Consider the following 57,671-nt stretch of genomic DNA (forward strand, 5'->3'; position numbering starts at 1 on the left):
ATCGATGCCCGGGTATAAGCCCCGGTTTTGACATCCAGAATGCCACAAACCGTAAACATGATGACCCCGACCGGTGGTGTTAAACCGCCAAAATTGATCAGGGTCACGATCAAAATCCCCATATGGACCGGGTCATATCCGGCATTGACCAGAACCGGCATGACAATCGGCGTGACAAGAAGGATGTTGGCCGCTCCTTCAAGGAACATGCCGCTGATCACAAGAACCGCGACAACAAGCGTCAGGATCAGAACCGGGTTTTCGGTAAGCGTTGTGACAAACTCGGTAATCTGCTGGGGTGCGCGCTCAATGGTCATGGCATAGCCCAGAACCGCCGCCATAATGATCAGCAACATCACCATGCCAAGATCGGAAACAGAGCCGGTCACCGCTTCGTAAAGCTTTTTGCGGTCCAGTTCCCGATAAACAAAAAATCCGACACAAAGCGCATAGAAAACAAGGAACGCGCCCGCCTCGGTCGCGGTAAACAGACCAAAGCGGAAGCCGACAATCAGAATGACCGGAAATGCCAACGCCCAGATGCTTTCCGAAAAGCTCGACCAAAGCTCTTTTCCACTCGGCACCTTTGGCAGGTCGGGTTTATAGCCGTTCTTATGCGCGACAAACCAGGATGTGATCATCAGGACAATCGTCAGGAAAATACCGGGCAGAACACCGGCCAAAAACAGGCGACCGATCGAAACTTCATTCACAAACCCAAACAGGATCAGTCCGATGCTTGGCGGAATGGTTGCGGTGATAACCGACCCGAAGGCCAGAACCGCAGCCGTTGATGCCTTGGAATAGCCCTGCTTGATCATGCTGGGCCCCAGAAGGCGCGCTTCCATCGAGGCATCAGCAACGGCCGACCCCGAAATCCCGCCCATCATGAAGCTTAGAACGATGGATACCTGTGCCAGCCCCCCGGCCATCCAGCCGGTCAGCAAACGGGCAAACTTGACCAGACGGAACGTAATCCCCGTCACATTCATCAGGTTTCCGGCAAGAATGAAGAACGGCACAGCCAAAAGCGGAAAGCTTTGTGTTGCCGTTACCATTTTCTGGATCACCACGGTTGGCGGCATGGCCCCGGTCAGAATGAAGACCGGCACCGAAGCAAGCGCCAGGGCAAAGGCGACAGGCATTCCAATGACCAGAAAAACCGTAAATAGTACCGCAATCAGTATGAGCATCAGAACTGCCCCCTGCTTCGAATTCGTTCGATAAGCTTAAACACCATGGTCCGCATCAAAAGGATCAGACCGACAACCATCGAAGCATGGATGTAAGAGGCATGGATTTGCGTTGCGCCGACAAGACGGGGATGCATCAAAATCATGTTGCCCCACGCGTAATACAGCAGAAACGCAAGGAACCCGATGATCACGACGATATTGAACAATTCGACGAGATCGCGTGCTTTGGGGGATATGTTGTCCTGCAGGATCTGAAGACCGAAATGCCGGTTTTCCTGCATGCCAATGTCAGCTGCCAGCATGCAAAGCCAGACGAAAATAAGCTGGGCCATTTCAATTGACCAGATAATCGGGGATCCCACCGCCCTGGCAATTGACGCAACGCCCACCAGAACGACAATTGCAACAAGCAGAATCCCGGCACAGGCAAACTCAATTTGCTTGAGCATGTATTCCATTCCATCTTGAAGATTGATGTGCGTTGCCCCGCATGCGGAACAACGCACATTCGCAAGGCACGTTTACCGTTACCGGAAAATCAGCGACCGAGAACTTTATTGACGATAGCGGCCTCGGCTTCGAGATCAAGCTGCTTGTAAACCGGCTTTACAGCTTCCTTGAATGGTGCAAGGTCAACTTCGCTGACCTCAACCCCGCTTGCGGCAACATCTTCAAGGGCCTTTTCGCCAAGCTCGATGGTTAGCTGCGACGCATAACGACCGTCCTCGACCGCAAGATCGCGTACAATCTTCTGATTTTCAGGAGAGATTTCATCCCATGCCTCGGCACCAACAACCAGCGCGGTCACGAGCTGGATATGGCCGGTTTTGGTCACATTCTTGATCACTTCGTAAAGTTTGGCATTCCAGATTGCGGTCGGCTGGGCTTCGGCACCGTCAATCGTGCCAAGCTGAAGGGCGGTGTATACTTCGCCCCATGCAATCGGGGTCGGTTCGGCACCCATTGCGCGGATGGTTTCAATCCACACAGGCGCACCGATTGTCCGCATGCGAACACCGGCAAGATCGGCCGGACTTTTCACCGGTTTCTGTGTCAGGGCGTGGCGCGCCCCCTGATACCAGTTCGATGCAATCATCACGAGACCGGATTTCTCGCGAAGTTCATCACCCCAGGCGATATATTCATCCGAAAGGGCAAATTTATCGGCCTGCTCATAGGTATCAAACAGGAATGGTGCCGACATGATCGCCAGCGACGGAACGAAACTTGAAAGACGGGCGACATCGGTAACCGTTCCAATCGCGGCACCCGCACGCGCCTGATCGATCATTTCGGTGGTGTCACCCAGCTGGGAATTGTGGAAAACCTCGATAATAACGTCGCCATTGGTGGCTTTTTCGACATCAAGCTTGAACTTCTCAAGCCCCAGCCCCATCGGGTCATTTGGCGCCAGAACCGTTCCGATACGAAGCGTCGTTGCAGCCGTCGCAGGCATGCCCACAGCAAGCGCCCCGGCAAGTACAGCACAGATTCCGAGTGTTTTCGCAGTAAATTTCATTATGGAAGTCCTCCCGTTGGATTGGCATTTTGCCATTAATTGATATTTTAGTTTGTTTGAAATTTTAGATACCTCTGATCAATCTTGTCAATCTATTTTTCAACTTGTAAAAATTATTAAAAATCAAAAGCTTAATTGAAAATTTTAATTCCAGACGCTGAAACTTGTAATCAACCGGGAAATGATCTTTGACCTATCGGGGACGCAAAATCAGAAATTGGCCGCCGTCGAATGTGCGTAAAATCCGATCATATTTGGCAGGCAGGTACGACCTCGACCGACATTCAGGCTTTTTTTGCCACACCCAAATCCCATATGCTTTAATGAAGGAAGCCATTATCTTACAAGATGATGAACCTTCGGGTGATCTGGAAAACCAAAAAGCGGAGACGATTTTGACCTTCTGCGAGAAGTGCGACCAAATACCGGAAATGGCCCCAAGCGAAGGCCGCCTTTATCTTTGGCCTCCTGTCGCACATACAACCGGGAAAATTCTTGCCAATATCAAGAAGTCCGGGCACTCCGCAGAAAAAAGCACATCCGTTGCAACGCTTTGTCTTGATTATGTACGTCCGGGTCTGCGCCCGATGATTGATGCGATTTCCGAAAATCTGCTGCCCGAAGAAATCGCCGATACCAAGGCGCTGGTCATGCCCGGCAATAGGGAACCCCAACTTGACGACATTGCGCGCGTCACGTCGCTTGGCGCCATACGCGCACAGATCGGCGCGGAATGGCTTGGCGATATGCTGCGGGAAAATCGCCTGAATTCCGTTTTCCAACCGATTTTTGCCGTTGGAAACATCACAAAACCCTATGCCCATGAATGCCTGATCCGCGGGACCGATAAAACCGGCAATGTCATCACACCAGATAAACTATTCGGCGCGGCCCAATCAGCCGATCTGCTGTTCCAGCTTGACCGGGCAGCCCGGGCTGCAAATGTCCGTAACGCGCACAAGGCGGGGATTTCGGGAAATCTGTTTATCAACTTCACGCCAAGTTCGATCTACGATCCGGATTCCTGCCTGCGCACAACGATTGATGTGGTGTCGGAATGCGGGTTGGATCGCAACAATGTTGTCTTTGAAGTTATCGAAACCGAAAAAGTCCGCAGTATTGAACATCTTGGCGCGATCCTGAAATCCTATCGCGATTCAGGTTTTCGGGTTGCACTGGACGATGTCGGATCGGGCTATTCTACCCTGAACATGTTGCCGCAACTGCAACCCGACATCATTAAAATCGACCGTGAACTGATCGACCATGTTGATCAGGATAAATACAAACAGGCCATCGTCAGCAAGCTGATCGATCTGGCCAAGCAACTCGACATTGACGTCGTCGCAGAAGGGATAGAACGCCAGGGCGAACTTGATTTCCTGACCAATCACGGCGTGGATTATGTGCAAGGATATCTGCTTGGCAGACCAAATGCCTTGCCCTTTGCCGGCAACGCATAAAGCCCAATCCCATTATTCCGCAGTTTCGCAACGCCATCGCTTGTCTGCGGGCAGAAGCACATCGCCGCCCCCGCCGCTACCGGGCGACGCTTCGGAACTTTGCCGGGGTCAACCCGGTAAAGCTGCTGAACCGCGTGGTCAGATGGGCCTGGCTTGAAAAACCGGTGGCGAGCGCGATATCAGCAACCGACAATGCCGGATCGCGCAGCATCCGTTTGGCGGCCTCGATCCGGCGGCGCAGAACATATTTATGCGGTGCCTCGCCCACCGATTGGCGGAACATGCGCGCAAAGTGATAGGGCGAAAGCCCTGCCTCGGCTGAAATCTGTTCGAGTGACAACGGCTGATCCAGATTGGCCTCGATAAAATCAAACACCCGGCGTCTGATTTGCGGAGACAGGCCGCCGCGCACCCGGAATTCCAGATCGCGTTTCGACGAATAGCTGCGCAGCATATGCCCCATCAGCATCTGCCCAGCACTCGACATTGCCATGCGGTCCGCCGGTGCACTCCAGTCCAGCGGCAACATCGCATGGCGGATTGTCTGCTCGATCAGGGGATCAAGGAAGAATGTCTTTTCAGGAACCTCAACGGCGTTGGGTTCAAAATCAAATGCCTCGACCACCGCGCGTTCCCACGCGGAATGCGGGATATAGAGGTGGAACAGCTCGACCTCGCCATTGACCACCCAGTCCGATGTCAGATGGGCCGGCATCAGGCAACAGCGCCCCGGCCCGCCGCCGGTCAATGGATCGGTCCCGATCTGGCGTTTAATCCCCGTACCACCATTGACATAGAGGCTGATGGTGTGATGGTCGGGATCGGTATAACGCGTCATGACATCGGCGTTACGCCGCCAGTGTGCCGCCGAAATGCTGTCGCCAAAATCGCCCGCATTCAGCAGTTCGGCATCACCGATCAGCTGATTGTAGACTTCAAAATTCTGGTATCGGCCATTGGGCACAAACATCGGCACGTCCTGTTTCCAAGGCACAATCATCGCATTGCAGCACCATATTGCAAAGCCCGGCGTGCGAAGGACTGCATTGATTTGCGCAAGATTGTGAAAAACACCGCAAGTTCGTGAAAGCCCGTCCCCCGCAAAACGGTCTATAAACTGGCTTCGGATATGCCCCACATATCATTCTCTCCCTCTCGCCACCGGAGTTTCCGCTTTATCATGACCGCATTGCTTTTTCTGATCGTTACGGCCTGCTGGGGATTTACCTGGTACGCGATCAAGCTTCAGATCGGGCCGATCCCGATTGAAATGTCGATCTTCTATCGCTTTTGGCTGGCCGCTGTCGTGCTGTGCGGTTTCCTGATCCTGTCGCGTAAATGGCGGCCGGTTCCGTGGCGCGCCCATCCGTGGATCGTGCTGCTGGGCTGCGGGTTATTTGGCATCAACTTTATCCTGATGTATTCCGCAACCGGCTATATCGCATCGGGGATTGTTGCGGTGATCTTTACCACCTCGACCATTTTCAATGCGCTTGGCAATTGGGCCTTTTATGGGCAACGGCCGGGTCTTCGCTTTGTTTTCGGGGCGGCGTTTGGCCTTGGCGGCATTGCGTGCCTGTTTGCCAATCAGATTTATGCCCTGTCGCATAATCCGCATGCCATCACCGGCCTTCTGTTTGCGCTTGGCGGGACGGCGGTGTTTAGCATGGGCAACATGGTTTCGGTCAAACTGAACGCGATGGGTATTCCCAACCGCGATGCGGTCGCGCGTGGCATGGCTTATGGTGCGGTCATGCTTCTGATCTTTGCCCTGCTGCGCGGTCAGACGCCGGTCCTGCCGACCGATCCGGTCTATATTGGCGGGCTTCTGTATCTGGCCATTCCGGGGTCGGTCGTTGCCTTCATTGCCTATCTGGCGCTGGTGCACCGGGTCGGTGCGGGGCGTGCGGCCTATGTCACCGTCCTGTTCCCGGTGGTGGCCCTTACGGTTTCAACCTTCCTTGAAGGCTATGTCTGGACGCCGATTGGGGCGACGGGGCTTGTGATGATCTTCCTTGGCAATATCACGATATTTGCCCGCCTGCCCGGAGCAAAGGCCAGAGCCGCCAAAGCCGCGGCCAAGGCATGAACAAAAAACGGTCGCCTGACGATATCGCGGGCGACCGTTTGCCAACCTATGCCGGTTTGGCTTTGCCTACCTGCCAGACCTCGGGGTTGATCATGTGGATCGGATCGCCGTTGGCATAGGCCACAACCTGATCGAAAATATCGCCAAACTGCATGTCCAGTTCATCCTCGGTAACAAAGCCGACATGCGGGGTCGCCAGCACGTTGGGATGGTTGGCAAACCGGTCATCGGCGTCGATCAGGGGTTCGGTATCAAGCACATCCACCGCCGCCTTCCCCGGACGTCCGGCATCAAGGGCCGCCAGAAGCGCGCCCGGTGCCACCAACCCGGCCCGCGATGTGTTGACAAACAGGCTGTCGGGCCGCATCCGGGCGAGATCATCGGCGGTAATCGTACCGCGCGTTTCCGACGTCAGACGCATATGCACCGTGACGATATCGGGCGTGGCAAAGAATGCCTCGCGCGATGCGGCGACATCAAGGCCGTCCTCAGTAGCAGCCTTGCGCGATGCCTCGGACGCCCAGACCAGCACATTCATCCCGAACGCCCTGGCATAGCCCGCCACCACGCGCGAAATCTTGCCATATCCAAGGATACCGAGGGTTCGCCCGCGCAATGTCTTGCCGATTCCCATCTGCCATTGGCCTGCTTTGAGCGATGCATTCTGTTCGACGATCTGGCGGGCCGATGCCATGATCAGCGCCCATGTCATTTCAGCCGCCGCATAGGATGGTGCCTTGCCTGCCCCCTGTTTTGAACAGAGCAACACGCCGCGTTTGGTGCAGGCATCGACATCGATATGCGGATAGGCACTGCGCTGACTGATCAGCTTTACCCCCGGCAAATGTGCCAGCAATTCATCGGTGATTTTGGTGCGTTCGCGAAACAGCACGACCGCCTCCGCATCGCCAATTGCGCCCGCCAGATCGGCCGGATCATCATATTTCTGCGTGAGGATGGTCACGTCATGCCCGGCCAGTTTTTCATAGCACGGCAGATGAAAAATGCTGTCGAGATAGTCGTCAAGAATTGCGATCTTCATTCCAAATCCCGCGTCGTTTGCGAATGCGTCCGTGATACTCGCATCACAGGAATACCGGCACAAGCCAGATCGGCGCAAATATCAGAAACCATTCTTGCCGTGACTGACGGTCGGCTGATCGCGCACCACACACGCCACGCACGCCAGCGAAAGCCCCGAACCTAATCCGCTTTCATCAGTTCCATTAACCGTGTGACCGCATATTCGTAATAATCCTTGTTAACGTGAATATTGGTCAGATTGTCACTCCCAGCGAAGTCGTTTTTGGTAAAGCCGGTTTCGTTACAAAGGTCCGGCCAGGGATGGAGAATGAATTTTGTCCTGCCCAGATTATGGGCGAGCATTTTAAATGCCTCTGTGTATGCCCGTTTGTGGACATTGTAATAACCACCATCGACAAAGTGATCCCCCAACCGAAAGCGTGCAGTTTGTTCGGGCATGTCAGGCGAAACGATCCAGAATATCCGTTTATAGGCGGTCAGCTTTTCAAGCTGCATGCCGAAGACAAGATTGGGCGTGATTTTCTGGACATACATCTTTACCAGCTCAGGCGTGACTGCATCCAGACACGGCAGGGACGGTGTAATATCGCTGCCGCCCGCGCCCTTGATTTCAGGTTTCATCTCCCCGTGTGCACGGATGATGTTATCGCCAAACAACCCCACCCCGACCAGAACCAGATCCTGCGGATTCTGGACAAAAAAATCTTTGAAGTTGAAATGTTCCTTTCGGAACACAAATGTCCTGAAACGATGGATATTTATTTCGCGATGAGGATTGTTGGCAAGAAGCCGGATCGGGGCAAAGGCAAATTTTCCCTGCCGATCATATTGATCGATCATCTGGCTGCATCCCGTCAAATGGCTGTCACCGAACGCGACAATAACGTCCTTGCCATCCCCCCCGTTTTCATATTGCCGGTTGGCAAACCCTTCGAGCATTTCTTCCTCGCAATCGGCATCCATTGATTTTGGAACCGTTGTTGAGGCGCGCTTGTTATTTGCGAGCGGCAATTCTTCTTTGGCGGCGGTGCTGTCCTGATTTCGCACGATGCCATCGGGAAAGTAGCATGTCATGAAATGGGTCATGACAGTTTCGACCGCATCGGATTTTACGGATCGGAGATTGTCTTCGAAAAAGCTGCTTCTGGCGGCCGGATTATTGATGATCTCGAACGACGGAAAATAATCGGCAAACCCGTTTTCCGATGCAAAATCCCCGGCAACAGCACGCAACACTGCCTTGGAATAGGTTGTGGATTGCAGGATGTGCCGTTCTTCATAAGTCGCGGTCAAAGGTACTGGCGACACCGTCAGGATCAGCTTGAAATCCCGCCCCCCGCGCATTTCCCGGATTGCCGTGCAAAACTGTTCAAGGTCGGCACGTATTTCAGGATAGGTGAAGTTTACAAAACTGTATTTGAGCGGATCAAAATCTCCGCCCGCAACGCCGGGCGCGACCGGAAGAACCGTGCCACAGGCATTCACCTGCCATGCCTCAGTCAGACCAAGGGTGAAAACGAGAATATCAAGATCGGTAAATGCCTTCTCGACCGCCTTGAGATGGGCTTTGCGCAATTCACCAATCGCATCACCGCTGGCCACCGGTGCCACAAACACATTGGGGCGCAGCGGATCGACAAAACCATCTTGCGCCTGCCAGGCCGTATCGGAGCAGCGCCGCAGCCCGGCGATTTCCGCAGTCAGTTGCAGGGCCTGCCTGACCGTATAGATATTGCCGTAATTGGCCGAGAAATTCCGCGATTTGATATTGTCATCGGTATCAAAGAACGGAACATTCAGATCACGTTCGCGCAGCCATGTTGCAATATGCTGGGCAAAGCAACTGCCCATCGTCACAACCGTATCGTCCGGCGCAATTCCCCATTTCGGCGCATGAATATTGGCAACATTGCGCGGGTCAGAAAGCGCAACCCCGTACCGCCAGAAACGTTCCTGTTTCAAATCTTTATAAGGGTTGATCAATGTCATTTCTCGCTGCAAAAGCCATGTAACACAATATTGGAAACAGTTTTTATCGGATGGTCGATAAAATCAAATCCTTTCCCCCAGATTCCCGTTTCCAGCCGCATATAAAATTTCATGAAAAAGTTCTTGATTTGTTCTTTTGTTTGTGGCATAAAATAAAAGTCAACGGGAGAAATGCACCCGGACCGAAACCCGCAAGGCCTTGTGCCTTGCGGGTTTTTGCGTTTGGGAGCGGATGAAAAAGGTGATCGGGATGCAGGGACAAATACACAGAGCGGGCGGCGGGGTGCCCCGCAGGATATTGATCGGGGGATGGCGGAGCCATTACGGCGGCGTTCTGCCCGAGGATTAAGGGGGCTAACCCGGTCATTTGTCATGACGGGAGAGGTGCGTCTTTTTGGCAAGGGAGCGTTAAATTCGCCGGGAGCGGCGGCAATGGCAGCAGGAGCGGCAGCGGGCGATCACCCGCCGACGATGGACAGGTGGGGGCCGTGCGCCCGAAATCCGTCTGCGGGGCAAACTGACGGACGCCCGAAATGTGTCCGGGCTTCACCGGTTGGCGGAAATGTCGCCAAGGCCGGAAGGATGGCAATGGCAGCAGCAGCAAGCCATGCCCCGTCGAAGATGGACAGGGCTGACAAGTGCGAGGACCGTGTGCCCGAAAACCGTTTGTTGGTGAGCTTGGCGCAAGCCCGAGCTTTGTCTGGAGGCCAGAGCGGCACGTTGCTGCCGTGGCCGGAAGGTGAGCGACGTGGGCCGGGAGCCCGATGGTGGTCGGGTGACGAGGTTGGCGAGGTTGGGGAAGGCCCGGAATTTGTCCGGGTTTTGGTGATCGTGGGGCTTCGGGGTTTGGGTCCGGTGTTGAGGGCCGGCGTTGCCCGCCCTTTCGAGGCAACATGCCGAAATGTTGATGGCGGCCCGGCCAGCGATTGTGCGCGTCAAAGTTGAAAAGGTGAGGCAGCGGCATCTTGCCCCGCCCGCCCGTTTTTAGCCAGAAAACCATAATGAACGTGACGACCATCACAGCCTTGCGAAGGGGGGCTGAGTAAATTTTTGGCGAGTAAGAGTACGAGGTTACTCTCGTAATTGTCCTAACGAGGGGGATTGGGATGAACGTAGGAACACGTTTCGCCAAACTTGCTGTCATTTTTCTGGCAGCCCTATCTTTTGCAGGTTGTGCACAGCAAAAACTGTCGCCGCTTGGCGGGGTTTCATCGGTGACAATGGTCAATATCGAAAACGACCATTACAAAAGTCTTTCAGAAAAATATAAGGGTGAGCAAACCATCGAGATTCGCACCTTCAACTCCGAAGGTGGCGACACATGGACAGCTGCCCCCGAAATTACCGGGGCGAATTGCGAACTCAAACACGAATATTTTACCGCATCGGTCGTCACACCACATGCGATCCGTGTCCCGCTTTATGGCAGTCAAACACGTCAGTTCAGCGTCACGTGCGCTAAAAACGGCTATCAACAAACCGTTCAGATCGTCAGCCCCTATAATGTCAGCCAAGCCAACCGCAGAAGTGCTGGTTCACAAGGCGGATTATTGGGGGTTCTTATTGCTGAAATGATCAATTCCGCATCCGACCCCGAAGACGACCAGTTTGAATATACCGGTGCGGCAGTTACACTTATCCCGGTGCTTAAACAGGAAGACCCGGTACCCGAAGAAAAGCAATTGGTCGCAGAAAGCGACGGCTCCTGATCCATCGGGCAAAAGCAAAAGGACCGAAATCTGTCGGTCCTTTTTTGTGCTTACGGCTCAAAATATCCGGCCGTTTTCATATCGGCGAGCAATCCGGTCTCTGTCGGGGACCACCCCAATTGCCGACGCGTGATGTCACTTGCCGCCGGGCAATCGAGTTTGGCGAAATGGGTGAACCAGCCGAAATGATCGGCGGCCTCATCGGGGGTTTTGGATACGGTAGGAATACCCAGCCGTTTGCCAATCACCCCGGCGATCTCGCGAAAGGCGATGCCGGTTTCGGCAACGGCGTGATAGACGCTTCCCGGCATCGCGACCTCTACCGCGCGGACATAGGCGCGTGCGGCGTCAAGGCGATGCACGGCGGGCCAGGCATTGTTGCCATCGCCGATATAGGCCGAAACGCCGGTCTGGCGTGCAATGCCAATCAGGATCGGCACAAAGCCATGATCGCCCCTTCCATGCACCGAGGGCGGCAGGCGCATGAGCGAAACATTAAGCCCCTGCCCGACAAGGCCGGCCACAGCGCGTTCGGTCGCGACGCGGGGCATGGCGTTTGGCCCGAAATCGGGCATGTCCTGCTCCGTCACCTGCATCCCGCCGGCCAGAAGCCCGAGGCCAGAGGTCACGACAAGCGGCTTTTGCGTGCCCGCAATCGCATCACCAAGGGCGGCGATCACCTCCGCATCCTCGGCACAGCTTTGGGCGTAGCGCGAAAAGTCGTGATTAAACGCGGTGTGAATGATCCCGTCGGCCACGAGCGCCCCGGCACGCAGGCTTTGGCGATCATCAAGATCACCGCGATGCACCAAAGCCCCGACCGCCAGAAGCGCACATGCCGACGCATCGGACCGTGCGAGCGCCAAAACCTCATGCCCGGCCGCGATCAGCTTTTCCACCACCGCCGATCCGACAAAGCCACTCGCCCCGGTTACAAAAATACGCAATTCCGTTCTCCACTTCACATTGCACATGATCAATGAGCAAACGATAGGCGATGGTGACTGGACGATCCATGCGCTATAATCCATATTACTTTCGCAATCGTCCAAAAGGAGACTCCCCATCCCATGGATCCGCTTTCCGATATCCTGTCGCTGCTTAAGCCGCGCAATTACATGTCGGCCGGGTTTGACGCCGCCGGTCCCTGGGCCATCCGTTTTGCCGATCAGGCCAATTCCATCAAATGCGGCACCATCGTTTCCGGGCAATGTTATGTCAGCGTCGAAGACCTTGCGGGTCCGATGCTGTTGACGGCGGGAAATTCCTTTGTCCTGCCGCGCGGGCGGACCTTCTTTCTGGCAAGCGATCCTGATTGCCCGCCCGTTGATGCGCCGCTGGTCTTTGCCAAGGCCCAAAGCGGTGGGATCGTTAAGCATAATGGCGGCGGCGAATGCTTTATCGTCAGCAGCCGCTTTGTCCTTTCAGGCCCGCATGCCGACATGCTGATGGCGGCCCTGCCGCCGATTGTGCGGATTGAAAATGATCAGGATGAAGCCAGCCTGCGCTGGTCGGTCGAACGGATCATGCAGGAATTGCGCAATCCGCAACCGGGCGGTTTTCTGGTGTTGCAACATCTGGCGCATACGGTGCTGGTGCAGGCCCTTCGGCTGCATCTGAGCAATGCGCAGCAAGCCAGCGGCCAAAGTGATAGGACCGGGCAAAACGCGCCCGACATCCCCGACTGGTTTGCAGCACTATCGGATAAACAGATCGCAACCGCGATTGCCTGCATTCATGGGGACCCCGCCCATCCCTGGACGCTTAAGGAACTGGCCCGCCATGCGGGCATGTCACGCTCGGCCTTTGCCGCCCGGTTCCGCGATGTTGTTAGCGTCCCGCCGATGGCCTATCTGACCCGCTGGCGGATGCTGCTTGCGGGGGATCGCCTGACCCATTCCGGGTTGCCGATTTCGGAAATTGCCCTGTCGGTGGGGTATGAGTCTGAAAGTGCGTTCAGTACGGCGTTCAAGCGGGTGATGGGGTGTGCGCCGAGGGGGTTTGGGAAGGAAACAAATCATCATCCGAAAAGATCGTCGATCTTTGGCTGCCCCGGAGTTGTCAGCCACCCTTTAAATCGCTGAATAGTTATCTTTTCTTGTTTTAGTGCAGCTAAAGCCCAAGCTAAATCTTCAGCGTTCACAACCGAAAGATCGTTACTCGTCTTCAAATGTCTCGATACATCTGTTGAAACATACGGCTGACAAACTGTTACCATCGGCATTCTATTCAAACCGTGCGTAACCGCTTTCCCCCCAACATCCGTAGCCTCCCCCAGAGCCACTTCTCCGCCGTTATCCTTTGATTTACATTCAAGTACAATACAATCTTGCTCACCACCGTCACCGAACGATAAAACGAAGTCAGGGAAACGAGGTACTCCGCCTTCCATATCTCGTTGCATCACTTTAATGCCAATGCACTCAAAGCAATCATTAAGATAGCTCTCATAGTCTTGCCCGCGACTACCAAACAGTTGGGATACAAGATTATCACATTGCGGTAACTGTGCCTGAATTCTATCAAGCAATGCCTTTGTACGGTCTCTACGTTGAGCTTCGGTCGCAGAACGAATTTGATCCCGCTGTACATCGCTTGCTCCGACGGCATTCATTGCTGAGTGGAATTTATTCTTCTTTCCCCCATCGAGTATATCTTCAAGAGTTATCAAACCATTATTGCGAAGTGATAGGACCATTGCTCGGCTCATCAAACGGCTACCATTTTCCTTTTTTAATTCCCTCATCCACATGACATCCTCGGGAACTCCATGAACTAATTGCATAATCTGAACACGAATATGCCGAACCACTCTTCTCAAAAGTATCCGATGTTCATCATTTACAATCAGCTCGGAAACATTCGGGTCATCTCGGGAAATTTGCCCCCCAGATAGCACATCGATAATGTCAGCCAGTCCTTTAAGATGAGCGACATGATCCCTCAGAAGACCATGAATCATTCCCGAAGTCAGACCTTCAAATCGACCTTCCAGCTCAGAAAGAGAAACCCCCTGCGAAAAATCCAAAGAGAGCTCGGTTGCATTGACAGCACCTAAATCTCTGTCCCAACGTTGAACAAGAATTTGGTCGATTGTATGAATATTTCCCGGCTCTCTTCTGGTACTGCTAAGCATAAATGGAATGAAGCGCTGCGCAGGGGTTGTAGTTTCACTGTACTCAGGAGATGAAAAAACAAGATGAGAGACTACAAAGCTTAATGCTCTTTCGGATTCCGACAATGTGGCTTCATCAATCTGTTCGTCAAAAATTTGAACCGCGTCGACAGCTCGAGGAAGTAGACTTAATAAATCATCTCTACGAGAGATTAGGAACTCGATGAAATACCTTGCAGTCTCCGGCAGCAACCCTGACCGCGCCACTACTCGACCAAGTTCAGTTACATTTAAGTTAACCGTCATTGGAGGAACCCCCAGTCCCGCAATCTGTCTAAAGTACTATCAAGCTTTCTAATCCACTCGTCCTCTACACCTTTGATATTATCCTTTGCGAGATATCCCGTTAGGCTCTCCGACAAGAAGGTAAACAAGTCGTTCCTGCAAGTGGCCAATCCTGCAGAAATCAGCTGCAGGGCGATAGCTTCAAAGTCAGAGACATCAATATATCCAACGTGTAATTGGGGAATTTCAGCTGTTAAATATCTCGATGCGGCCCTAGACTCTGCGGTATTTTGGGCAGAAAAAATTACACGCCCCCGATCCTGCAGTCCCATTCGTCCAGCTCGTCCAGCTATATTGTGAAAGTCACTATAAGAAATAGGCTCGTCTACTCTCCGCTCGAATATAAAGCGAGTCCACCGATCAAAAATGACAGTTTTGAAAGAGAAATTAAGACCTTGAGCGAGTGTTGTTGTTGCAAAAACAATAGGTAGCTGATCGTTCTCAAGCCGCCTCTCAACTATTTCTCGCTCAGTGTCGATCAAGTCCGCTGTATGTATCCCGAAACCTTTAGGTAGAGAACTTGCAAGTATTACTGATGACGAGGTTAACTCCTCAAATTCAAAATCCAACTTTGCATCTGATTCTGGACAGTTTCTTTCCCATGCTCTTATTAAATCGCTGATCCGGCGCTTGGTCATACAAAAAACAGCAACGGGAAAATGAGATTCAGCGTCAGATGCCAATTCATTGAGCACCTCAACAGTATCTGTTGAACGCGCTTCAAGTGAGAGGACTTCATCTCCGCCATCCGTGCTCCATTCGTGAGTATTTCCTTGAGTTCTTAATTCAAAAGTAAGGGGAATCTCTCGAAATTCTTCTACGACGAGCTGAACTCCCAGCCATGAGCTAATTGCTTCGCTGTCACGTTTACAAAGAACAGCTGATAAACCAACAAACTGTCCACATTGAGCACTTCGGATAATTGTAAGCAAAACCTCGACAGCGCGGCCACGATGAGTGTCTCCAAGGATTTGAATCTCATCCGCAACAATACAAATATTAGCCATATCACGGCGATGCCCTGACCCAGCCAATAGCGCAAGGTACTTCTCATAAGTAGCAATTATAAAACGACCAGAAAGAGGATCATTCACTGCTACACCACCGGCATCAACTACTTGATCACCCGTAGCTAGAACAAGCTCCTCCTTCTCAATATCAAATATTTCTAAATATTTAGGGCTTTTGAGCTCATTGAATTTTTGGCGCGCAAGTGCCCTGTGGGTCACCAAATAGACCACTTGTTGTGAGAGGCCATCTCCTCCCCTCAACCAAGTCGATGCAGCAACAAGCCCGACCATCGTTTTGCCACTAGAAGTCGGAGCAACAAGTAATAGGCTCCCACCTGATGCTATTCCGGCATTAATGCCTGATACCTGCGCTTGGGTTAACCCCACAACGCCATCGGCGCTGAGATGGAACAAAGGTTCTTTGATCAGTTCGTCAGGAATTCCATGTCCGTTAGGCAGCGGATGAAACACAATTTACCCCTAAATCCCAGATTCCTGTGAAAACCAAACATTAGATATACTTAATTTTTATAGCTTAAATTTAATTAGGTCAAAAATAAACCACTAAAGATACCAAAGAGAAGCATACCTATTTAAGGGAGACAACTCCCGCATGGACTTAATAGTGCTGTTAACTTTGAGGAAGACAGGTAGTGAATTTGCGAATTGTAAAAACCAGCCTTTGGGCTGCTTTTTATCCTTGGGCGAAGCCCTGCGGACCGTTGCGCGTCACATCTCTCGAAAGCTGCGTGCCTCGCTTTCTCGCGAACCCACGGGGGCAAGCCCGATCCAAGGAAACCAATTAAAAAAACCCGTCAGGCAAAAATTCGTCGATGAAATTGCCCGGATCATCGGCAAACGTCTTGAACAAAGAGGACCGGGCCGCCCGCGCAAGAATATCGTGGCGGGTTCAGATGGAAAATAAATCTGTCCCTTTTCTCCCCTGCTTTTCTCCCCTGGCACGTTTGCTCATAAGGCGTTCCTCAAGCGATCTTGATCAACGGAGAGGACTATAATCAGGCAATGGTTCATGATGCATTTGCCCGAAGGATGTGTTTATTTTTCCGGCAGTAGCGATTTAGAGAGTAATGAGCATGAATGAATATAAACCATGGGGAACATTTATTGCTCTCTACGCCTTTGCTGCCTGCTTGGGCGGGTTGATCGTATTTTTCTTTTTGGTGATTGTTGGAGCTGTCAATCGAATAGACCTGTCGCCAAACTCTATGAGTTTGGCTGATATTGCAGGGCCTTTGATTAGCGCAGTAGGTATCGTAGTTACCGCTCTGATCGCATATAGCGGATGGATGCGACAGCAGGACGAGTTGAAGGCTCAAAGAGAGGAGAAGCTTCAACAGCGTCGAAATATGGCCAAGGTCGACCGGATACCTTTGGCGCATATTTTGAACGAGATAATAGATGTCTGCCGCAGTAGAGATGACGCTCTCGTGTCGGTCAAAGACGCTATCTTGACAGAATGTCGGCGCGTAAATAGAGCCGAGCTCACCGAACTCGATTGGCCACTTGATTTGGTCGACAGAATTCAAAATGTGGCGAGATATCAGGAAGATCCCTTTTTGCAGTCTTTGCTCTCCTTGGTTCAAGACATGCAAGTAAAAAAGGCCAGAAGCCATTCTTATGATCGAAAAATTTGCATGGACTATGATGGAGATATTACGGCGATTGGCAGCTCTGGTGCGGATTATTACAAGGAGGTTTTTGAGCTGTACGTTGTGTGGGCAAGATGTTTGGCTTTGTTCGATGTTGCGCGCTCTAGAACTGACGACACAAAAGAGAATTCCTTTTCGCCGAGTGAAGAAAAATTCTGGGGTGTCGTAAATTTGACCAGCAGAGTAGTTGATCAAAGGTTCTGTCGCGAGGCGAGAATGCTTCTTCATTTCAATGGTGGCGTCTGCATCTGAAACTTGCTGTTTGAACATCACTTCCCCTCCCTGATGGGACAAAAAATGGGGACAGGTTTATTTAATTTTCAGAAACCAAAATCACCGCTCAGGTAAACAAACCGGAGGGAATTGTAAAAATCAGCCTTTGGGCTGCTTTTTATCCTTGGGCTTTGCCCGGCGGACCATCGCCCGGTGGGCGATGTCTCTCGAAAGCTGCGTGCCTCGCTTTCTCGCGAACCAGGGGGTTAAAGCCCTCTCCGAGGGTGCCAATTAAAAACCCCCTCAGGCGGAGCCATGAGGGGGTTTTTAATTGGTAGCCGAGGAGGGACTTGAACCCCCGACACGCGGATTATGATTCCGCTGCTCTAACCAGCTGAGCTACTCGGCCACAGAGTATATATAGCGTATGTATTCTGCGGGTTCCGTAAGCGCCGGAACGGGGCGGTTTTTACGTCAGGGAACCGCCCCCGTCAAGCGCCTTTTTGGTGTTTTGCGGAAAAAAGATATCCGCAAAACCGGCAGGTGAGCAAATGCCCCGCCTGCCCGCCTTATTGATGATCGAGCCGCCGATCAGGCCGCCGTCGACGCATGTGCCGCCAGAAGTTCCTGACGGGTGATCCAGCCGCCGCCCATTACCCGGTCGCCAGAATAGAAAACGCCCGCCTGCCCCGGTGCGATACCAAACTGCGGGTCGTGCAGTTCGATGCGGGCCGCACCCGGCCCTTCGGGGTAGATGGTCGCCGGGGCTGGTGCCATGGCGGAGCGGAGTTTGACCTCGACCTCGACCCCGTTCGGGTCAATCGCGTCACCATCAAGCCAGTTCAGTTCCTTGACATAGACCATCTGGATCGCAAGGGCCGATTTCGGGCCGACCACCACCTGCCGGGTTTCGGGCAGGAGTTTGACGACATAAAGCGGTTCTGCGGTGCCACCGATGTTAAGACCGCGCCGCTGGCCGATGGTGTAATGGATCAGGCCGCGATGATCGCCCAGCACATTGCCATCCAGATCAACGATCTGGCCCGGTTCACCGGCTTCGGGGCGGAGCTTTTCGACCAGACGGGCATATTTGCCATCCGGGACAAAGCAGATGTCCTGACTGTCGGGCTTGTCCGCCACTTCAAGGCCGAATTTGGCGGCAAGCGCACGGGTTTCGGCCTTGCTCATCAGATGGCCCAGCGGGAAACGCAGGAAATCGAGCTGTTCCTGGGTCGTGGTGAACAGGAAATAGCTTTGATCGCGATTGGGATCGGCCGCACGGTGCAGTTCGGCATGACCGTTGGCACCGAGTTTGCGCTGCACGTAATGGCCCGTCGCCATGCAATCCGCACCTAGGTCATGTGCGGTTTCGAGCAGATCGCGGAATTTGACCGTCTGATTGCATTTCACGCACGGGATCGGGGTTTCGCCGCGCATATAGCTGTCGGCGAAATCGTCGATCACTTCTTCGCGGAAGCGTGATTCGTAATCGAGCACGTAATAGGGAATGTCGATATCCTCGGCCACCTTGCGCGCATCATAGATATCGCGCCCGGCACAGCAGGATTTGGCGCGTGACGGCGCATTGGCCCCCATATCGTAAAGCTGAAGGGTAATGCCGACCACGTCATAGCCTTCGGACTTCAGAAGGGCCGCAACGGCGGAGCTATCGACCCCGCCCGACATGGCAACAACCACGCGGGTATCTTTCGGGGCTTTGTCAAAGCCAAGAGAGTTCATTTTTCCCACCCATCCGCGGGTCAAGGCCGCGGCGACAAGAAGTTGATGTAAAATAGCGATGGGTGGCGCTCAAACCACCCGTGAATTCATGTTGGGGCACATATAAGGCATCTGCGCCTATTTTGCCAGATCAAGCCCCATCTGCCAGAAATCGGCTTCAAGGCGGCTTGCCTTGGCAAAGATTTCCGTCAACCCCTTGATCCTTGCATCCCCCCCGCGGGTTTGCACGGTATGTTCCAGAAGATCGATTTCGGCCTTTGCCACGTCCTGGAATTCGGTCGAGGCATACATCTCGATCCAGGGGCGGTACGGATTTCCATCGAGCCTTGTATCAGAACTTGCCATCAGGCGGTTTGCGATTTCGGCATAGCCAACCATACAGGGCATCAGGGCGACCTGAAGATCAACCACATCACCCCGCGCGCCGCAATCGAGCACATAACGGGTATAGGTGATGCAGGCGCGGGCTTCGGGTTCGGCCACGATATCGGCCTCAGACAGGCCCCAGCCTTTGCAGAAGTCGAGATGAAGGCTCATTTCCATATCAAGGATCGCATGGACCGTGCCGGAAAACTGGCGCATGGCGTGCAGATCATCGGCCTTGTAGGTCGCAAGCGCATAGGCGCGCGCAAACTGGATCAGGAACAGGTAATCCTGAATGAGGTAGTGTTTGAACGCGGCTTCGGGCAGGGTTCCGTTGCCAAGCTGCTTGACGAAGTCGTGGCAGACATAGCTTTGCCATGCATCGGGGGCGTTGGCGCGCAGACGGCCAAACAGGCTTTGGGCCGGGATGATATCGGTGAAGGTGTCGGTCATGGTTGTCAAAGCCCCTGCCCGTGGTGATGCCAAAATACGGATAAAACAAAGCCAGCCTGCGGAAGGGTCCGGGCTGGTTTGTATCGATGCGGGTTCTGCTGTCTGGATTCCCGCTTTCGCGGGAATGACGAGCGGATGGATAGACCTCCCCCTGAAAATCGTCATACCCGCGAACGCGGGTATCCAGACCTTCGTGCCACAGCCTCAAAACCAGCCACCGAACCCGCAGCACCATGGACTCCCGCTTTCGCGGGAGTGACGAAAGGCTGGAAAGCCCCTCACGGCGCAGGCGGGAATGACGGCAAGGCAGAAATCCTAATCGTCGCGTTCATCGATCCATGCCATCTGGATGGCTTCGAGGATCTTCTCGTTTGATTTCGCGGGATCGTCGTCGAAGCCGTCAAGCTCACAGATCCATTTATGCAGATCGGTATACCGCAGATTGACGTTATCCTTGTCGGGATGGGCTTCTTCAAGCTCGATCGCGATATCCTGAATATCTGTCCAGCGCATGGGTGTCCCCCTTTTGGCTTGGGCGGATTAACGGGGCGGAAATCTTGGTGTTACTTGTCGACCATCATGTTGCGCGTGGCAGACGGCAGCATGACGCGAAGCCCGTCGAGCTCGTCGCTCATGATGATCTGGCAGCCAAGGCGCGAGGTCTCGGTCAGGCCGAATGCGAGGTCGAGCATGTCTTCCTCGTCTTCGCTTGGCTCGTCAAGCCTGTCAAACCAGCTATCGTCAACAACGACATGGCAGGTCGAGCAAGCCAGTGATCCTTCGCAGGCACCTTCAAGGTCGATGCCATTCTTGTGGGCAGCTTCCAGAACGGACAGACCGTCGGCAACGTCAAATTCCTTTTCGGTGCCATCGGGTTCAACAAAAACGATCTTAGGCATCTGTGCCTTTCTCCTCGGTAATACTTTTTCGTTCGATCTCTGGTCCGACCTGACCTTGGCGGTTGCACGGGACAATCGCCGCAGTTGGCCGGTTTGTCAATTATGTCTGACCTCTAATTCACCTGATCGACATTGCGACCGGCAAGGGCCTGACGGATGCGGGCGTCCATACGGGCCTCGGCAAAGGGACGCGATGCGTCTTCCAGGGCCTCGGCCTGTTCGTTGATAAGGTCGCGATCCTCGCCCGACATGGCGGCTTCGAGTTTGGCAATCGCGGCCGAAATATTGTCTTCGTCCTCCGGCGTCAGAAGCGCACGGTCGGCATTCATTGCGGCCTGCACGGCCAGCACATTGCGGCGTGCTTCAACCCGTGCCTCGGTCAGGAGGCGCATTTCCATATCCTCGCGGGCATGAACCATGCTTTCGCGCAGCATGTTGGCCATTTCAAGTTCATTGATGCCATAGGTCGGCTTGACGGCGACTTCCTGTTCGGTGCCGGTGGTTTCTTCGCGCGCCGAAACAGTTAAAAGACCGTCGGCATCGACATTGAACGTCACCTTGATACGTGCAGCACCAGCCGCCATTGACGGAATGCCGGTCAGGGCGAAGCGCGCAAGCGAGCGGCACTGATCAACCATTTCGCGTTCGCCCTGCACCACATGGATCATCATGGCTGATTGGCCATCCTGATAGGTGGTGAATTCCTGTGCCTTGGCGACCGGGATCGGGGTATTGCGGTCAATGACCTTTTCGACAATCCCGCCCATGGTTTCAAGGCCGAGCGACAAGGGTGTCACGTCGAGCAGAAGGTTATCCGAGCCACCCGTCAAAGCCTCTGCCTGAAGGGCGGCGCCAAGGGCGACGACTTCGTCCGGGTCGATATCGGAAAGCGGGTCCTGTTCAAACAGATCGGCGACCGCACGGCGGACGGCAGGCACACGGGTCGAACCGCCAACCAGCACGACACCCTTGACGTCATCGGCCAGAATATCGGCGTCATCAAGGACCTGTTCGGTAATCGCAATCGTGCGCGATACCAGTTTGGCAATCATCGCATCGAACGCGGCACGGGTGACCGTATGGATGGTTTCCGCGCCGCCAAGCGAGACGGTGACGCTGGTTTCATCAGCATCGGTAAGCGCCTCTTTGACCTTGCGGGCGGTTTTAAGCAGGCGTTTGGCATCCGACGCATCAAGATCATCGGTGGTGCCGCCACTTTCACGTTCCGCCAGCAGATGTTCGGCAATGGCGTGATCGAAATCATCCCCGCCAAGGGCCGCATCACCGCCGGTTGCCTTCACCTGGAAGACGCCCTTTTGCATTTTAAGCAGGGAAATATCGAACGTGCCGCCGCCAAGATCGTAGACGGCATAAAGGCCTTCTGCGCCGTTATCGAGGCCATAGGCAAGGGCGGCTGCGGTTGGCTCGTTCACCAGACGCAGGACTTCGATCCCGGCCAGACGGGCGGCGTCCTTGGTCGCGGTGCGGGCACCATCATCGAAATAGGCCGGAACGGTGATCACCGCCTTTTCGACCGGCTTGCCAAGGCTTTCCTCGGCGCGCGCACGAAGCGCACGCAGGATATCGGCGGAAACCTCCACCGGGGTCAGGACGCGGTCGCCGACATTAAGGCGCACCATCATCGGTTCGCCCGATGGGGTGGCGTCCTCGGCCGGGACTTCGACATGATAGGGCAGCGTGCCGGCAATCGATTTGACATCGGCTATGCCACGCCCCATCAGGCGTTTGACCGACGATACGACGCGGTCGGCATTATCATTGATCTGATCACGGGCCGCCTCGCCCACCACCGGATCGGCACCCGCGCCATAATAGACGACGGACGGCACGATGGCATTGCCGCCGGATGTATCGCGGAGCACCTCGGGTTTTTCATCGTTCGAGATCGCGACGACGGAATTCGTCGTGCCCAGATCGATGCCAACGGCAAGCTGGCGTTCATCTTCGTGGGGCAGCGGCGTCTGGCCCGGTTCGTGGATCTTTAGCAAAGCCATGAATTCTATCCGTTCTTTTTAAATGATCAGGCGGCGGCAAGACGCGATTTCTTCGCGCGCGCTTCCTCGGTCATTTTCATCAGGTATCTGAGCCGGGTTGTCAGTTTTCTGGCCCGGTCATAGGCGTTCTGGTCAAGTGCCTCGGCAACGTCCTGCTCACATGCCCGGGCGGCCTTTCGGGTATCCTTGATCATGGCGTCGACCGTATTGCGATCATCGGCATCATGCAGGGCTTCGCGCATTTCCATGGCTTCCATCAGAAGCTCCGGATCGTTGACCGTGTGCCCCTCCCCGCCTTCGGGTTCGTGACCGGCCAGGCGCAGAAGATATTCCGCACGCGCCACAGGATTTTTAAGGGTTTCGAACGCGCCATTCAGGGTTGCCGCCTGCTGGGATGACAATGCCTGTTCGCGGGCGGATTTCGATGCGAAGCGGTCGGGATGGAGCAGTTGCTGCTGCTTAAGGTAGGTAGCCTCTATCGCATCGACATCGATGATGAAGGTGCGTTCCAGGCCAAAGCGCGTGAAATGGTCAAGCTGGCCGGGGGGCTGGATGGCATTGCAGGTATCGCAAAACAGGGCTGATGCCTCGACCGGGCCCTTGCAGGACCAGCAGACTTTATGCTGCGGCTGTTCTGCGGTGCGCGTTTCTGAGGTACCGGTATTGCTCACGCTATGCACTTTCAAGATTTAAAAACAAATGACAGAACGACAAAATAACGACGACCGGGGCTGCTTTCAGTCGATGGCCCCGGTGATCGGAACGTCCATCAGAACATCCATCACCGGGGCCATGACCGATCAAGAAGCAGGGAAAACCCGGCAGACCGTCAGACGTGGAAGGATTCCCCGCAGCCGCAACGTCCCTTTTCATTGGGGTTACGGAAGACGAAGCCTTCTTCCAGACTGGTGACCTCGTAATCCATCTCGGTGCCGAGCACGAACATGATGGCCTTGGGGTCAATCAGAAGCTTAACGCCGTCCTCAAGCTCGACGACTTCTTCGAAGCCCGATGCATCATCTGCATATTCAAGCGTGTAGGACAGACCCGAGCACCCTTTGCTGCGCACGCCAAGGCGGATGCCTTCGGATGGTTTTCCGCGGCTATCAAGCAACGCCTTGATATGAACAAGCGCCTCAGGGGTGACACTGATCGGGGACGGTAATGCCATAGTCTTCTCCTGAATTCCCTAAAACGAAGGGGGTCGAAGCTGCTTATTCAGCAGCTTCGACTTCGCCCTGACCGTTTTTGGTCTTGTAGTCGGCAATCGCTGCCTTGATGGCATCTTCTGCCAGGATCGAGCAGTGAATCTTCACCGGCGGCAGAGCCAGTTCTTCGGCGATCTGCGAGTTCTTGATCGAACCGGCTTCGTCAAGCGACTTGCCCTTGACCCATTCGGTGATCAGCGAGCTTGACGCGATGGCCGAACCGCAACCGAACGTCTTGAACTTTGCATCTTCGATGATCCCGTCGGCGGTCACTTTGATCTGCAATTTCATGACGTCGCCACAGGCCGGTGCGCCGACCAGACCGGTACCGACAGACGTTTCGTTCTTGTCCATCGAACCGACATTGCGCGGGTTTTCGTAATGGTCGATCAGCTTTTCACTATAAGCCATGGTAAAAGTCCTCCTAAAAGTCCTGTTTCTCTCTCACGAGAAGGAATAGTTCGTTACGCTTAGTGTTCAGCCCACTCGATCGACTTGATGTCGATGCCTTCCTGGGCCATTTCCCAAAGCGGGCTCATTTCGCGAAGGCGTTCGACAGCGACACAGATCGAATCAATCGCCTGATCGAGCTCTTCACGGGTCGTATAACGGCCAATACCGATGCGAAGCGAGGTATGGGCGAGTTCTTCGTCAACACCGAGCGCACGCAGAACATAAGACGGTTCCAGCGATGCCGAGGTGCAGGCCGAACCGGACGACACCGCAATGTTCTTGATGTCCATCAGAAGGCTTTCGCCTTCGACATAGGCAAAGGAAACATTGAGGTTGCCCGCAACGCGCTGTTGCTCGTCGCCATTGACATAGATATCGGCCAGGCGATCCCGGAAACGTTTCATGGTGTAGTCCCGCAGCTCCATGATGCGGGCATTTTCTTCGGCCATTTCGTTCATGGCGATGTCGCATGCCTTGCCCAGACCGACGATCAGCGGGGTCGGCAGCGTACCGGAACGCATGCCGCGTTCCTGACCACCACCGGTGATCTGTGCGATGACGCGAACGCGCGGACGACGGCGGACATACAGCGCACCAATGCCTTTCGGGCCATAAATCTTGTGGCCGGAAATCGACATCAGGTCGATTTTCATGTCATCGACATCAAGCGGAATCTTGCCAACCGCCTGCGCGCAGTCGGTGTGGAAGAACACACCGCGTTCGCGGCAAATTTCGCCGATTTCTTTCAGCGGCTGGATCACGCCGATTTCGTTGTTGACCGCCATGACCGACACAATCGCGGTTTCATCGGTGATCGCGGCTTTCAGCTGTTCAAGGTCGATCAGGCCGTTATCCTTGACGCCAAGATAGGTTACTTTGAAACCTTCCTGTTCAAGGTGACGGGCACTGTCGAGCACGCATTTATGTTCGGTCACGACCGTGATCAGGTGCGGCTTTTTCTTGCCGTAGAACTTCATCACGCCCTTGAGCGCAAGGTTGTTCGATTCCGTCGCACCCGAGGTGAAAATGATCTCTTTGGACGAGGCGCCAATGATCTTGGCGACCTGGTCGCGTGCGACCTCGACCGCGTCTTCCGCTTCCCAGCCAAAGCTGTGGTTGCGCGAATGCGGGTTACCGAACTTCTCGGTGAAGTAGGGCAGCATGGCATCCACCACACGCGGATCGGTCGGCGTCGTTGCCTGGTAATCCAGATAGATCGGCTTTGCTTTAAGCTCGTTCATAATTAAGGCTTCCTCACTCACTCTTTTTCAGGCCGCGTGGCGCGCACTTTTCTTACGCACTGCATTGCCCCGCATCCGGCTCCAAACGCGGATAAATGTATCAATCTCTTCATCGGTGGTTTCCAGTCCCAGACTGACCCGTATGGCCGATCCGGCATCCGTAACCCCCATTTCCTTCAATACGTGGCTTTCACGTACCTTGCCTGATGAACAGGCTGATCCCGAACTGATCGCAACCCCTGCAAGATCAAGCGCCATCACCTGGGTTTCCCCCGGCATGCCCGGCAGGATCAGGCAGCTGGTATTGACCAGTCGATCCGTTCCTTTTCCGGCAATCAGAAGTTCGGGGGCTTCTGATGCCAAAACCGTTTCCAGACGGTCGCGCAACGCACGGACATCGTCCATTTTCGCCCGGCTGGCGTCGGCGCGTTCGGCCGCAGCACCAAAGCCTGCGATACCGATCACGTTTTCCGTGCCGCCACGGCGGTATTTTTCCTGACCGCCACCGCGGATCTGCGGCACCAGCATCACGCCGGGCGCAATCGCCAGGGCACCAATCCCTTTGGGGCCGCCGATCTTGTGGGCCGAAATCGACACCATATCGACCAGAAGCTGGCCCATATCGACCGGCAGACGACCCAAGGCCTGAACCGCGTCACAATGGACCTTTGCGCCATATTCACGGGCCAGAAGGCCGACTTTGGCGACCGGCTGAATAACGCCGGTTTCATTGTTGGCCAGCATCACCGAAACCAGAACCTTCTGCCCGGCATCGGATGCCGCACGCAGCATGGTTTCAAGGGCGGCCAGATCAATGACGCCATCGGCATCAACCGGGATGCGTTTCGCATCCGACCGGGCTTCGATCACCGAAGGATGTTCGACCGCACTGGTAAATACGGTGACATCTTCCAAACCGTTCAGGGCCAGATTGTTGGCCTCGGTACCGCCGCTTGTGAAAATCACACGTTCGGCATCGCCACCGATCAGATCGGCAATTTTACGACGGGCGTGATCGACAATCTTGCGGGCTGCACGACCGGATGCATGAACAGATGACGGGTTGCCCGCGATTTCCATCGCCACAAGCATCGCCTGCCGTGCTTCGTGGCACAGTGGCGCGCTGGCGTTGTAATCAAGGTAAACCGGGTTGGTCATCTGTTTATAATCATCCTTATTCGCATTTTCTGATCTACCCTCGATATAGAGGACAAGTTACTGGGCCGCAACCTGGCTCGGCTCTTTGATTTTCGTGGTTCTGGGCTCGAACATGCGTGCCCCGCCCGGAACACGACGATCCACAACATCAGCCAGACTGACAGAGGCCAGATAAAGATAAATCTGGTTGCCGAGTTCTTCCCACAATTCATGGGTCAGACAGCGGCCCTGATTGGCCTTGCAGCCCTTTGGCGAGCCCGATTTGCAGCGGGTTGCGCGGATCGGTTCGTCAACAGCCAGAATAACATCGGCAACGCGGGTTTCCTCGGCCGTGCGGGCCAGAAGATAACCGCCACCCGGACCCCGGACAGATCGGACAAGTCCGCCTTTGCGCAATTTGCCAAAAAGCTGTTCCAGATAGGACAGGGATATTTCCTGACGGTCCGCAATATCGGCAAGCGCGACCGGCCGGTCCCTGCTGCTATCAGCGAGATCGACCATCGCCATTACGGCATAGCGGCCTTTTGTACTCAGCTTCACGGTGCGTCCTCCTACCTGTCGATCAAGGCCCGAACTGTCGGGCAAAGATCACAAGCTCTGTATTTCCTTTATGGGCGATCAACATGTCTATTTGATGCCCGAACCTGTCTCCGCCCGATTGGGACGGTTACAAATATTACTCTGATGCCGCGACAATCCGCGGCTTTGCCGGTGTATCGGCACCCGCGGCTGTACCTGCCCTGTCGGCTTCAAGGGCGGCAACCTGATTGCGCAACGTCTGGACTTCGCGGCCCAGTTCTTCAAGCGCGCGCGCAACCGGATCGGGCAGATCGCCCAGCGGCGTACCATAGGCACAGAAACGGTCGTCCTTTTCCCGACGGACGATCTTGGCCGGAATACCGACCACTGTTGCGCCTTCGGGGACTTCGGAGAGCACGACGGCGTTGCCGCCAACACGTGCATTTTTGCGAACAATGAACGGACCAAGGATTTGCGCGCCGGAACCGACAATCACCCCATCTTCAAGCGTCGGGTGACGTTTCAGGCCACGCTGGCCATCGCTATTGACGCTGGGCGATGTCCCACCAAGGGTAACCCCCTGATAGAGGGTAACGTCATCGCCGATTTCGGCGGTTTCGCCAATCACAACACCCATGCCATGATCAATAAAGAAGCGTTTGCCGATGGTCGCGCCGGGGTGAATTTCGATCCCGGTCAGCCAGCGCAAAATCTGAGACAGGAAGCGTGCGGTTATACGAAAACCGCGCTTCCACAGCCAGTTTGTGCCGCGATATCCCATGATTGCATGGAACGCCGGATAACAGAGCGCGATCTCCCAGCGGGAGCGTGCCGCTGGATCGCGGGCGATCATCGCGTCTATTTCCTGACGAATTAGCTTGAACATCGGGCTGTCCACTGTGTAATTAGTAGCTTCGATTCCCGGCAGCCGACATCGTTGCCCGCAGCGCGAACCGCGCAAAACGGACAGCAATGATGCCATCGGATTAGCCGGAATATAGGATAACCGAGTAACCTGGTCAAGTATTTGCCCAAAGCAATTTATGCACAAGAACGAAAAAACCTACAAAAATACTCGGATATATTCTTTACTCACCCCATTCCATTCGTGGACAGGAGCAGTCTGATCCATGCCTGAGGTCATTTTTAACGGCCCTGAAGGCCGCCTTGAAGGTCGCTATCACCACAATGGCGCAGACGATTCGCCCATTGCGCTTATTCTTCATCCGCACCCCCAGCAGGGCGGCACCATGAACAACAAGCTGTGCTTTAACATGTTCAACATGTTCAAGGATCGCGGCTATTCGGTCATGCGTTTCAATTTCCGCGGTGTCGGACGCTCGCAGGGCGTTTATGATCAGGGAATTGGTGAATTGTCGGATGCGGCATCCGCCCTTGACTGGATGCAGACCTATAACGCCAATGCGCGCGCAACCTGGGTTGCGGGCTATTCATTCGGTTCGTGGATCGGCATGCAGCTTTTGATGCGCCGCCCGGAAATTGACGGTTTCATTTCGGTTGCAGCCCCGGCCAGCGACTATGATTTCACCTTCCTGGCCCCCTGCCCGTCATCGGGCATCATGATCCACGGGTCGCACGACACAAACATCCCGCTGGCGTCTGTCAACAAGCTTGCCGACAAGCTGAATGCCCAGAAAGGCATCGAAGTTGATATGTGCGTCATCGAAGGTGCCGATCATTACTTTGCCAAGCAGCAGGACGACGTGATCAAGCATACGGCTGCTTATCTGGACAAGCGCAGCGCGTAAGCACTGCCAGCCGGACAAAAAGACCAAAGGCCGCCTGATCAGGCGGCCTTTTTGCTGTGATAGAGCTTTCCGCCCCGGCATGGTTCGGGAACGCCGGTTGTGCCAGGAAAACTAAGCGGCAGATCGCAAAGATGACGGACCGCAAGATAGCCAAAGCATTCGGCTTCAACCGCATCACCGTCCCAGTCCAGATCGTCAACGGATCGCACTGGTACACCCAGCCGATCATTCAAATGTGCCATCAGATAATCATTGTGACGCCCGCCGCCGCAGACAAACCATTGCAGGGGAGCCGCAGGCAGGTGATTTACCCCGGCAACAACCGCCGCCACGGTGCATTGCGCCAGTGTTGCCGCCCCGTCGGCAACCCCCAGCTTTGCCTCTGCCACCAGCCCATCAATGCGGAGTGCCATATCTTCGCGATCAAGCGATTTGGGCGGGATGCGGTCGAAATACGGGTCTTCAAGGAATTTGACCTCGATCATCGGGTCTGGCAGGCCGGATGCGGCGGTTGCACCGTTCAGATCGACCGGATTGCCGGTATGGCGCAACATCCAGTCATCGATACGTGCATTGCCCGGCCCGCAATCAAAAGCCAGCAATTCTTCATCGGCACCGATCCATGTGACATTGGAAACGCCGCCGATATTCAGGACTGCCACCGGCATATCAACACCGGCACTTTTCATCAGGGCGGCATGATAAACCGGGGCCAAGGGCGCGCCTTCGCCCCCGGCGGCAACATCGGCCAGCCGGAAATCGGCAACAACCGGAATGCCGGTTTTTTCGGCCAGCATATCGGGCGTTCCGATCTGGCGCGTGATCCCCGATGCCGGTTCATGAAACACGGTCTGGCCGTGAAAACCGATCACACCAATTTCGGATGGGGAAATCGCCGCACGATCCAGCAACATGTCAACAGCATCCACATGCACCAGCGTCAGATCATCGGCCACAACATGCTCGCTGTTGGTGGCAGCACGATTGCCAAAGCAGGCGCGCATGCGTTCGCGTAAGTCAGGGCTATACGGCACGAAAACGGCATGACCGGTACGCCGGACATCGACGCCGTCGGTTTCAATCAATGCCGCATCCACCCCGTCAAGGGATGTGCCGCTCATCATGCCGATGGCCTTGATCCAGCCGGTTGTCATTTTGTACTCCGTTCCCGTATGCGTTTTTGCGTTTGTCCGTGCCGCAAGAGCGCAGATTAAGCCCGATTTATCGCGAAATCGTTACCATGCATTGCAAACAGGGCGTCGATGCGTTGCCGAGGGGATATTTTCTGTGCTAGATCATCGCCTCCGCCCTTTGGGGTGCTCGTATTTTTACACTCACAACCAACATAGCGCAAAAACCATGACTGAACTGAAGTCTGATTTTCTCCGCGTCATGAATGACCGCGGTTACATCCACCAATGTACTGATCTTGAAGGGCTTGATGCCTATGCGTCAGAAAAAAAGGTGGTGTGCTATGTGGGCTATGATTGCACCGCAGACAGCCTGCATGTCGGGTCGCTTGTTTCGATCATGATGCTGCGCTGGTTGCAGAAAACCGGCCACAAGCCGATTGTCCTGATGGGTGGCGGTACAACGCGGGTTGGTGATCCGACCGGCCGTGATGATGCCCGACCGGTTCTGACCGATGAAATCATTGCCGCCAATATGGCCGGTATCAAAAAGGTGTTTCAGCAGTTCCTGACATTTGGCGATGGCCCGACCGATGCGGTCATGGTCAATAACGCCGACTGGCTCGATAAAATCAATTACATCGAATTCCTGCGTGATTTCGGGCGTCATTTCTCGGTCAACCGGATGCTGAGCTTTGATTCCGTCAAGCTGCGTCTGGAACGTGAACAGTCGCTGAGCTTCCTTGAATTCAACTACATGATCCTGCAGGCCTATGACTTTGTCGAATTGCAGCGCAAATATGGCTGTGTGCTTCAGATGGGCGGTTCGGACCAGTGGGGCAATATCGTCAATGGGGTCGAGCTTGGCCGTCGTGTGGATGACAGTGCATTGTTTGGCCTGACCACGCCGCTTATGACCACCGCATCAGGTGCGAAGATGGGCAAGACGGCATCGGGTGCGGTGTGGCTGAACGAGGAACGCCTGTCGGCGTATGATTATTACCAGTTCTGGCGCAACAGCGAAGACGCCGACGTGATCAAATTCATGCGTCTGTTTACCGAGCTGTCGCTTGAGCAGATTGCCGAATATGAAAAGTTCGAAGGGGCCGAGATTAACGAAGCCAAGAAAATCCTGGCGTTCGAAGCGGTCAAGCTGTGCCGTGGGGAGGAAGCCGCCCTTGCGGCAGCAGAAACCGCGCGCAAGACGTTTGAGGAAGGCGTTCTGGCCGACGATCTGCCGACCGTCGAAGTTCCGGCATCGGAAATCAATGCGGGTATCGCGGCATTTGATCTGTTCCGTCGTGCCGACCTTGCCAAATCGGGGGGCGAAGCGCGTCGCCTGATCAAAGGCGGTGGTGCCAAGATCAATGACGAGAAAGTCGATGATGAAAACATCATCATTGGCGGTGATGCGGTCAATTCTGATGGCGTGATCAAGCTTTCGGCGGGTAAAAAACGCCACGTTCTGATCAAGCCGGTTTGACCCAGCCACCCGGTTTTACCGGATTGAACATCAAAGGCCCCGGGCATGCGTCCGGGGCCTTTGTTTATTTCATCCCGGTTCAGCGCCGGTTATCAGATTGCGGAACACGCCCGGCACAAAGGTCGATAACGGATTGACCGTGACTTCCGGGTCTTCAAGTGCGCCTTCGATGGTGTAGGTCGGGGCGAAAATACCGCCGCCTTCCTCGCCCACCAGCAAATCCCCCAGAAGCGGGATCGCACCAAGGGCGGAATTAAGCGCATAGATCGGCACAATCGAGCCTGCCAGCCGGATTTCGGCCTTTGCCATGTCAATCGAGCCATTGCTGGTCACGCCAACCGCCGAGCCGTTGGCGGCAAATTTGCTGAGCGCGAGCACATCATTGGCATAGGTGAAATCGCCGTTCAGTTCGTCAAAGGCAATGCCGTTTCCGCCCAGCACATCGGCAAGACCGGTGAGCGATGCCGCGCCCAGAACACGGGCGGCAAGCGGTGCATTCACCGCCCGGAAAGCCGTGATATTGACCTTGCCCGTGAAGGGTTGCGACCATGTGCTATCATCAACCGTCCCCTCGATGGCAAGCGCGCCCCCCAGAAGATTCTCGTACAAATCCACCGCACGCAGGAACTTGCCGGCATCTTCGCTGGTCAGGCGGACATTTCGCGTTTTCGCATCCTTGCGTTCGACCTGGACAAAGACGTTTGACCGATCCCCCAAGGTGCCGTTCAGAACCAGTCCGTCCCATTCGTCGCCAACGACGTGAATGGAACCTTCAAGATCGCCAAGCAATTCGGAATTGGCCATGATCACCTGATCGATCGACAGGAAGATATCGGTCTTCCCGCCAACGCGCGAGGCATTCTGGCCGATGCCGCCACTATTGGGGCTTTCGACCGGGCCGGGATCACGCGGCGCATCGTCATCGGCAATCCATGGCTGCGCATCGGCCTGACGGGCGGCGATTTCAACCTCGCGGTTTTCGCCGGTCTGGTTAAGCAGGATCGATCCATCGCGCAGAACGGGACGGTCCCCCTTGATCAGAAATTCGGAGGCTTCGAGCCGGATATCCATCGCATCGAAATCCCCCGCCGGGCTGGCCGATTTTTGCGCGCCGTCCTTTGGACTGTCTTCGACGAAGGAACGCAGATCAAACTGCTTGCCCTTGAGATCGACCAGAAGCTTGCCCCCCTGATCAACCGTGATGGCCCCGGATACGGCAAGGTTTTCCCGGAACCGGGTATCATTCAGATTGATGGTGAACTTATCGGCAATCGGGCTGTCGCCGCGCCAGCGCCCCTTGGCCTTGGCGACCAGTTCAGGCGCCATCAGATCAAACGACCGGACTTCACCCGCCCCATTGGCCTTGACGGTCAGGTCAAACGCAAGGCTGGCATCCTGCCCCGGTGTTTTGTGATAATCGACCATATCAAGCTTAATGTCGGCGGCAGACAGGCTGGTTTGTGCCTTGATCACGACATCGCGGCTGCGCAGATGTTCGATGGTGACCTTGCCGGTGGCGACACCGCTTGCATAGGGATCGGCGGCAAAGCCGACCTGTTCCAACGCGGCAAGATCAAGGTCGCCTTCAAGGTCATAGTGGCTGATGACGGGCGTATCATCGGCAAAGCTTTCGATCCATTTGATGTTTGTTCGGCCCTTGCCAATCGCGGCCTCGCCCGACAGTTCGAGCCCCTTGGTATTGACCTGCAATTCAAAGGTGCCATCGGAAAGATCAAGTTCACGGAACGCATCGGTAATCGCGGCATTTTCGATGCGCGATGCAGCGGCAACTTCGACATCATCGAAAGACAGGTCTTTGAGCAACGGGAAATGCAGCTTGACGCGGGTTGCCTGTTCGCCATCGACCTGTGCGGGATCGATGCCAAGCTTGGTTGCGAAACCAAGCGGTTCTTCATCGATCATTTCAAGCACATTGCGCGCGCCGCCGTGGGCGACAACCTCGATATCGGCCATTTCGGTGTCGGTATCAAGCTGCGAGAAGACAAGCGTTGCCTCGTCAACCACGATCCCGTCAGCTTCGCCTTCATTAACGAAAATGCTGAAACTCGACTGATCAAACTCCGCCCGTCCGCCGGCCCCCAGAACCGATGGCATATCGCCAAGGTAATGCACGGTAACACCGGTCATGTTCATTTCGCCGTCCAGATGATCGACAACGATGTTTCCGGTTTCGTCCTGATGCAGTCTGGTGCGCAGTTCGGCCTGATGAACGATCCCGTCTGTCAGGTTTTCAACCACCCAGGTGCGTGCATTATGGCCAATGGTTTCGGGCCACAATTGCGGCAGGTCATTGGTCCGCACATCGGTTGCCGTCGCCGTGATATCGATGGCCCACTGGCCCAGCGGGTTTAGCGCAACACCTTTGAGCACCACGGCGGTTTCCCCGGCTTCGATCCGGACGTCATCAAAGCTGAGCCGACCGGGTACGAAGCTCAGATCCGCCTTGCCACCGGTGACATGATAGGAAGCGGTCATGGGGGCGGGAAAATCAACCCGCCCGACCCCAAGATCAAGATCGGTGCCAAGTTCGATCACGCTGCCATCCGCGCCAAGTTTTGCGGTGACACGTCCGGTTACCGGCACCTCGATCCCGGCCAGATCGGCAAACATATCGGAAATGCTGGTCAGTTGTGATGGAACGACTTCGCCCAGATCGACCGCCATATCGATTTCTTCGATCCGGCTGTCATATTCGGCGGTGACATTCACATCGGTCGAGACCGTCCCGGCATTGACCTTCATCGTCGCATCCGCGTGGATGCCCATGGGTTTGCGCGACAGTCGGATATCGGCAGACGGTGCAGACCAGACGATATCAAGCGCCTCGTCACGTACTTGAAGATCCGCGCCAGACACCCCGAACGATTCAAAATAGGCTGCTGCCGGGAAATCGGCGGCCTCGCCCGACAGGATCGCAACGATTTCGCGCATTGCACTGCTGCCGTCGCGGATGCCGCGCTGTGCATCGCTTAACGGTTGATCGGGATCGGGCGATGGGTTTTCCGAGGCGGTTGGCATCGGCATGGTCACGACGGGTTGATCGGGATTGTTCTGGGCCGGTGCCGTACCTGCAATGCCATCTGCGCTATCGGTTTCTGCCGCAGGCACAGGCACAGGCACAGGCACAGGTACCGTATCAGATTTCACCGCATCCGTGGTTTCGCGGCTTGCCTGTTCGTTCGCGGTATAGCCGATATCGATCTTGCCATCGGCACGGCGGACAAGGCGCAATTTGGGGCCGATCAGGTTGAGTTCGCGCAGCGCCAGAACGCCGTCAAACAATGCGCGGCTGGAAAACACCACGTCGGCCTCTGGAACATGCAGCATTTCATTGTCCGCACCGTCGCGGACCGAAACATCGCGCAATCGGATATCGAACCGTTCCTGCCATCCGCGCCAGAACAGGACCATATCGCCGACATCGAAACGGGTGTCGCCGCTGCTTTCGTTCAGCTCGGCCACGACATACGGTACGAGACGATGCAGGGAAACCGGGCCTTGCGAGATGCGCCAGACCAGTACACCAAGGAAAACGCCGACAAACAGGACCACGGCAGCAAGAAGCAGCCCACACCAGCCGGTAAAGATTTTGATGCGACGCACCTGCCTAAAGATCCCGAATTTACGATGCCATGAATGACTTTTCAATCAATGCAATAACGCCGTCAAGCCAATGAAGTTTCGCGGATGGCGAAAAACCTAATAAATGTAAACTGATACTGTTTCCCTGTCGCCTTTTTGGTATCGTCGGAAACAAAGGAAACAATCTGTGTCATGTCCTGCCCCTGACCGGATGCCGGAAATAGCCAGCAAAGCACGACAAGCCAAGGGATAGCCCGGTTCGACGTCCAAGAGCAATAACAAGAGCAACACAAGGAAAGCAAAAAGTGTCTCTTTCCTGGATTACACCTGATCTGCCGAAACCCTTCGATGCGGATCGCTGCAATAACGGTTTCGAAAGATGGTCGGCACTTGCCGATCGTCCCGTCTTTGAACATCTGGCACAACAGATTGGCGACATTGCGGCCAACAGCCCGAAAAAAGATGTTCTGGCGGCAATGTTTGGCAATAGCCCGTACCTGACAAACCTGTGCCTGCGCGATCCTGATATCGTCTGTCTGACCTTTGATCAGGGACTTGATGCCGCCTTTGACGCCGCCCTTGATCCGGTGCGCAAAAGTGCGAATGCCAGCGCCCTGGATCAGGCAAACACCATGGCCGAAGTGCGCAAGGCGAAACGCCGGGCGGCTTTGGTTATTGCGATGGCCGATATCTGCAAGGCCTGGACGCTTGATAAAATCACGAGCGCGATTAGCACCACAGCCGAGGTCACGCTTGAATTCGCCTTGGCGCATTGCCTTTCGGCAACGGCCAGACAGCGCAAATTCGACCTGCCCCATCCCGATGATCCGTTGCGCGATTGCGGGATATTTGCGATTGGCATGGGAAAGCTTGGCGCCAAAGAGCTTAACTATTCATCCGATATCGACCTGATCTTCCTTTATGATCACGAGGTCGTCACCTATATCGACCCGGATCGCTTGCAGCAGGATCTGGTGCGGATGGTGCGCGATGTCACGCGCATCATGGAAGAACGCACCGGTGATGGCTATGTTTTCCGCACCGATCTGCGCCTGCGCCCCGATCCGGCATCCACCCCGCCGATCCTGTCGATGCTGGCGGCTGAAACCTATTACGAGACGGTTGGTCAGAACTGGGAACGTGCAGCCATGATCAAGGCACGCATCGTTGCAGGAGACAAAAAATCAGGCGATATATTCCTTGAAATATTGCGCCCTTATGTCTGGCGCAAGCATCTTGATTTCCTTGCCATTCAGGACATTCATTCGATCAAACGCCAGATCAACGCCCACAAGGGCGGCAGCAAGGTCGTGATTCCGGGCCACAATATCAAGCTTGGCCGTGGCGGCATTCGCGAGATCGAATTTTTCGCCCAGACCCAGCAACTGATCTGGGGCGGGCGCGAGGTTGCGCTCCGCTGCAAGGCGACCTGTGATGCGCTGCGCGAATTGACCGAATTTGGCCAGATTACCGAACAGGTTCGCGACGAAATGCTTGTCGCCTATGAGTTTTTGCGCACCGTCGAACATCGTTTGCAAATGACAAACGACCAGCAGACGCAGACATTGCCCGACAATGACGAAGGACTGCACGGGCTTGCGACCTTCCTTGGCTATGCCACGCTTGATGGTTTCAAAGCCGATCTTCTGCATCATCTGCGTAAGGTCGAAAGCAATTATGCCGAACTTTTCGAAGATGATATTCCCCTGGTCGCATCCGACGGCAATCTTGTCTTTACCGGAACGGAAGACGATCCTGATACAATTGAAAATCTGCGCCAGATGGGGTTCGAGAACCCGACCAATGTTTCGGTTACCGTGCGCGGATGGCATCACGGGCGTTATCGTGCCACCCGGTCAAGGCGGGCACGTGAAATCCTGACCGAGCTGATGCCGACCCTGTTGAAGGCATTGTCGCAAACCACCAACCCGGACATGGCGTTTCGCGCCTTTGATGAATTCCTCAAAGGGCTGCCTGCTGGCGTTCAGCTTTTCTCGTTGCTGACGGCAAATCCGGAACTGCTTGAGCTTCTGGCGCAGATTGCCGGTACGGCACCGCGCATGGCCAAATATCTGGGGCGCAATGCCGGGGTGCTTGATTATGTTCTGATGTCGGGCTTCCACGACGAACTGCCCGATGCCGATACGATGCTTGAGGAACTCAACAGCCTTCTTTCGCGCGAGGATATGGTCGAAGACTGGCTTGATACCGCACGGCGCTGGGCGAACGATCAGAAGTTCCGCATTGATGTGCAAACCATCCAGAACCGCCATACCCCGCATCAGGCAGGCCGGGCATTGGCCGATGTCGCCGATGTGGCCATTCGCGGGCTTTTCCCGCGCATTGCCGATGATTTTGCGCAAAAGCATGGCAAGTTTGACGATGGCGGGCTTGCGGTCTTTGCGCTTGGCAAACATGGCGGGCAGGAACTTTCGCCCGGTTCCGATCTTGATATGATCTTTGTCTATGAAGTGCCCGGGGATGCCGAGGAATCAAATGGCGAAAAGCCTCTTAGCCCCGGCCATTATTACATCCGGCTCAGCCAGCGTTACATCAACGCCCTGTCGGCACCGACGGCCGAGGGGGTCCTGTTTGAAACCGACCTTCGCCTGCGCCCCAGCGGCAACAAGGGACCACTTGCCACCCATTTCAAAAGTTTCGAGGCCTATCAGCTTAACGAGGCCTGGACGTGGGAGCATATGGCACTGACCCGGTTGCGTCCGGTTTATGGCCCGCAGGCCCTGTGTGACAGGGTCATGGAAACCACCAATTCGGTGTTGCAGAAAAAGCGCAATCCCGATGACCTGCTGCGCGATGTTTATGACATGCGCAACCGCATGGATGCCGGCAAGGGGGATAGCCACCCCTGGGCGATCAAGATGCGGCGCGGCGGGTTGGTTGATCTGGAATTCATTGCGCAATATCTGCAACTGGCGCATGCCCATACCCATCCCGAAATCCTGTCGCCCACCACGCGCGAGGTTTTCAAAAACCTGTCATCCGCCGGGATACTGGAGGCAGAAGAAGCAACCTTCCTTGCCAATGCCGGATCATTCTGGCTGGCGTTGCAGGCAATGCTGCGCCTGACGACCGAAGGGCCGTTTGATCCCGCAAATGCCAGTACCGATTTGCGCCGTATGCTCGCACGCGCCGGGCAATGCGATGATTTCGATGCCCTTCAGGCCAAGCTTGACGAAACAGCAGGCCGGATCAAGGCGATCTATGATCGTCTGATTACCGAACCGGCCGAAAAACTTCCGCCCCGTTCGGAATGAGCAGAGTGATCCGGAACAATTTGCAATGCTTATAAGGTTTTGTATTTTCGCAAGCACGGTCTGGAGAAACTTCCTGACATGGCTTTCCGAAGCTGGTCAGGGACGTGCAACTTTGAACAAGGATAGAACAATGGCACTTGATGTTGGTGACAAAGCCCCTGATTTCGACCTGCCGACCGACGGCGGCGGTTCGGTCAAATTATCGGACCTTAAGGGCAAACCGGTTGTGATCTATTTCTATCCCAAGGATATGACGCCGGGCTGCACGACGGAATCGTGCGAATTCCGCGATGCCGAACCCGATTTCAGCGCGGTCAACGCCCAGATCATCGGTATTTCCAAGGACAGTGCCAACAGTCACGACAAGTTCAAGGCCAAACATGACCTGAACTTTATCCTCGCATCGGATGAAAACAGCATGACCTGCGAGAATTACGGTACCTGGACCGAAAAAAGCATGTATGGCAAAAAATTCATGGGAATCGAGCGCAGCACATTCGTCATTGATGGTGATGGCGTGATCCGGAATGTCTGGCGCAAGGTAAAGGTCAAGAACCACGTGGCAGAGGTTCTTGCCGCGGTCAAAGCACTGTAATTTACCGCCCCAGTCTTACGAATAGGGACCGGTCGGATGAGAATCCGGCCGGTTTTGCATTTTTATAACAATTAAAAATGGATATTTTTCAGGCACCTAATAAACCCTACCCTTATTCAATATGTTGCCTTGCCTTGTTTGTCGGGCTAAGAATCCGGATATGGGAGTATAAGGTGTATCGATTTTTACACTTCCTGGTGAATGGCGAACGACCGGGGAACCGGCAAGGCAGGGTAAAACAATGAACAAGAATGTTATCGATCTCGACGATCAGATGCTCGCCGATTTCCGTGATGAGGCGAACGACATCGTCAACAGCATCGGCGTGCATCTTCAGAATGCGCGCAGCAAGGCCGATCCGGCGATCCTGACATCGATCCAGCGCGAAATTTTCAATCTTCGATACAAGGGCAAGTCGGTTAACGCGCCGCTGGTCAATCTGACCAGCCACCGTCTTGCAGATTATGTCACGACATGCCGCGAACTGACCGAGGACGCGATTGCCGATATTCAGGCCTTTATCGACAAGATCGAGGGGCTGCTGGATGGTGACATGTCCGGTGGCGGTGCCGATTCAGCCGAATTCGTGCGCGAACTGCCGTCCAAACGTGCCCCTGACATTGATCCGAACTGGCTTAAAAAGACCAATGTCGAAGCCCTTCTGGTCATTCCGCAACGTTCCATGTCAGCCATTGTCGAACGCGAACTGGCGGCTTGCGGTTATCGCTGTTCGGTCACGCAAAGCTCGTTTGAGGCGATTGAACTTGCCGTGCGCACCCGCCCGGATTTCATCATCGTTGCCAAAACCATTGATGAGCTTGGCGGTGTTGACGTTGCCAGTGCGTTGCAGGCCATGCCGAAAACCCGCAGCATTCCGACCGCAGTTCTGACATCGGATGCCCCGAACCACCCGTCCCTTCAGGACCTGCCATGCCGAACCGCGATCATCCGTAAAGGCCCGGCCTTTGGCGAAGATCTGGCCGAAGCACTGGCGCGCTTCAACATTACCTGAGACAGCATCGATATATCCGGGTTTGACAGGGCGGCCGTGATTTTTCCGGTCGCCCTTTTTCGTACCATCACCACGCCGGGATTGACCCGTTATCCTGCACATGGCACAGAATGCCGGTAATCCTTCATGTTCCGGAAAAGCCTCATGTCCCGCCTGACCCTTGCCGAAGCAGCCAAACGCGCCCTTCTGACGGCGGATGCCACGGAAAAAGCCGATGTCACCGCCGAAATGGCGGCGATGTGGCGCAATGGCGAGATTACCGAGGTGGGTTCAACCGATCTTCCAGATCGCCCCGGACGCCCGGCAAAACCGGAACTGCTGCCGCCCAACAAAATGCCCAAACGCAAAAAAGGCAGCGTTCAGGGCCGCATCGGGCTTCTGCATGCACTGGCCCATATCGAGCTTAATGCCATCGATCTGGCGTGGGATCTTTGCGTGCGGTTTCCCGAAGCCGACATGCCCAAGCATTTTCATGATGCCTGGGTTCAGGTCGCCGACGACGAAGCGCGTCATTTCAAGATGATCAACAAACGTCTGGGTGAAATGGATGCGGCCTATGGCGATTTGCCTGCCCATGATGGCCTGTGGCAAACATCGATGGACACGGCCTATGACATTCTGCCGCGTCTGGCGGTCGTGCCGATGGTGTTCGAGGCACGCGGCCTTGATGCCACCCCGCCGACCATCGAACGGTTGCTGTCGCATGGGGATACCGAAAGTGCGCGCATCCTTAAAATCATCGCTCATGATGAAATCGCCCATGTTGCGGCGGGGCGTAAATATTATGAATATATCTGCGATCAGCGCGGCCTGCCCTATTACACGACATGGCATGACATGCTGCGCAAACATTTTCGCGGCCCGCTTAAACCGCCCTTTAACGACGAAGCCCGATATGAAGCCGGAATGCCGCCCGATTATTACCAAGACTATGTTCTGGAACTGCCGGGCGAGGATGAATAGGGGCAGGGCCGATGCGGTTTTTATCCCGTTCCTTGATACATCGCAAAGTTTATAATCATATTATCCTATACCCTTCTTGCGCGCTTAATGCATGCCCGCTACCCGTGGGCATAAAATCATTCCGCAAGGAGGATATGAGCATGCCTGCTACCATGAAGGCCGCCGTTGTGCGGGAATTCGGCAAGCCATTGTCGATTGAGGAAGTCACCGTCCCCAAAGTCACGCCCGGCAAAATTCTTGTAAAGATCACGGCATCCGGCGTTTGCCATACCGATCTGCACGCTGCGGAAGGCGACTGGCCGGTCAAGCCGAACCCGCCCTTTATCCCCGGCCATGAAGGTGTCGGCATCGTTGCCGAAGTTGGCGAAGGCGTCACATCGGTCAAGGAAGGCGACCGGGTTGGTGTGCCGTGGCTGCATTCGGCCTGCGGGCATTGCCATCATTGCATTACCGGCTGGGAAACACTTTGCGGCGAACAGCTTAATACCGGTTATTCGGTTAATGGCGGGTTTGCCGAATATGTTCTTGCCGATCCGAACTATGTCGGCCACCTGCCCGACCCGCTTGAATTTGGCAATGCGGCACCGGTGCTTTGCGCCGGGGTCACGGTTTACAAGGGGCTTAAGGAAACCGAATGCAAACCGGGTGAAACCGTTGTCATTTCTGGTGTCGGCGGGCTTGGTCACATGGCCGTGCAATATGCCAAGGCCATGGGCATGAAGGTGATCGCGGTTGATATCAGCCCGGAAAAACTGAAACTTGCCAAGGACCTTGGCGCTGATTGGGTTCTGAATGCCAAGGAAACCGATGTGGTTGCCGAAGTGCAAAAACAGATGGGCGGGGCGAACGGGGTTTTGGTTACGGCCGTTTCCAAATCCGCCTTTGCGCAGGGTGTTGGCATGCTGGGCCGTCATGGCACCATGGCATTGTGCGGCCTGCCGCCCGGCAAGTTCGAGCTTGATATCTTTGATACCGTCCTGTCGCGCAAAACCATTCGCGGCTCCATCGTCGGTACACGTGCCGACCTTCAGGAAGCATTGGAATTTGCCGGCGATGGCAAGGTGCATTCGCACTTCACCACCGAACCGATGGAAAACATCAATTCGATCTTTGATCGCATGCGGGCCGGAACCATTGATGGCCGTATCGTGATGTCGATCTGATCAACCCGATTTATCGCTGAAATAGCCAAAGGGCCGCCCTGAAAAGACGGCCCTTTGGCATTTGACCACATTTATTTCAAATCCTGCCCGCTTAGCGGATCTTCGCTGTAATAACGCACCGGCACCGCATCGCCAACGATGTTGCCCACCCGCCTAATCCAAGCGGTAAGCCCATCGTAAAGCACCATATCCAGATCGGCTTCATGCGCCAGATGCGTGTAGGCATAAACTGCGATATCCGCGATGGAATAGCGCGAATTTGCGAGGAAATCCTGATGACTTAAGTGACGGTCAAGCATCGCCAGCACATTTTTGGCGCTAGCACGTCGGTTTGGTAGCTGTGCATGATTGGCGTCATTTTTTCCCGTCAAATTCCAGTATCGCAAGCTTGCGATAGTTGCCTGAACATAGTCAGCTTCGAAAAACAGCCACTGGCAGACCTTGGCGCGCTCAAAGGCGTCCGAGGGCAAATAATCCGTTCCATCCGCCAGATAAAGAAGGATGGCATTGGATTCAGCAATAAAGCGCCCATCATCAAGTTCAAGCACCGGCACCGCCCCCGCCGGGTTCATTTTATAGAACCCATCGGTATGGCTTTCACCGGCAAAAATCGAAACCCATTGTGTTTGGTATTCACGGCCCAGATGGGCGCAAAGCTGTCGTATCTTCCACGCGTTTTGTGATCCGGCATAATCATAAAGCTTCATCAGATGAGACCTTTCAGGCAAAGAAATAGCGTTCCGGCACATGATCCGCCGGTCGTTACTCAGGAAAATTCAGGATTATCGGGGATCAGGCGGCTTTTCGGGCCATCCTCGCCTCGTGATCGAGCAGCCAGCGTTTGCGATCAAGCCCACCGGCATAGCCGGTCAAAGTCCCGTCCGATCCGATGACCCGGTGGCAGGGCACAATGATCGAAACCGGGTTAAGTGCATTGGCACGTGCCACCGCGCGAACCGCTTTGGGGTTGCCAAGGATATCGGCCTGCCCGGCATAGGATCGGCTTTCGCCGCTGGGTATGGCGATCAGGGCATCCCAAGCCGATTTCTGAAAATCGGTGCCGATCATCCGCACATCATCCATCGGCAAGGGCATGAGACGACCGGCAAAATAACTGTCCAGCCAATCGGTGACGGATTTTGGGGCAACACCGCCTTCGTGCCAGTCGACATTTTTAAAGCGTCGGGTCTGGATGGTGTGCAGGCGGGTATCGTTGTTTTCGAAATCCAGATGCACCAGTTCGCCATCCACCATCGCAAGGCTGAGTTTGCCAATCGGGCAGTCATAGCGGGCAATGTCGATGCGGGTTGTCATGGTCATTTCCCTTTCGTTGGAGGCTGGGGCTTTGGCTTTGGCGCATGTTCCTGTTCAAGTGCCGACCACAGATATTGCGCGGCATAGGCACGCCACGGACGCCAGCGTTCGGCATGCTGTTCCAATGGTTTGGGCTTTGCTGGTCCCCCACCGATTTCAGATGCCTTCAGGATGCCAAGATCAGCCGCCGGGAAGGCATCCGGATCGCCAAGCCCGCGCAGGCCGAAATAATTCAACGTCCACGGGCCGATCCCCTTGGTCGCGGTCATTGCCGCCAGGATGTCATCGCCCGATTGTCGGTCACATTGCGGATCGGCAAACAGATCGATGATATCGGCAAGTGTCTGGGCGCGGCGGGTCGTAAGCCCGATTGATATCAATTCCTGTTCCTGCATGGTTGCGGGTTTCGGAAACAGATGGGTGATGCCGGTTCCGGCAATCAGGTTTTCAGGCAAAACCTCGCCAAAGCGGGCCACCAGTCGCCCGGCCAAGGTACGGGCGGCGGCAACCGAAACCTGTTGACCCAGTACCGCCCGGATCGCCAGTTCGAACCGGTCCCAGCATCCGGGCACACGCAAGCCCGGGCGTTTATCGACCAGCGGGCGCAGCAATTCATCATCGGCAAACAGCGCCGTGATTGAGGGTACATCGGCATCCAGATCAAACAACCGCCGCACCCGGCCCCCGATTTCAAGCACGGCGTCACGCGCCGGACCGCGCAGGATGACGTCCACCCCGCCCTGATCGGCTGCGAACCGGCATATCATCAGACCGACGGCATCATGGATGCGAAAGCCGCGGGCATAGGTGCGGTCGCCTACCGCCTCCAGCCCCGGAATGGCGCGGGCCCGGAAGAATGTCAGAAGGTAGTCGGCATCAAAGGGTTGCCGCGCGCGCAGGCGCAGGATCAGATCGTCGCTTTTGGGCGCGAAGGGATCATTATCGTTTTTATCTGACACGGGTTTGGCCTTTATGCCGCGCCGGAACGCGGTTGGTGCGTGGCCATAGGCGGTTTTCATCGCATCGTTAAACCGGCGCAGACTGCCAAATCCGGCAATATCGGCGATATCCGTCATTGACAGGTTGCTGTCGACAATCAGTTGCCGGGCACGCAGCAGACGCCTTGCCTTGGCATGGTCTTGCGGGGTGACGCCGGTATGTTCCTTGAAAATACGGCGCAGATGACGATCTCCGACGCCAAGCCGGTCGGCAAGCTGTTCGACCGATCCGGTTTCAAGGGCCCCTTCCTCGATCAGCCTTACCGCCCTTGCAACGGTGGCGTGAACCCCGGCACTGGCGGGTGATCCGGGGGCGGCTTCGGGGCGGCAGCGCAGGCATGGGCGGAACCCATGGGCAATTGCCGCCTCGGCACTGGGATAAAATTGCACATTCACGCGCTTTGGCGTGACGGCGGGGCATATCGGACGGCAGAAAATCCCGGTAGTCAGAACGGCAGTATAAAACCGACCATCAAACCGGCGATCCCGGGCCTTTAATGCGTGATAGCAGATATCATCATTGAGCTGTTCCATGCCCGGCAGCTTAGCAGATCGCGCAGATAAAACTCGCCAGATTCGGACTCAAACGTGAAACCGCCGGAACCCACCGGCAATCTCAGTTCAGCGGAATATCGTTTGCGCCCTTGCCGTCCTGATACTGATCAGAAAGCGCGTCATATTGCTCGGCAATCGATTTTGCCTTTTCAAGCCACGCTGCACGGTCGGCTTCGGGCAGTTCGGCAATCATGGCCATCATGGAATGACTTTGCCAGAATGCGTTGGATTTGTTGTATTCCCCGGCATCAAGGGTGAAGACTTCCTTGAGGATTTTAAGGTCATGGGGGATTTCAAACGCGTCGCGGGAATCCTCGTGGCTGAAGAAATAATAGAAATTATCAAACCCGGCCCAGGTGATGGCGGATAAGCACATTGAGCACGGCTCGTGCGTGGAAAGAAAAATCAGTTCCGACGTCGCCGGACGCTGATCAGAGGGCATTTCATAAAAACGTTTAAGACAATGGACTTCACCATGCCAAAGCGGGTTTTCCGTCTCATTATTGGTTTCGGCCAGCACCAGCGAATGATCGGATTTGCGCAACAGAGCCGCCCCGAAAATCTTATTACCGGCGGCGACACCCTCGCGGGTTTTGGGCAGGATGTCGTTTTCAAGTGTGGCAAACAGGGTGGCAAGAAGGGCGGTTCTGTCGTCGCGTGGCATAAGGGCGGTTCCCGATGAAATGTTTGATGCTTTTTGATGGCTTCCATTTCATCGTCAATGAACCGCCCTGCCAACAGAATTTATTGCAGGTTTTGTGACCGGACGGGAGAAACACTATGTGCGGCATATTGATAGCGGCAGGAACCGGATGGTTTCCTAACCACGCAGGATGCCATCATTGATGTCTTCGTAACGCTGATCGGCGGGAACAGGGCGATAGAAATCCGGGTCCAGCAAGGTCGTAACCGCGATAAGCGTCGGCGATTTTCGATCCCGAACCTTGGTGATCAGGGCATGATCAACCGGTCTCATTTCGCGGATTTTGATGACCTCGAAAATGGGACCATTCGGGGTGGCAAGTTTGAACTGGTCGCCAACAGCGACCTGGCCATGGGACTGACGCGGCATTTTTGGACTTCACCTGACTGATAGACGTTTACTCAAGATGCAAAACCCGCCGAGGCCCTATTTTTCAAAGACTTGGCCCTTTCGTTTTTCAACGGATTTTGCTTATCGGCAACACACTGCCACACATATCAGGCGAGACTATGACAGAAGCGGGATTTTTACGGGCAATTGCATTAGAATGTATTGAACAACGTTGAAACTTTCCGCGATGGTACAAGTTCGATGCCGCTTCCTGATTTTACAGAAAACCTGCAACCTTATTTGGATACACTTACAGAACTTCTCGAATCTCAAGATGCTGAAAAAGCAGCCGAAATTGTTAAAACGGCGACAGTAAGTATCTCCGAAACGGATTTTGACAATTGGAATGGCGGCACACCAACATGGACTTTGCGCTTTAGCATTCCCCCTAGAAACTACTCACAACTAATATCTGAGAAAAATGCACTAGAAACCCAAATTGATCGCGCATTCAGTCCAGTGTGGTCACAGTTAGATGCGGGTTGGCTGGTTGTCGAAATTTGCCCTCGCATAGCTTTGAAAAAACGTCATCAAATTTCAAGTGGAGAAATTCCGCAGAGTGTCAGGCAAAATATACTCGATGGAATGCGATTAGATGGAATCAGGTGGCAGGGAAACAGAGAAGATGCCGAATTCCTGAGCCGCATATTCGATTTAGAACAATTACCTTCCTTTGACAGTCGATTTCGCACGGCCGCAGAGGATATCTGGCAACATCGTGTAAACAACTACGACTGGGAAGACGATTGGATATTCACGGACAAGCGTTTTCAGTTGCTTGATGGCCCAACAGACACATTTCTGAAGTTCATATGCGAAGTTGTTCATCCCATTACGCAACCAAGCAAAGAAATTTCCGGTAAACTTGTTTCTGACTTTAACGACCAGCTTTCTCCGTACGGTTGGGTGCTCGTTGAGGAGGAGAGAATAGCCGGTCGCCCCCGCTACATAGCCCGTCAAGAGAACTCCGACACTAACACTCAGTTCACTAGAGCCCACGAAGCCGCTAATACACTTGATGCCAACTGGATGAGCAGAGAAATACGAAGGATCGAAGTAGCCATCGACACGGACCCTGATCTTGCAATCGGTGCAGCGAAGGACCTATTGGAGAGCTGCTGCAAAACCATCCTCGAAAAAGAACAGATTGAAGTAAAGAAAACCTCTACCCTTCCTCAACTAACTAAGGAAGTTTGCAAACTGCTCAAACTGGTTCCTGAGGGAATTCCGGATGAGGCAAAGGGTGTTGAAAGTATAAAAACGCTATTGGGTAATTTATCATCAATTCCAAAGCACATAGCCGAAATTAGAGGGCTATACGGATCGGGACATGGACGTCCGGGAAACTATAAAGGATTAGAAGCCCGCCACGCTCGACTGGCAGTGAGCGCAGCGGTAACGTTTGTCGACTTCATTACAGAGACCTACAAACGCAGAAAAGCGACTTCTGAATCTTCTAATTAAGTTTTCTAAGCGGCACAACACCCCGCCAGTTTTCCTGTGCGGGGTGTTTTGTGTGGCAATCCGGTTTGGATCAATCGATGTCTTCGACTTCGCCAGCGGAGCCGGTGACCTTGGCGGCCAGGGCGGCGGCCATGAAGGCATCAAGATCGCCGTTCAGAACGCCCTGGGTGTCGGATGTTTCGACACCGGTGCGCAGGTCCTTGATCATCTGATAGGGCTGCAACACGTAGGAGCGGATCTGATGGCCCCAGCCGATATCGGATTTGGTATCCTCAAGCGCCTGGGCTTCGGCTTCGCGTTTCTGAAGTTCGGCCTCGTACAGGCGGGCTTTGAGCATCTTCATCGCGGTATCGCGGTTTTTGTGCTGTGAACGGTCGTTCTGGCACTGGGCGACGATACCGGTCGGAATATGCGTGATACGCACGGCCGAGTCCGTTCTGTTAACGTGCTGACCACCGGCACCCGATGCGCGGTAGGTATCAATCCGAAGGTCCTTGTCGAGCACCTCGATATTGATGTCGTCATCAATCACCGGATAGACCCAGCAGGACGAGAAGCTGGTATGGCGGCGCGCGGCACTGTCATAGGGCGAAATACGCACCAGACGGTGTACGCCGACCTCGTTTTTTAGCCAGCCATAGGCATTGTGACCGGTGACTTTATAGGTCACCGATTTGATGCCGGCTTCCTCGCCATCGCTTTCTTCGAGCATTTCCAGCTTGTAGCCCTTGGACTCCGCCCAGCGCACATACATGCGCGCCAGCATGCTGGCCCAGTCCTGGGCCTCGGTCCCGCCGGCACCGGCGTGGATTTCGAGATAGGCGTCATTGGCATCCGCCTCGCCCGAAAGCAGGCTTTCAAGTTCACGCTTGGCGGCGATTTCGCGAATGTCGCGCAGGCCCTGTTCGGCCTCGGCAACGGTATCGGCGTCACCTTCGGCTTCGCCAAGTTCGATCAGACCGATATTGTCTTCGAGTTCCTGGGCAAGAGCCTTGTAACCATTGATGGCGTCGTCAAGCCGGGTGCGTTCCTGCATGACTTTCTGCGCGTTTTCCGGCTTGTCCCACAATGTGGGATCTTCGGCCAGCGCGTTCAGTTCGTCGAGGCGTCTAAGAGCGTTATCCCAGTCAAAGATGCCTCCTCAGCAGTGCCATCGACTGCTTGATTTCATCGACCAATGCCTGTGCTTCGGCGCGCATTGATGTCTCCGTTATTCATATGAAATTCTGTAAGGCCGCGAAGGATCGCAGCAACTTCGGCGGCGCTTATAGCAGTTTTTGCCCCGATTGAAACCCCCGCGGGGACGCACGGCAGGCATGGAAAAACCCGGCACATCAAATGCGCCGGGTTTAAAGGGGGTATTGCGTGGGTTAGCTGTAAACCGGATCAAGCGTCACGGTATATAGTTCTTCGTCGGCCACATCACGAAGCGACACGCGGAACTGTTCGTTTTCGGCGTCGATATCAACAAGGCCAAAGAATTGCAGGCCAAAGGATGGCGGCAGATTAACGCCCTGTTCCTCAGTTGGATGTTTGGTATACATCACCTGTGGACCGAATGTATTATCCATGTCATTCGGGCCAAACGTTCCGGCATGCAGCGGGCCGGAAACGAACTCCCAGAACGGATCGAAATCCTGGAACCGGGCCTTGTTCGGGTCATAGTAGTGGGCGGCGGTATAATGCACATCCGCTGTCAGCCAGACGGTATTGCGAATACGCGCCGACTTGATGAAACGCAGCAATTCAACAATTTCAAGTTCGCGCCCGGCCGGTGCACCATCACCATTGGCCAGATTTTCGAAGGTGCTTTTGTTTTTCCAGTCATCATAGACAATCATGCCAATTGGCATATCCGCGGCAATAACTTTCCAGGTTGCCTTGGAATTCAGTAGACTGCGTTTAAGCCATTCGATCTGCTCCCGGCCAAGGAAGGTTGTCTTGTCATTGGGTTCCGGGCTGTTATTGGCATCGTTCGCAGCGCGGTAGGTGCGCATATCAAGGAAGAATATCTCAAGCGACGGACCATAGGACACCTTGCGATATACCCGCCCCGGTTCGGTTGCATGTTCGGTGATCGGCAGCATTTCACGAAATGCCCGGTTGGCGCGTGCGGCCAATAGGGATACCGATTTTTCGCTGTAACGATCATCCCCGGTCAGCATTTCACCGGGATACCAGTTGTTGGTCACTTCGTGGTCGTCCCACTGGTAATAGACCGGGATCAGGCGGTTGAATTCGCGGACATTCTTATCAAGCATGTTGTATTTGTAATTGCCGCGAAACTCGGCAAGGGTTTCGGCGACCTTGCCGGTATCCTCGGTCGTGATGTTTTTCCAGATATCGCCATCGGGCATTTTTGCCTGTTCGGCAAACGGGCCATCGGCATAGATGGTATCGCCGGAATGGATGAAGAAATCCGGGTTGTGTTTTGTGATCGTGGCATAGGTTTTCATGCCGCCGCGATCCTCGTCAATGCCCCAGCCCTGCCCGGCCGTATCGCCCGACCAGCCAAACCGGATATTGCGTTTTGCCGCCGGTGCGGTGCGGAAATGACCGATCACCGGTTCGGACGATGCCCGTCCATCATCAAGATTTTCGAAATGGATTTTATAAAACACGTCCTGCCCGGCCGGCAGATCATTCAGGGCAAGCTTGCCGGCAAAATCACGTTCCGGCAGAACATCGACATGCGGAATTCTGACGGATCGTGAAAAGTTTTCCGTTGTGGCGATTTCGGTAATCATCCGTGACGCACGGTCCGCACGGCCCCAGATACAGGCGGAATTGGCGGTGACGTCACCACTTTGCACCCCATGGGTGATCATTGGACGATCTGCCGCACGCGAAATGGACGGCATGAAAAATCCACCCATCGCCGATGCCGCACCGGCCGTGGCGGTTACAGAGGCGGTCGTGGTCAGGAATTTTCGGCGGGAAAGACGAAAAGACATTGAAAGAACCCCTTCAAAATTTGAAGTAACACCTTGAAGAGTATGACAAATTCAAATGACAGGACCGTTGCGGCCTCTTGATGGTTTTATCAACATTTGATGACACTGGCGCGCGCAATACGACGTTTGCAGCCCCGCCTCGTTTTCAAATGAAAAAGACCGGATGCGATTGCATCCGGCCCCTTAAACATTCCCGCAAAAGCGCGGCAAAGATCAGTAAATACCACCCGGGCTTGAAACGCCGCCGGTATTGCCTTCGGCACCGACGCCGCTGTAACCGGCATCGCCACCATCAATGACGTTGTCATTCGATGACGGAATGGTGCCGGGTTTGAAAGCTTCCCAGATCACATTCTGATCCCCCGGGCGGGCAGGAAGACCGGAACGGGCTTCAACGCGGACCATGCGAATGCCCGGCGGTGTACGGAATGGCACGGCCTTTGTGCCCTTTAACGCATCGCCCATGAACTGCTTGAAGATCGGGGCGGCGGCACTTGCCCCCTGCTCCTGATCGCCAAGCGAGCGGTTATCGTCAAAGCCGACATAAACACCAACCGCAAGGTCGGGCGAAAAGCCGACAAACCATGCATCGCGGCTATCGTTCGTGGTACCGGTTTTACCCGCCAGCGGATAACCGAGTTCGCGAATGCGACGACCGGTTCCGCGTTCAACCACACCTTCAAGCATCGATACCATCTGGAACGCGCTTGCCGGGTCGGTAAGCTGTTCACGGGTATCGGGCAGTTCAGGGGGCATCTGATTGCGGAAATCGACATCCTGACATTCCGCACACTGGCGTTCGTCACGACGATAGATCACTTCACCGCGACGGTTCTGAATGCGGTCAATCAGGGTCGGGGTGATTTTCTTGCCGCCATTGACAAATTCCGCATAGGCCGCCGTCATGCGCATGACGGTGGTTTCCGCCGCACCAAGCGCCATCGAAAGAACCTGTGGCATATCATCGACAACACCGAAACGTTGCGCGTAATCGGCAACCTTGTCCATGCCGATTGTCTGCGCCAGACGTACCGTCATCAGGTTACGCGACAGTTCGATCCCCAGACGCATGGTCGAAGGACCATAGAACTTGCCGCTATAGTTGCCCGGCTTCCATTTACCAAGCCCTGGCCCCTGATCAATCACGAATGGCGCATCAAGCACCAGGGTCGACGGGGTAAAGCCCTGATCAAGGGCGGCCAGGTAAACAAACGGCTTGAAGGCAGAACCGGGCTGACGACGGGCCTGGGTCGCGCGGTTGAATTTCGACATGTCATGCGAAAAACCGCCCGACATTGCCAAAACACGCCCGGTATGCGGGTCCATCGCGACAAGCGCCCCATTGACCGCAGGAATCTGGCGCAGGCCATAGGTATTGGGCGGCAGTTCTTCGCCATCAAGTTCCGCAAAATGCCGCACATAGATCACATCACCCGGCGACAGAACATCTGATGGGCTGTTGACCGCAGCACCAAGCTTCTGGCCTTCTTTCCACGGACGCGCCCATGTCAGGAAGCGAAGCGGAATGCGGCCCTGCTTGCCCGACAGAAGGCCAAGGGTTGCTTCTTCGGCACTGACACGCAGAACAACGGCCTTGTCCCATGGCAAATCATTGGGTGTTTCGACTTCGCGCAGTTTCTGCTGCCAGTCATCGGCCAGATCGATATTGGTGATCGGACCGCGCCAGCCATGACGACGGTCATATTCCACAAGCCCTTCGACCAGCGCCTGATCGGCAATGGTCTGCAGGCGCGGATCAACCGTCGAGCGGACCGACAGCCCGCCATCATAAAGCATGTTTTCGCCGTAACGGTCGACCAGCTGGCGGCGGACTTCCTCGGCGAAGAAATCAGCACGATAGGTATCGACAGACTGGCGTTCCTTGGCAATCAGCGGGCTTGCCCACGCGTTCTGGGCTTCGGCCTCGGTGATGAATTTTTCTTCGAGCATCCGGCCAATCACCCAGTTACGACGCGCTTTGGCTTCGTCATGATTGCGGACCGGATGATAATTCGACGGTGCCTTTGGCAGGGCGGCAAGATAGGCTGCTTCCTCGATATTGATTTCATCAAGAGACTTATCGAAATACCGCAGGGCCGCCGCCGCAACACCATAGCTGCCATTACCGAGATAAATCTCGTTCAGATACAGTTCAAGGATATGTTCCTTGGAAAAGGCACGCTCGATCCGGAAGGAAAGGATTGCTTCCTTGACCTTGCGTTCATAGGAAACTTCGCTGGTCAGAAGGAAGTTTTTGGCAACCTGCTGGGTGATGGTCGATGCACCGACCGGACGCTTACCCGTGCCCATATTGACAACGTTGGTCACGGCTGCGCGCAGCACGGATGCGAAATCGATGCCCGGATGGCTGAAAAAGTTTTTATCCTCGGCCGCGACAAACGCATCGACAACAACATGCGGGATCGAGGTGATCGGCACGAAAACGCGTTTTTCACGCGCATATTCGGCGATCAATGCCCCGTCACTGGCATGGACGCGTGTCATGACTTCGGGTTCGTAGTTTTCAAGCTGGGTGTAATCGGGCAAGTCCTGACCGAAATGCCAGAAGATCGCCAGAACGCCGATCCCGCCGGCAATTGCCATCAGGAAAAGCACACCAAAAATACTTAGTAAAATACGCATAAACAGGTCTTTATCATTTTGCTGTTTTGGCCTGATCCGGTTTGGCGCGCACCAAAGCGCACCTTTCGGAGAATTGCAATCAGCCTTATCATAGCGGCAAAAAAGTGACGGCGTTGTGACACTGCGCACGGCCACCGTATTTTCTGTTCCGACCGGGCAAAGATTATAGCCCTACCGCCCCATCAAAGCGAGAGTCGGAAATTCCATTGCACGGAAAAGTTATGCAAATTGCCAATATGCTTTTCGAAATCCGGGGACGAAGCCGTTGAACCCGGCCTAGAATTTATGTTTTTCGAAATAGATATCGATGGCGCGCAGTACAGCTTCGGCGACCTTGCGCCGATGTGCCGGGCTTTGCAACAGCTTGGCATCCGTCGCGTTCGATAAATAGCCCATTTCAAACAGGGCTGAGGGGATATCAGGAGCCTTGAGCACGGCAAAGCCCGCGAACCGATGGGTCCGGCGTTGCAGTTCGATGCTTTTGCCCAGTTCGGTGACCATATTGGCCGCAAGGGTCGCCGACAGGTTCATGGTTTCGCGCTGTGCCAGATCGATCAGGATGCTTTGCACCAGCGAGTTTTCTTCCGACAGGTCAATACCGGCAATCACGTCAGCCTTGTTTTCCTTTGACGCCAGTGCGGCGGCTTCTTTGTCCGACGCGTTTTCAGACAGGGTATAGACTGATGCACCGCGATGCTTGGAATTGCCAATCGAGTCTGCGTGCAGCGAAATAAACAGATCGGCCCCGTTTTTACGCGCGATTTCGGTTCGCTGGCGCAATTTCAGGAACACGTCCTTGTCGCGTGTCAGAAGCACACGATACCGACCGGAATCGGTCAGAACCTTTTCAACTTCGCGGGCGGCGGCAAGTGTCAGGTCCTTTTCATAGACCCCGCCAACCCCGATTGCGCCGGGATCAACCCCGCCGTGACCGGCATCAATCGCAATCAGCGGCTTTTCCGAACCACCACGACCGGACTCAACCGCAACATCGGCACTTTGTTCGGTGGCACTGGTGTCGTTGCGGCTGCGTGCGGAATAGGCGACCATGCTTTCGCGTGATGCCGCCATAAAGGCATCACGCTTGGCGGGCGACAAATCAACGACAAGACGATGGGGCTTGCCATCGGATGCAGGCAGCGTGAAGATTTTTGAAACAAGTGCCGGTTCGGCAACGTCAAGAACCACACGGAAGGTGCCCGGTTTGAACAGGCCGTAACGCAATCCTGAAATCAGGCCCCCGCCCGACGTTACCTTGCCCGGGGGGGCGGTCCATTCGATTTCGGGCATGTCGATGATGACGCGATATGGATCGGGCAGCAGAAAGTAGCTGAACTCGACACTGCGATCGAGATCAATGACAAAGCGGGTATAGTCGGGATAAACGCCAAGGCGCGCGCCAAGAACCTTGGTTTCCTGCGCATTTGCCGTGGCAGAACCGCCGACACAGATCATCATCGCCAGAAAAAGCGACAAACAGAGTGCAGCAACAATCCGGGCCGGTTTTTGCCCGACCAAGAACAGCGTTTCTGCCGTCGCATTCACCTGCGAACCCGTTTGAACTGATACCATCGTCCTGCTGCGTTTATCCTGAGAATGCGGAGTAATTTTAGACTGGTTGCCTGCGTTTATAACAATGCGTTGGTTAACGGGCAATTGACTGCCCGTGAAACACGCGACGCGAACAACATTCTTCGTTTCGATGTCCATTACATTAATGTAAACGGTAAAAACATTGCAGGATCATGGATTTGGCAGAAGGCATCCGTGATTGGCGCAATCGGGCGAAAAACTTCGCGATTTTGAATTCAACCACAACAAAGTCATCGGACAACGTAACAAAACTGTTTGTCGCGGGACTTCAAAAGGGATATGTTGCACCCGAGATTCCTATGCCTTGCGGTGTGAACCTTATTAATCCGCCAGGCTGAGGACGCGACGAGGCCAGTTCTCGGGTCGGTGTCTCGGTGACGCGGCAATTCCCGCTCCCGATAGAGCCCTCCCATTCAAGGCTGTCTTGGCGCGCTCGAGATTACGCAACCAATTTTTGTTTCAACACCAAAACCAGGTCCGAACCGGAAGAGCAGCCGAAACGCGATGAACCAGATATATACAGGACATATCGCGACCTTTATGGACGGCGCCTCCGGATACGCCGGTTTATTTGCATACCAGCGCAACATCGCTTTACGCAGGAAACTGGCGGGACCTTTAGGAACAGGTTCCGAATGGTCAAACGCATGCTCATCGATGCAACGCACACGGAAGAAAGCCGTGTCGTTGTTATTAATGGAAATCGCCTAGAAGAATACGACGTCGAAACTTCGACCAAGAAGCAGATAAAAGGAAATATCTATCTCGCGAAAGTGACGCGTGTAGAACCGTCCCTGCAGGCGGCCTTCGTCGATTACGGCGGAAACCGCCATGGTTTCCTCGCCTTTAGCGAAATTCATTCCGACTATTACCAGATCCCGGTCGCAGATCGCGAAGCCCTTTCGCGTAGTCACAGTGACGTCAAGGATGCCGACATCGTCGAAGACAATATCGGCGACGTATCCGAGGGTAACGATACCCCGAAAAAAGAAAAGAAACCGGCCCGCACCCGCAATCGCCGCAAACCGCGTGCGAAAGCATCGGACGAAACCGCGGTTGAAACCGATGCAGAAGCACCGGCAACCGACGAAAACGCCGATAGTGCGGAAACTGTTGCGGTCGACGCCCCGCAGGAAAATGACGCTGCGGCAAGTGATGACGCGAACGATGAAGACGCAAAACCGCGCCGTCGTCGCCCCCGCAACCGTCGCAAGAAATCCGACGAGGTCGAGGCATCTGGTGATGGCACCGCCGACGCATCGTCGAACGATGGTGATGATACCGATGGTTCGGGCGGCGGAAATGCTGCCATGTCAGCAGAAATTGCCGAACTGACCGTCGATATCGAAACAGAGCCGGCCGGTGCCGCCGAAGAAGAAGACATCGATGATCTGGGCGGCGATGACGGGGATGAATTCTCCGACAGCCATCGCCCGCAGATGCAGAAGCGCTACAAGATTCAGGAAGTGATCAAGCGCCGCCAGATCCTGCTGGTGCAGGTGGTCAAGGAAGAACGCGGTAACAAGGGTGCTGCGCTTTCGACATTCCTGTCGCTGGCGGGTCGTTATTGCGTTCTGATGCCAAATACCCCGCGAGGTGGCGGCATTTCGCGCAAGATCACCAATGCACAGGATCGCAAGCGCCTTAAATCCATTCTGGCCGAACTGGAAATTCCGGATGGCATGGCCGTTATCGTGCGTACCGCAGGTTCGGAACGCACCAAGGCCGAAATTAAACGCGACTTCGATTATCTGATGCGTTTGTGGGATCGTATTCGCGAAACAACCCTTCAGAGCCAGGCACCGTGCCTGATTTATGAAGAAGCCGATCTGATCAAACGGTCCATCCGTGACCTTTATGCACGCGATGTTGACGAAGTTCTGGTCGAAGGTGACGAAGGTTACCGGATCGCCAAAGACTTCATGAAGATGCTGATGCCGTCACATGCAAAGCGTGTGCAGCCCTACAAGGATCAAGGTGTTCCGCTGTTCCACCGCTTCCAGGTGGAAAGCCAGCTTGATGCGATGCTCAATCCGGTCGTGCAGCTTAAATCGGGGGGTTATATCGTTATCAACCCGACCGAGGCACTGGTCGCGATTGACGTGAACTCGGGCCGTTCGACCCGCGAGCGCAACATCGAAGAAACCGCGTACAAGACCAACCTTGAAGCCGCCGAGGAACTCGCACGCCAGCTGCGCCTGCGCGATCTGGCCGGTTTGATTGTGGTCGATTTCATCGACATGGAAGACCACCGCAACCAGGGGGCGGTTGAACGCAAGCTTAAAGAAGCCATGCGCAATGACCGGGCCCGCCTGCAGATCGGCCGTATCAGCCCGTTCGGCTTGCTTGAAATGTCGCGCCAGCGCCTGCGCCCGTCGCTTGTTGAAAGCGCGTTCGAGGTTTGCGCACATTGCCGCGGTGTCGGCCTTGTCCGTTCGATCGAAAGTGCCGCCCTTCATCTGCTGCGTGTGCTTGAAGAAGAAGGCATGCGTCGTCGTTCCGGCGCGCTTACCGTTCATGTTGCAAGCGAAGTCGCGCTTTATATCCTGAACCGCAAACGTGACACGCTGGCCGAAATCGAACAGCGTTACGGCTTCACCGTGATGATCTTTGGCGATGACAGCCTGATTTCGCCAGATCACCGGATTGAACG

Annotated in this window: 47 protein-coding genes and 1 tRNA gene (2 of these 48 running past the window's edge); 15 read left to right on the forward strand and 33 right to left on the reverse strand. The window is 54.8% G+C overall.

Annotation, left to right across the window (positions count from 1 at the left end; all coding sequences use genetic code 11):
* From ABIE64_RS17420 to ABIE64_RS17430, 3 genes are all read right to left on the reverse strand, one after another.
* Positions 1 to 1,193, reverse strand: partial view of a TRAP transporter large permease gene (locus tag ABIE64_RS17420; RefSeq protein WP_063095836.1) — the 5' portion only. 88 nt of this gene lie to the left of the window's left edge; only the first 1,193 of its 1,281 coding nucleotides appear in the window; its start codon is at positions 1,191 to 1,193; the stop codon falls past the left edge of the window.
* Positions 1,193 to 1,645 carry a TRAP transporter small permease gene (locus tag ABIE64_RS17425; RefSeq protein ID WP_071241233.1) on the reverse strand — a complete coding sequence of 151 codons (453 nt, stop codon included), beginning with the start codon at positions 1,643 to 1,645 and terminating at the stop codon, positions 1,193 to 1,195. The genes ABIE64_RS17420 and ABIE64_RS17425 overlap by 1 nt, the downstream gene beginning before the upstream one ends.
* A gap of 89 nt (positions 1,646 to 1,734) precedes the next feature.
* Complete coding sequence (locus tag ABIE64_RS17430; protein WP_071241232.1) at positions 1,735 to 2,715, reverse strand: C4-dicarboxylate TRAP transporter substrate-binding protein; 981 nt, start codon at positions 2,713 to 2,715, stop codon at positions 1,735 to 1,737.
* 431 nt (positions 2,716 to 3,146) lie between these two features.
* Between ABIE64_RS17430 and ABIE64_RS17435 the strand changes: the two genes are divergently transcribed.
* Entirely contained in the window at positions 3,147 to 4,178 is a 1,032-nt protein-coding gene (locus ABIE64_RS17435) for an EAL domain-containing protein (protein WP_071241284.1), read from the forward strand.
* 76 nt (positions 4,179 to 4,254) lie between these two features.
* On the opposite strand, the gene ABIE64_RS17440 is transcribed toward ABIE64_RS17435, so the two are convergent.
* On the reverse strand, positions 4,255 to 5,148 hold the full coding sequence (locus tag ABIE64_RS17440; RefSeq protein WP_354378104.1) for a helix-turn-helix domain-containing protein: 894 nt from the start codon (positions 5,146 to 5,148) through the stop codon (positions 4,255 to 4,257).
* 210 nt (positions 5,149 to 5,358) lie between these two features.
* Between ABIE64_RS17440 and ABIE64_RS17445 the strand changes: the two genes are divergently transcribed.
* Positions 5,359 to 6,267, forward strand: coding sequence for a DMT family transporter (locus ABIE64_RS17445; RefSeq protein ID WP_354378105.1), 909 nt, complete (start codon positions 5,359 to 5,361; stop codon positions 6,265 to 6,267).
* A 46-nt stretch (positions 6,268 to 6,313) separates the two neighbouring features.
* On the opposite strand, the gene ABIE64_RS17450 is transcribed toward ABIE64_RS17445, so the two are convergent.
* Positions 6,314 to 7,309, reverse strand: a complete 996-nt coding sequence (locus ABIE64_RS17450; RefSeq protein ID WP_354378106.1) for a D-2-hydroxyacid dehydrogenase family protein — start codon at positions 7,307 to 7,309, stop codon at positions 6,314 to 6,316.
* A gap of 161 nt (positions 7,310 to 7,470) precedes the next feature.
* Positions 7,471 to 9,300, reverse strand: coding sequence for a GSCFA domain-containing protein (locus ABIE64_RS17455; RefSeq protein WP_354378107.1), 1,830 nt, complete (start codon positions 9,298 to 9,300; stop codon positions 7,471 to 7,473).
* A 1,106-nt stretch (positions 9,301 to 10,406) separates the two neighbouring features.
* Here ABIE64_RS17455 and ABIE64_RS17460 point away from each other — a divergent pair.
* Positions 10,407 to 11,009: a hypothetical protein gene (locus ABIE64_RS17460; protein WP_354378108.1), complete on the forward strand. Its 603-nt coding sequence runs from the start codon at positions 10,407 to 10,409 to the stop codon at positions 11,007 to 11,009.
* Between the two features lie 50 nt (positions 11,010 to 11,059).
* On the opposite strand, the gene ABIE64_RS17465 is transcribed toward ABIE64_RS17460, so the two are convergent.
* Positions 11,060 to 11,956 carry an SDR family oxidoreductase gene (locus tag ABIE64_RS17465; protein ID WP_354378109.1) on the reverse strand — a complete coding sequence of 299 codons (897 nt, stop codon included), beginning with the start codon at positions 11,954 to 11,956 and terminating at the stop codon, positions 11,060 to 11,062.
* A 123-nt stretch (positions 11,957 to 12,079) separates the two neighbouring features.
* On the opposite strand from ABIE64_RS17465, the gene ABIE64_RS17470 reads away from it, so the two are divergent.
* Complete coding sequence (locus ABIE64_RS17470) at positions 12,080 to 13,093, forward strand: AraC family transcriptional regulator (protein ID WP_354378110.1); 1,014 nt, start codon at positions 12,080 to 12,082, stop codon at positions 13,091 to 13,093.
* Here ABIE64_RS17470 and ABIE64_RS17475 read toward each other — a convergent pair.
* Positions 13,030 to 14,430 (reverse strand): hypothetical protein, encoded by a 1,401-nt coding sequence (locus ABIE64_RS17475; protein WP_354378111.1) that lies wholly within the window; start codon positions 14,428 to 14,430, stop codon positions 13,030 to 13,032. The two genes, ABIE64_RS17470 and ABIE64_RS17475, sit on opposite strands and share 64 nt — an antisense overlap.
* Positions 14,427 to 15,950, reverse strand: a complete 1,524-nt coding sequence (locus ABIE64_RS17480) for a DEAD/DEAH box helicase (RefSeq protein WP_354378113.1) — start codon at positions 15,948 to 15,950, stop codon at positions 14,427 to 14,429. Before ABIE64_RS17480 ends, ABIE64_RS17475 begins: the two co-directional genes overlap by 4 nt.
* 142 nt (positions 15,951 to 16,092) lie before the next feature.
* Between ABIE64_RS17480 and ABIE64_RS17485 the strand changes: the two genes are divergently transcribed.
* Together ABIE64_RS17485 and ABIE64_RS17490 are read left to right on the forward strand one after the other, a co-directional pair.
* The gene (locus ABIE64_RS17485) at positions 16,093 to 16,404 is read left to right on the forward strand and encodes a hypothetical protein (RefSeq protein ID WP_354378114.1); all 312 of its coding nucleotides are present in this window, start codon (positions 16,093 to 16,095) and stop codon (positions 16,402 to 16,404) included.
* Between the two features lie 169 nt (positions 16,405 to 16,573).
* Positions 16,574 to 17,401: a hypothetical protein gene (locus tag ABIE64_RS17490; protein WP_354378115.1), complete on the forward strand. Its 828-nt coding sequence runs from the start codon at positions 16,574 to 16,576 to the stop codon at positions 17,399 to 17,401.
* Between the two features lie 293 nt (positions 17,402 to 17,694).
* Here the strand turns inward: ABIE64_RS17490 and ABIE64_RS17495 are convergent.
* From ABIE64_RS17495 to cysE, 13 genes are all read right to left on the reverse strand, one after another.
* A tRNA-Met gene (locus tag ABIE64_RS17495) sits at positions 17,695 to 17,771 on the reverse strand.
* A 182-nt stretch (positions 17,772 to 17,953) separates the two neighbouring features.
* Positions 17,954 to 19,102 carry a tRNA 2-thiouridine(34) synthase MnmA gene (gene mnmA, locus ABIE64_RS17500; protein ID WP_354378116.1) on the reverse strand — a complete coding sequence of 383 codons (1,149 nt, stop codon included), beginning with the start codon at positions 19,100 to 19,102 and terminating at the stop codon, positions 17,954 to 17,956.
* Positions 19,103 to 19,219: 117 nt separating this feature from the next.
* Positions 19,220 to 19,918 carry a thiaminase II gene (gene tenA, locus ABIE64_RS17505; RefSeq protein ID WP_354378117.1) on the reverse strand — a complete coding sequence of 233 codons (699 nt, stop codon included), beginning with the start codon at positions 19,916 to 19,918 and terminating at the stop codon, positions 19,220 to 19,222.
* 315 nt (positions 19,919 to 20,233) lie between these two features.
* On the reverse strand, positions 20,234 to 20,431 hold the full coding sequence (gene iscX / locus ABIE64_RS17510) for a Fe-S cluster assembly protein IscX (protein WP_007091921.1): 198 nt from the start codon (positions 20,429 to 20,431) through the stop codon (positions 20,234 to 20,236).
* 50 nt (positions 20,432 to 20,481) lie between these two features.
* A complete protein-coding gene (locus ABIE64_RS17515) occupies positions 20,482 to 20,817 on the reverse strand; it encodes a ferredoxin family 2Fe-2S iron-sulfur cluster binding protein (RefSeq protein ID WP_007091922.1) in 336 nt (111 codons plus the stop codon).
* 113 nt (positions 20,818 to 20,930) lie between these two features.
* Positions 20,931 to 22,832 carry a Fe-S protein assembly chaperone HscA gene (gene hscA / locus ABIE64_RS17520; protein ID WP_354378118.1) on the reverse strand — a complete coding sequence of 634 codons (1,902 nt, stop codon included), beginning with the start codon at positions 22,830 to 22,832 and terminating at the stop codon, positions 20,931 to 20,933.
* Between the two features lie 26 nt (positions 22,833 to 22,858).
* Positions 22,859 to 23,503, reverse strand: a complete 645-nt coding sequence (gene hscB / locus ABIE64_RS17525; RefSeq protein WP_354378119.1) for a Fe-S protein assembly co-chaperone HscB — start codon at positions 23,501 to 23,503, stop codon at positions 22,859 to 22,861.
* 158 nt (positions 23,504 to 23,661) lie between these two features.
* Positions 23,662 to 24,003, reverse strand: a complete 342-nt coding sequence (locus tag ABIE64_RS17530; protein WP_007091925.1) for a HesB/IscA family protein — start codon at positions 24,001 to 24,003, stop codon at positions 23,662 to 23,664.
* 43 nt (positions 24,004 to 24,046) lie between these two features.
* A complete protein-coding gene (iscU, locus tag ABIE64_RS17535; RefSeq protein ID WP_007091926.1) occupies positions 24,047 to 24,451 on the reverse strand; it encodes a Fe-S cluster assembly scaffold IscU in 405 nt (134 codons plus the stop codon).
* Positions 24,452 to 24,510: 59 nt separating this feature from the next.
* A complete protein-coding gene (locus tag ABIE64_RS17540; protein ID WP_007091927.1) occupies positions 24,511 to 25,734 on the reverse strand; it encodes an IscS subfamily cysteine desulfurase in 1,224 nt (407 codons plus the stop codon).
* 27 nt (positions 25,735 to 25,761) lie between these two features.
* Entirely contained in the window at positions 25,762 to 26,892 is a 1,131-nt protein-coding gene (locus tag ABIE64_RS17545; RefSeq protein ID WP_354378120.1) for a cysteine desulfurase family protein, read from the reverse strand.
* 57 nt (positions 26,893 to 26,949) lie between these two features.
* Positions 26,950 to 27,432 (reverse strand): Rrf2 family transcriptional regulator, encoded by a 483-nt coding sequence (locus ABIE64_RS17550; RefSeq protein WP_063095783.1) that lies wholly within the window; start codon positions 27,430 to 27,432, stop codon positions 26,950 to 26,952.
* A gap of 136 nt (positions 27,433 to 27,568) precedes the next feature.
* Positions 27,569 to 28,297 carry a serine O-acetyltransferase gene (cysE, locus tag ABIE64_RS17555; protein WP_037988060.1) on the reverse strand — a complete coding sequence of 243 codons (729 nt, stop codon included), beginning with the start codon at positions 28,295 to 28,297 and terminating at the stop codon, positions 27,569 to 27,571.
* A 244-nt stretch (positions 28,298 to 28,541) separates the two neighbouring features.
* Here cysE and ABIE64_RS17560 point away from each other — a divergent pair, with 244 nt between their 5' ends.
* Positions 28,542 to 29,180, forward strand: a complete 639-nt coding sequence (locus ABIE64_RS17560) for an alpha/beta hydrolase (RefSeq protein WP_007091931.1) — start codon at positions 28,542 to 28,544, stop codon at positions 29,178 to 29,180.
* Between the two features lie 38 nt (positions 29,181 to 29,218).
* Here ABIE64_RS17560 and ABIE64_RS17565 read toward each other — a convergent pair whose 3' ends face one another.
* Positions 29,219 to 30,334, reverse strand: a complete 1,116-nt coding sequence (locus ABIE64_RS17565) for an anhydro-N-acetylmuramic acid kinase (protein ID WP_354378121.1) — start codon at positions 30,332 to 30,334, stop codon at positions 29,219 to 29,221.
* A gap of 205 nt (positions 30,335 to 30,539) precedes the next feature.
* Here ABIE64_RS17565 and tyrS point away from each other — a divergent pair, with 205 nt between their 5' ends.
* On the forward strand, positions 30,540 to 31,793 hold the full coding sequence (gene tyrS, locus ABIE64_RS17570; RefSeq protein ID WP_354378122.1) for a tyrosine--tRNA ligase: 1,254 nt from the start codon (positions 30,540 to 30,542) through the stop codon (positions 31,791 to 31,793).
* 69 nt (positions 31,794 to 31,862) lie between these two features.
* On the opposite strand, the gene ABIE64_RS17575 is transcribed toward tyrS, so the two are convergent.
* The gene (locus ABIE64_RS17575; protein ID WP_354378123.1) at positions 31,863 to 35,417 is read right to left on the reverse strand and encodes a YhdP family protein; all 3,555 of its coding nucleotides are present in this window, start codon (positions 35,415 to 35,417) and stop codon (positions 31,863 to 31,865) included.
* A gap of 284 nt (positions 35,418 to 35,701) precedes the next feature.
* On the opposite strand from ABIE64_RS17575, the gene ABIE64_RS17580 reads away from it, so the two are divergent.
* The 5 genes from ABIE64_RS17580 (at position 35,702) to adhP (ending at position 42,404) form a co-directional block, all read left to right on the forward strand.
* Positions 35,702 to 38,671 (forward strand): bifunctional [glutamine synthetase] adenylyltransferase/[glutamine synthetase]-adenylyl-L-tyrosine phosphorylase, encoded by a 2,970-nt coding sequence (locus tag ABIE64_RS17580; RefSeq protein WP_354378124.1) that lies wholly within the window; start codon positions 35,702 to 35,704, stop codon positions 38,669 to 38,671.
* Between the two features lie 130 nt (positions 38,672 to 38,801).
* Entirely contained in the window at positions 38,802 to 39,266 is a 465-nt protein-coding gene (bcp, locus tag ABIE64_RS17585) for a thioredoxin-dependent thiol peroxidase (protein WP_354378125.1), read from the forward strand.
* A gap of 241 nt (positions 39,267 to 39,507) precedes the next feature.
* Positions 39,508 to 40,278 carry a response regulator gene (locus ABIE64_RS17590; RefSeq protein WP_007090268.1) on the forward strand — a complete coding sequence of 257 codons (771 nt, stop codon included), beginning with the start codon at positions 39,508 to 39,510 and terminating at the stop codon, positions 40,276 to 40,278.
* Between the two features lie 144 nt (positions 40,279 to 40,422).
* Complete coding sequence (locus ABIE64_RS17595) at positions 40,423 to 41,241, forward strand: ferritin-like domain-containing protein (protein WP_354378126.1); 819 nt, start codon at positions 40,423 to 40,425, stop codon at positions 41,239 to 41,241.
* Positions 41,242 to 41,381: 140 nt separating this feature from the next.
* On the forward strand, positions 41,382 to 42,404 hold the full coding sequence (adhP, locus tag ABIE64_RS17600; protein ID WP_007090270.1) for an alcohol dehydrogenase AdhP: 1,023 nt from the start codon (positions 41,382 to 41,384) through the stop codon (positions 42,402 to 42,404).
* A 71-nt stretch (positions 42,405 to 42,475) separates the two neighbouring features.
* Here adhP and ABIE64_RS17605 read toward each other — a convergent pair whose 3' ends face one another.
* From ABIE64_RS17605 to ABIE64_RS17625, 5 genes are all read right to left on the reverse strand, one after another.
* Positions 42,476 to 43,111: a glutathione S-transferase family protein gene (locus ABIE64_RS17605; RefSeq protein WP_354378127.1), complete on the reverse strand. Its 636-nt coding sequence runs from the start codon at positions 43,109 to 43,111 to the stop codon at positions 42,476 to 42,478.
* An 85-nt stretch (positions 43,112 to 43,196) separates the two neighbouring features.
* Complete coding sequence (locus tag ABIE64_RS17610) at positions 43,197 to 43,724, reverse strand: methylated-DNA--[protein]-cysteine S-methyltransferase (protein WP_007090272.1); 528 nt, start codon at positions 43,722 to 43,724, stop codon at positions 43,197 to 43,199.
* Positions 43,721 to 45,250, reverse strand: a complete 1,530-nt coding sequence (locus ABIE64_RS17615) for an AlkA N-terminal domain-containing protein (RefSeq protein WP_354378128.1) — start codon at positions 45,248 to 45,250, stop codon at positions 43,721 to 43,723. Before ABIE64_RS17615 ends, ABIE64_RS17610 begins: the two co-directional genes overlap by 4 nt.
* Positions 45,251 to 45,332: 82 nt before the next feature.
* The gene (locus ABIE64_RS17620; protein ID WP_354378129.1) at positions 45,333 to 45,935 is read right to left on the reverse strand and encodes a nucleoside deaminase; all 603 of its coding nucleotides are present in this window, start codon (positions 45,933 to 45,935) and stop codon (positions 45,333 to 45,335) included.
* Between the two features lie 156 nt (positions 45,936 to 46,091).
* Complete coding sequence (locus tag ABIE64_RS17625; RefSeq protein ID WP_007090275.1) at positions 46,092 to 46,343, reverse strand: hypothetical protein; 252 nt, start codon at positions 46,341 to 46,343, stop codon at positions 46,092 to 46,094.
* Positions 46,344 to 46,526: 183 nt separating this feature from the next.
* On the opposite strand from ABIE64_RS17625, the gene ABIE64_RS17630 reads away from it, so the two are divergent.
* Positions 46,527 to 47,828: an abortive infection family protein gene (locus ABIE64_RS17630; protein WP_354378130.1), complete on the forward strand. Its 1,302-nt coding sequence runs from the start codon at positions 46,527 to 46,529 to the stop codon at positions 47,826 to 47,828.
* A 70-nt stretch (positions 47,829 to 47,898) separates the two neighbouring features.
* On the opposite strand, the gene prfB is transcribed toward ABIE64_RS17630, so the two are convergent.
* The 4 genes from prfB to ABIE64_RS17650 all read right to left on the reverse strand — a co-directional run bounded on the left by prfB (position 47,899) and on the right by ABIE64_RS17650 (position 54,997).
* Positions 47,899 to 49,027, reverse strand: a protein-coding gene (gene prfB / locus ABIE64_RS17635; protein ID WP_139328243.1) for a peptide chain release factor 2 whose coding sequence is annotated in 2 segments (ribosomal slippage) — positions 47,899 to 48,957 and positions 48,959 to 49,027 — 1,128 coding nt in all. Because the reading frame shifts where the segments join, the coding sequence is not laid out codon by codon here.
* A 171-nt stretch (positions 49,028 to 49,198) separates the two neighbouring features.
* Complete coding sequence (locus ABIE64_RS17640; protein WP_354378131.1) at positions 49,199 to 50,782, reverse strand: alkaline phosphatase D family protein; 1,584 nt, start codon at positions 50,780 to 50,782, stop codon at positions 49,199 to 49,201.
* A 213-nt stretch (positions 50,783 to 50,995) separates the two neighbouring features.
* Positions 50,996 to 53,425: a penicillin-binding protein 1A gene (locus ABIE64_RS17645; protein ID WP_040059878.1), complete on the reverse strand. Its 2,430-nt coding sequence runs from the start codon at positions 53,423 to 53,425 to the stop codon at positions 50,996 to 50,998.
* Positions 53,426 to 53,701: 276 nt separating this feature from the next.
* Positions 53,702 to 54,997: an N-acetylmuramoyl-L-alanine amidase gene (locus tag ABIE64_RS17650; protein WP_354378132.1), complete on the reverse strand. Its 1,296-nt coding sequence runs from the start codon at positions 54,995 to 54,997 to the stop codon at positions 53,702 to 53,704.
* Between the two features lie 656 nt (positions 54,998 to 55,653).
* Here ABIE64_RS17650 and ABIE64_RS17655 point away from each other — a divergent pair.
* Positions 55,654 to 57,671, forward strand: partial view of an Rne/Rng family ribonuclease gene (locus ABIE64_RS17655; protein ID WP_354378133.1) — the 5' portion only. It continues 991 nt past the right edge of the window; only the first 2,018 of its 3,009 coding nucleotides appear in the window; its start codon is at positions 55,654 to 55,656; its stop codon lies off the right edge, out of view.

The sequence above is a fragment of the Thalassospira sp. MBR-102 genome, assembly GCF_040549275.1.
In the GTDB taxonomy this organism is placed as follows: Bacteria; Pseudomonadota; Alphaproteobacteria; order Rhodospirillales; family Thalassospiraceae; genus Thalassospira; species Thalassospira xiamenensis.

Coding starts and splice junctions, on each gene's coding strand:
- ABIE64_RS17425 (WP_071241233.1), bottom strand. CDS start 1,645: ATGCTCAAGCAAATTGAGTTTGCCTGTGCCGGGATTCTGCTTGTTGCA.
- ABIE64_RS17430 (WP_071241232.1), bottom strand. CDS start 2,715: ATGAAATTTACTGCGAAAACACTCGGAATCTGTGCTGTACTTGCCGGG.
- ABIE64_RS17435 (WP_071241284.1), top strand. CDS start 3,147: ATGGCCCCAAGCGAAGGCCGCCTTTATCTTTGGCCTCCTGTCGCACAT.
- ABIE64_RS17440 (WP_354378104.1), bottom strand. CDS start 5,148: ATGTTTGTGCCCAATGGCCGATACCAGAATTTTGAAGTCTACAATCAG.
- ABIE64_RS17445 (WP_354378105.1), top strand. CDS start 5,359: ATGACCGCATTGCTTTTTCTGATCGTTACGGCCTGCTGGGGATTTACC.
- ABIE64_RS17450 (WP_354378106.1), bottom strand. CDS start 7,309: ATGAAGATCGCAATTCTTGACGACTATCTCGACAGCATTTTTCATCTG.
- ABIE64_RS17455 (WP_354378107.1), bottom strand. CDS start 9,300: ATGACATTGATCAACCCTTATAAAGATTTGAAACAGGAACGTTTCTGG.
- ABIE64_RS17460 (WP_354378108.1), top strand. CDS start 10,407: ATGAACGTAGGAACACGTTTCGCCAAACTTGCTGTCATTTTTCTGGCA.
- ABIE64_RS17470 (WP_354378110.1), top strand. CDS start 12,080: ATGGATCCGCTTTCCGATATCCTGTCGCTGCTTAAGCCGCGCAATTAC.
- ABIE64_RS17475 (WP_354378111.1), bottom strand. CDS start 14,430: ATGACGGTTAACTTAAATGTAACTGAACTTGGTCGAGTAGTGGCGCGG.
- ABIE64_RS17485 (WP_354378114.1), top strand. CDS start 16,093: ATGGACTTAATAGTGCTGTTAACTTTGAGGAAGACAGGTAGTGAATTT.
- ABIE64_RS17490 (WP_354378115.1), top strand. CDS start 16,574: ATGAATGAATATAAACCATGGGGAACATTTATTGCTCTCTACGCCTTT.
- mnmA (WP_354378116.1), bottom strand. CDS start 19,102: ATGAACTCTCTTGGCTTTGACAAAGCCCCGAAAGATACCCGCGTGGTT.
- tenA (WP_354378117.1), bottom strand. CDS start 19,918: ATGACCGACACCTTCACCGATATCATCCCGGCCCAAAGCCTGTTTGGC.
- iscX (WP_007091921.1), bottom strand. CDS start 20,431: ATGCGCTGGACAGATATTCAGGATATCGCGATCGAGCTTGAAGAAGCC.
- ABIE64_RS17515 (WP_007091922.1), bottom strand. CDS start 20,817: ATGCCTAAGATCGTTTTTGTTGAACCCGATGGCACCGAAAAGGAATTT.
- hscA (WP_354378118.1), bottom strand. CDS start 22,832: ATGGCTTTGCTAAAGATCCACGAACCGGGCCAGACGCCGCTGCCCCAC.
- ABIE64_RS17530 (WP_007091925.1), bottom strand. CDS start 24,003: ATGGCATTACCGTCCCCGATCAGTGTCACCCCTGAGGCGCTTGTTCAT.
- iscU (WP_007091926.1), bottom strand. CDS start 24,451: ATGGCTTATAGTGAAAAGCTGATCGACCATTACGAAAACCCGCGCAAT.
- ABIE64_RS17540 (WP_007091927.1), bottom strand. CDS start 25,734: ATGAACGAGCTTAAAGCAAAGCCGATCTATCTGGATTACCAGGCAACG.
- ABIE64_RS17545 (WP_354378120.1), bottom strand. CDS start 26,892: ATGACCAACCCGGTTTACCTTGATTACAACGCCAGCGCGCCACTGTGC.
- cysE (WP_037988060.1), bottom strand. CDS start 28,297: ATGTTCAAGCTAATTCGTCAGGAAATAGACGCGATGATCGCCCGCGAT.
- ABIE64_RS17560 (WP_007091931.1), top strand. CDS start 28,542: ATGCCTGAGGTCATTTTTAACGGCCCTGAAGGCCGCCTTGAAGGTCGC.
- ABIE64_RS17565 (WP_354378121.1), bottom strand. CDS start 30,334: ATGACAACCGGCTGGATCAAGGCCATCGGCATGATGAGCGGCACATCC.
- tyrS (WP_354378122.1), top strand. CDS start 30,540: ATGACTGAACTGAAGTCTGATTTTCTCCGCGTCATGAATGACCGCGGT.
- bcp (WP_354378125.1), top strand. CDS start 38,802: ATGGCACTTGATGTTGGTGACAAAGCCCCTGATTTCGACCTGCCGACC.
- ABIE64_RS17590 (WP_007090268.1), top strand. CDS start 39,508: ATGAACAAGAATGTTATCGATCTCGACGATCAGATGCTCGCCGATTTC.
- ABIE64_RS17595 (WP_354378126.1), top strand. CDS start 40,423: ATGTCCCGCCTGACCCTTGCCGAAGCAGCCAAACGCGCCCTTCTGACG.
- adhP (WP_007090270.1), top strand. CDS start 41,382: ATGCCTGCTACCATGAAGGCCGCCGTTGTGCGGGAATTCGGCAAGCCA.
- ABIE64_RS17605 (WP_354378127.1), bottom strand. CDS start 43,111: ATGAAGCTTTATGATTATGCCGGATCACAAAACGCGTGGAAGATACGA.
- ABIE64_RS17610 (WP_007090272.1), bottom strand. CDS start 43,724: ATGACCATGACAACCCGCATCGACATTGCCCGCTATGACTGCCCGATT.
- ABIE64_RS17615 (WP_354378128.1), bottom strand. CDS start 45,250: ATGGAACAGCTCAATGATGATATCTGCTATCACGCATTAAAGGCCCGG.
- ABIE64_RS17620 (WP_354378129.1), bottom strand. CDS start 45,935: ATGCCACGCGACGACAGAACCGCCCTTCTTGCCACCCTGTTTGCCACA.
- ABIE64_RS17625 (WP_007090275.1), bottom strand. CDS start 46,343: ATGCCGCGTCAGTCCCATGGCCAGGTCGCTGTTGGCGACCAGTTCAAA.
- ABIE64_RS17640 (WP_354378131.1), bottom strand. CDS start 50,782: ATGTCTTTTCGTCTTTCCCGCCGAAAATTCCTGACCACGACCGCCTCT.
- ABIE64_RS17645 (WP_040059878.1), bottom strand. CDS start 53,425: ATGCGTATTTTACTAAGTATTTTTGGTGTGCTTTTCCTGATGGCAATT.
- ABIE64_RS17650 (WP_354378132.1), bottom strand. CDS start 54,997: ATGGTATCAGTTCAAACGGGTTCGCAGGTGAATGCGACGGCAGAAACG.